This is a genomic window from Pseudomonas kielensis, assembly GCF_030505375.1.
Lineage (GTDB): Bacteria > Pseudomonadota > Gammaproteobacteria > Pseudomonadales > Pseudomonadaceae > Aquipseudomonas > Aquipseudomonas kielensis.
This window is the reverse complement of record NZ_CP130043.1, coordinates 446,127-501,801: the sequence shown is the minus strand read 5'-3', so window position 1 is coordinate 501,801 and position 55,675 is coordinate 446,127. Positions and strand designations below refer to the sequence as shown.

The 55,675-nt window shown below is 60.5% G+C and carries 50 protein-coding genes, 6 tRNA genes and 2 pseudogenes (1 of these 58 running past the window's edge); 44 read left to right on the top strand and 14 right to left on the bottom strand.

Annotation, left to right across the window (positions count from 1 at the left end; genetic code table 11):
* From sdhC to Q1W70_RS02550, 12 genes and pseudogenes are all read left to right on the top strand, one after another.
* Positions 1-368: the 3' portion of a succinate dehydrogenase, cytochrome b556 subunit gene (gene sdhC / locus Q1W70_RS02605; protein WP_095167532.1), read on the top strand. Its footprint begins 7 nt before the window's first position; the window shows 368 of its 375 coding nt (coding positions 8-375); the start codon falls outside the window, past its left edge; it ends in the stop codon at positions 366-368.
* Positions 362-730: a succinate dehydrogenase, hydrophobic membrane anchor protein gene (gene sdhD / locus Q1W70_RS02600; RefSeq protein WP_003446906.1), complete on the top strand. Its 369-nt coding sequence runs from the start codon at positions 362-364 to the stop codon at positions 728-730. Before sdhC ends, sdhD begins: the two co-directional genes overlap by 7 nt.
* Before the next feature lie 3 nt (positions 731-733).
* Complete coding sequence (gene sdhA, locus Q1W70_RS02595) at positions 734-2,506, top strand: succinate dehydrogenase flavoprotein subunit (RefSeq protein ID WP_166590862.1); 1,773 nt, start codon at positions 734-736, stop codon at positions 2,504-2,506.
* Positions 2,507-2,517: 11 nt separating this feature from the next.
* On the top strand, positions 2,518-3,222 hold the full coding sequence (locus Q1W70_RS02590; protein WP_046032887.1) for a succinate dehydrogenase iron-sulfur subunit: 705 nt from the start codon (positions 2,518-2,520) through the stop codon (positions 3,220-3,222).
* A gap of 262 nt (positions 3,223-3,484) precedes the next feature.
* Positions 3,485-6,316 (top strand): 2-oxoglutarate dehydrogenase E1 component, encoded by a 2,832-nt coding sequence (locus tag Q1W70_RS02585; protein WP_302098610.1) that lies wholly within the window; start codon positions 3,485-3,487, stop codon positions 6,314-6,316.
* Positions 6,317-6,358: 42 nt separating this feature from the next.
* Entirely contained in the window at positions 6,359-7,576 is a 1,218-nt protein-coding gene (gene odhB, locus Q1W70_RS02580; protein WP_166590860.1) for a 2-oxoglutarate dehydrogenase complex dihydrolipoyllysine-residue succinyltransferase, read from the top strand.
* A gap of 98 nt (positions 7,577-7,674) precedes the next feature.
* Complete coding sequence (gene lpdA, locus Q1W70_RS02575) at positions 7,675-9,111, top strand: dihydrolipoyl dehydrogenase (RefSeq protein WP_166590859.1); 1,437 nt, start codon at positions 7,675-7,677, stop codon at positions 9,109-9,111.
* Between the two features lie 178 nt (positions 9,112-9,289).
* Positions 9,290-10,456 carry an ADP-forming succinate--CoA ligase subunit beta gene (gene sucC / locus Q1W70_RS02570; protein WP_007919879.1) on the top strand — a complete coding sequence of 389 codons (1,167 nt, stop codon included), beginning with the start codon at positions 9,290-9,292 and terminating at the stop codon, positions 10,454-10,456.
* Positions 10,456-11,337, top strand: a complete 882-nt coding sequence (sucD, locus tag Q1W70_RS02565) for a succinate--CoA ligase subunit alpha (RefSeq protein WP_053156820.1) — start codon at positions 10,456-10,458, stop codon at positions 11,335-11,337. Before sucC ends, sucD begins: the two co-directional genes overlap by 1 nt.
* Before the next feature lie 402 nt (positions 11,338-11,739).
* Positions 11,740-13,053 carry a branched-chain amino acid transport system II carrier protein gene (brnQ, locus tag Q1W70_RS02560; protein ID WP_166590858.1) on the top strand — a complete coding sequence of 438 codons (1,314 nt, stop codon included), beginning with the start codon at positions 11,740-11,742 and terminating at the stop codon, positions 13,051-13,053.
* 169 nt (positions 13,054-13,222) lie between these two features.
* Positions 13,223-13,961, top strand: a pseudogene (locus Q1W70_RS02555) (DUF599 domain-containing protein).
* Positions 13,961-14,362: an MAPEG family protein gene (locus tag Q1W70_RS02550; RefSeq protein ID WP_166590856.1), complete on the top strand. Its 402-nt coding sequence runs from the start codon at positions 13,961-13,963 to the stop codon at positions 14,360-14,362. Before Q1W70_RS02555 ends, Q1W70_RS02550 begins: the two are co-directional and overlap by 1 nt.
* A gap of 64 nt (positions 14,363-14,426) precedes the next feature.
* On the opposite strand, the gene Q1W70_RS02545 is transcribed toward Q1W70_RS02550, so the two are convergent.
* Positions 14,427-14,666, bottom strand: coding sequence for a hypothetical protein (locus tag Q1W70_RS02545; RefSeq protein WP_166590855.1), 240 nt, complete (start codon positions 14,664-14,666; stop codon positions 14,427-14,429).
* 159 nt (positions 14,667-14,825) lie between these two features.
* Here Q1W70_RS02545 and Q1W70_RS02540 point away from each other — a divergent pair, with 159 nt between their 5' ends.
* The 4 genes from Q1W70_RS02540 to Q1W70_RS02525 all read left to right on the top strand — a co-directional run bounded on the left by Q1W70_RS02540 (position 14,826) and on the right by Q1W70_RS02525 (position 18,539).
* The gene (locus tag Q1W70_RS02540) at positions 14,826-15,302 is read left to right on the top strand and encodes a PaaI family thioesterase (protein ID WP_166590854.1); all 477 of its coding nucleotides are present in this window, start codon (positions 14,826-14,828) and stop codon (positions 15,300-15,302) included.
* The gene (locus Q1W70_RS02535) at positions 15,299-15,751 is read left to right on the top strand and encodes a PaaI family thioesterase (protein WP_166590853.1); all 453 of its coding nucleotides are present in this window, start codon (positions 15,299-15,301) and stop codon (positions 15,749-15,751) included. The genes Q1W70_RS02540 and Q1W70_RS02535 overlap by 4 nt, the downstream gene beginning before the upstream one ends.
* Positions 15,752-15,839: 88 nt before the next feature.
* Positions 15,840-17,744, top strand: a complete 1,905-nt coding sequence (htpG, locus tag Q1W70_RS02530) for a molecular chaperone HtpG (protein ID WP_166590852.1) — start codon at positions 15,840-15,842, stop codon at positions 17,742-17,744.
* Between the two features lie 66 nt (positions 17,745-17,810).
* The gene (locus tag Q1W70_RS02525) at positions 17,811-18,539 is read left to right on the top strand and encodes a dienelactone hydrolase family protein (protein ID WP_166590851.1); all 729 of its coding nucleotides are present in this window, start codon (positions 17,811-17,813) and stop codon (positions 18,537-18,539) included.
* A gap of 306 nt (positions 18,540-18,845) precedes the next feature.
* On the opposite strand, the gene Q1W70_RS02520 is transcribed toward Q1W70_RS02525, so the two are convergent.
* The gene (locus Q1W70_RS02520; RefSeq protein ID WP_182343932.1) at positions 18,846-19,718 is read right to left on the bottom strand and encodes a pirin family protein; all 873 of its coding nucleotides are present in this window, start codon (positions 19,716-19,718) and stop codon (positions 18,846-18,848) included.
* Between the two features lie 62 nt (positions 19,719-19,780).
* Positions 19,781-20,197 (bottom strand): OsmC family protein, encoded by a 417-nt coding sequence (locus Q1W70_RS02515; RefSeq protein WP_166590849.1) that lies wholly within the window; start codon positions 20,195-20,197, stop codon positions 19,781-19,783.
* A 148-nt stretch (positions 20,198-20,345) separates the two neighbouring features.
* Between Q1W70_RS02515 and Q1W70_RS02510 the strand changes: the two genes are divergently transcribed.
* Both Q1W70_RS02510 and Q1W70_RS02505 read left to right on the top strand, forming a co-directional pair.
* Positions 20,346-21,365, top strand: coding sequence for an amidohydrolase family protein (locus Q1W70_RS02510; protein ID WP_182343934.1), 1,020 nt, complete (start codon positions 20,346-20,348; stop codon positions 21,363-21,365).
* A 70-nt stretch (positions 21,366-21,435) separates the two neighbouring features.
* Positions 21,436-21,900, top strand: a complete 465-nt coding sequence (locus Q1W70_RS02505; RefSeq protein ID WP_302098609.1) for a DUF3859 domain-containing protein — start codon at positions 21,436-21,438, stop codon at positions 21,898-21,900.
* Positions 21,901-21,971: 71 nt separating this feature from the next.
* Here the strand turns inward: Q1W70_RS02505 and fabB are convergent, their stop codons facing one another.
* The 5 genes from fabB to Q1W70_RS02480 form a co-directional block, all read right to left on the bottom strand.
* Positions 21,972-23,192: a beta-ketoacyl-ACP synthase I gene (gene fabB / locus Q1W70_RS02500; RefSeq protein ID WP_166590846.1), complete on the bottom strand. Its 1,221-nt coding sequence runs from the start codon at positions 23,190-23,192 to the stop codon at positions 21,972-21,974.
* Positions 23,193-23,203: 11 nt separating this feature from the next.
* Positions 23,204-23,719, bottom strand: a complete 516-nt coding sequence (fabA, locus tag Q1W70_RS02495) for a 3-hydroxyacyl-[acyl-carrier-protein] dehydratase FabA (protein WP_010211704.1) — start codon at positions 23,717-23,719, stop codon at positions 23,204-23,206.
* Between the two features lie 247 nt (positions 23,720-23,966).
* Positions 23,967-25,865 (bottom strand): ATP-binding protein, encoded by a 1,899-nt coding sequence (locus Q1W70_RS02490; RefSeq protein WP_185818459.1) that lies wholly within the window; start codon positions 25,863-25,865, stop codon positions 23,967-23,969.
* Entirely contained in the window at positions 25,862-26,788 is a 927-nt protein-coding gene (locus Q1W70_RS02485) for an ABC transporter substrate-binding protein (protein ID WP_178117401.1), read from the bottom strand. The genes Q1W70_RS02490 and Q1W70_RS02485 overlap by 4 nt, the downstream gene beginning before the upstream one ends.
* Positions 26,785-28,914: a TonB-dependent receptor plug domain-containing protein gene (locus Q1W70_RS02480; RefSeq protein ID WP_302098608.1), complete on the bottom strand. Its 2,130-nt coding sequence runs from the start codon at positions 28,912-28,914 to the stop codon at positions 26,785-26,787. The genes Q1W70_RS02485 and Q1W70_RS02480 overlap by 4 nt, the downstream gene beginning before the upstream one ends.
* 197 nt (positions 28,915-29,111) lie before the next feature.
* On the opposite strand from Q1W70_RS02480, the gene Q1W70_RS02475 reads away from it, so the two are divergent.
* The 11 genes from Q1W70_RS02475 to pyrF all read left to right on the top strand — a co-directional run bounded on the left by Q1W70_RS02475 (position 29,112) and on the right by pyrF (position 38,534).
* Positions 29,112-30,137, top strand: a complete 1,026-nt coding sequence (locus tag Q1W70_RS02475; protein ID WP_166590843.1) for an NAD(P)H-dependent glycerol-3-phosphate dehydrogenase — start codon at positions 29,112-29,114, stop codon at positions 30,135-30,137.
* Positions 30,138-30,168: 31 nt separating this feature from the next.
* Complete coding sequence (locus tag Q1W70_RS02470; RefSeq protein WP_166590842.1) at positions 30,169-30,516, top strand: DUF4389 domain-containing protein; 348 nt, start codon at positions 30,169-30,171, stop codon at positions 30,514-30,516.
* Positions 30,513-30,965 (top strand): phosphohistidine phosphatase SixA, encoded by a 453-nt coding sequence (gene sixA, locus Q1W70_RS02465; protein ID WP_166590841.1) that lies wholly within the window; start codon positions 30,513-30,515, stop codon positions 30,963-30,965. Before Q1W70_RS02470 ends, sixA begins: the two co-directional genes overlap by 4 nt.
* Positions 30,966-31,074: 109 nt before the next feature.
* The gene (locus tag Q1W70_RS02460; RefSeq protein WP_182343940.1) at positions 31,075-32,742 is read left to right on the top strand and encodes an AMP-binding protein; all 1,668 of its coding nucleotides are present in this window, start codon (positions 31,075-31,077) and stop codon (positions 32,740-32,742) included.
* 30 nt (positions 32,743-32,772) lie between these two features.
* Positions 32,773-33,216, top strand: a complete 444-nt coding sequence (locus Q1W70_RS02455; RefSeq protein WP_166590839.1) for a hotdog fold thioesterase — start codon at positions 32,773-32,775, stop codon at positions 33,214-33,216.
* A gap of 135 nt (positions 33,217-33,351) precedes the next feature.
* Positions 33,352-34,158: an alpha/beta fold hydrolase gene (locus Q1W70_RS02450; RefSeq protein ID WP_166590838.1), complete on the top strand. Its 807-nt coding sequence runs from the start codon at positions 33,352-33,354 to the stop codon at positions 34,156-34,158.
* Positions 34,155-35,006, top strand: coding sequence for an alpha/beta hydrolase (locus tag Q1W70_RS02445; protein WP_425312229.1), 852 nt, complete (start codon positions 34,155-34,157; stop codon positions 35,004-35,006). Before Q1W70_RS02450 ends, Q1W70_RS02445 begins: the two co-directional genes overlap by 4 nt.
* Before the next feature lie 50 nt (positions 35,007-35,056).
* Positions 35,057-35,716, top strand: coding sequence for a glutathione S-transferase family protein (locus Q1W70_RS02440; RefSeq protein WP_166590836.1), 660 nt, complete (start codon positions 35,057-35,059; stop codon positions 35,714-35,716).
* A 23-nt stretch (positions 35,717-35,739) separates the two neighbouring features.
* Positions 35,740-36,546, top strand: a complete 807-nt coding sequence (locus tag Q1W70_RS02435) for a DUF4892 domain-containing protein (protein ID WP_166590835.1) — start codon at positions 35,740-35,742, stop codon at positions 36,544-36,546.
* 71 nt (positions 36,547-36,617) lie between these two features.
* The gene (locus Q1W70_RS02430; RefSeq protein WP_166590834.1) at positions 36,618-37,670 is read left to right on the top strand and encodes an AI-2E family transporter; all 1,053 of its coding nucleotides are present in this window, start codon (positions 36,618-36,620) and stop codon (positions 37,668-37,670) included.
* Positions 37,671-37,832: 162 nt separating this feature from the next.
* Complete coding sequence (gene pyrF, locus Q1W70_RS02425) at positions 37,833-38,534, top strand: orotidine-5'-phosphate decarboxylase (protein WP_166590833.1); 702 nt, start codon at positions 37,833-37,835, stop codon at positions 38,532-38,534.
* Between the two features lie 230 nt (positions 38,535-38,764).
* Here pyrF and Q1W70_RS02420 read toward each other — a convergent pair whose 3' ends face one another.
* Positions 38,765-39,769, bottom strand: coding sequence for an NADP-dependent oxidoreductase (locus tag Q1W70_RS02420; protein ID WP_166590832.1), 1,005 nt, complete (start codon positions 39,767-39,769; stop codon positions 38,765-38,767).
* 232 nt (positions 39,770-40,001) lie between these two features.
* Between Q1W70_RS02420 and Q1W70_RS02415 the strand changes: the two genes are divergently transcribed.
* The 4 genes and pseudogenes from Q1W70_RS02415 to Q1W70_RS27215 all read left to right on the top strand — a co-directional run bounded on the left by Q1W70_RS02415 (position 40,002) and on the right by Q1W70_RS27215 (position 44,439).
* A complete protein-coding gene (locus Q1W70_RS02415; RefSeq protein ID WP_166590831.1) occupies positions 40,002-40,763 on the top strand; it encodes an SDR family oxidoreductase in 762 nt (253 codons plus the stop codon).
* Between the two features lie 211 nt (positions 40,764-40,974).
* Positions 40,975-42,339 carry an aminotransferase-like domain-containing protein gene (locus Q1W70_RS02410; protein WP_166590830.1) on the top strand — a complete coding sequence of 455 codons (1,365 nt, stop codon included), beginning with the start codon at positions 40,975-40,977 and terminating at the stop codon, positions 42,337-42,339.
* Between the two features lie 132 nt (positions 42,340-42,471).
* A pseudogene (locus Q1W70_RS27220) lies at positions 42,472-43,740 on the top strand (methyl-accepting chemotaxis protein); the annotation flags it as partial.
* The gene (locus Q1W70_RS27215; protein ID WP_371927855.1) at positions 43,726-44,439 is read left to right on the top strand and encodes a methyl-accepting chemotaxis protein; all 714 of its coding nucleotides are present in this window, start codon (positions 43,726-43,728) and stop codon (positions 44,437-44,439) included. The pseudogene Q1W70_RS27220 and the gene Q1W70_RS27215, both read left to right, overlap by 15 nt.
* 57 nt (positions 44,440-44,496) lie before the next feature.
* Here the strand turns inward: Q1W70_RS27215 and Q1W70_RS02400 are convergent, their stop codons facing one another.
* Positions 44,497-45,255: a hypothetical protein gene (locus Q1W70_RS02400; protein ID WP_178117400.1), complete on the bottom strand. Its 759-nt coding sequence runs from the start codon at positions 45,253-45,255 to the stop codon at positions 44,497-44,499.
* A gap of 370 nt (positions 45,256-45,625) precedes the next feature.
* Here Q1W70_RS02400 and Q1W70_RS02395 point away from each other — a divergent pair.
* From Q1W70_RS02395 to Q1W70_RS02350, 10 genes are all read left to right on the top strand, one after another.
* Positions 45,626-45,701, top strand: a tRNA-Glu gene (locus Q1W70_RS02395).
* Between the two features lie 2 nt (positions 45,702-45,703).
* A tRNA-Gly gene (locus tag Q1W70_RS02390) sits at positions 45,704-45,779 on the top strand.
* Positions 45,780-45,883: 104 nt separating this feature from the next.
* Positions 45,884-45,959 (top strand) — tRNA-Glu (locus Q1W70_RS02385).
* A 3-nt stretch (positions 45,960-45,962) separates the two neighbouring features.
* A tRNA-Gly gene (locus tag Q1W70_RS02380) sits at positions 45,963-46,038 on the top strand.
* A gap of 84 nt (positions 46,039-46,122) precedes the next feature.
* Positions 46,123-46,198, top strand: a tRNA-Glu gene (locus Q1W70_RS02375).
* A gap of 2 nt (positions 46,199-46,200) precedes the next feature.
* Positions 46,201-46,276: transfer RNA gene (locus tag Q1W70_RS02370), tRNA-Gly, on the top strand.
* 480 nt (positions 46,277-46,756) lie between these two features.
* On the top strand, positions 46,757-47,539 hold the full coding sequence (locus tag Q1W70_RS02365; RefSeq protein WP_166590827.1) for a transporter substrate-binding domain-containing protein: 783 nt from the start codon (positions 46,757-46,759) through the stop codon (positions 47,537-47,539).
* 56 nt (positions 47,540-47,595) lie between these two features.
* Positions 47,596-48,324 (top strand): ABC transporter permease, encoded by a 729-nt coding sequence (locus Q1W70_RS02360; RefSeq protein WP_182343951.1) that lies wholly within the window; start codon positions 47,596-47,598, stop codon positions 48,322-48,324.
* The gene (locus Q1W70_RS02355) at positions 48,321-49,031 is read left to right on the top strand and encodes an ABC transporter permease (RefSeq protein WP_095167591.1); all 711 of its coding nucleotides are present in this window, start codon (positions 48,321-48,323) and stop codon (positions 49,029-49,031) included. Before Q1W70_RS02360 ends, Q1W70_RS02355 begins: the two co-directional genes overlap by 4 nt.
* A 68-nt stretch (positions 49,032-49,099) precedes the next feature.
* On the top strand, positions 49,100-49,864 hold the full coding sequence (locus tag Q1W70_RS02350) for an ABC transporter ATP-binding protein (RefSeq protein WP_166591288.1): 765 nt from the start codon (positions 49,100-49,102) through the stop codon (positions 49,862-49,864).
* Between the two features lie 42 nt (positions 49,865-49,906).
* Here the strand turns inward: Q1W70_RS02350 and Q1W70_RS02345 are convergent, their stop codons facing one another.
* Complete coding sequence (locus Q1W70_RS02345) at positions 49,907-50,545, bottom strand: LysE family translocator (protein ID WP_182343955.1); 639 nt, start codon at positions 50,543-50,545, stop codon at positions 49,907-49,909.
* A gap of 83 nt (positions 50,546-50,628) precedes the next feature.
* Positions 50,629-51,255 (bottom strand): alanyl-tRNA editing protein, encoded by a 627-nt coding sequence (locus tag Q1W70_RS02340; RefSeq protein WP_166591290.1) that lies wholly within the window; start codon positions 51,253-51,255, stop codon positions 50,629-50,631.
* Positions 51,256-51,346: 91 nt separating this feature from the next.
* Between Q1W70_RS02340 and Q1W70_RS02335 the strand changes: the two genes are divergently transcribed.
* Positions 51,347-52,345: a LysR family transcriptional regulator gene (locus Q1W70_RS02335; RefSeq protein WP_166591291.1), complete on the top strand. Its 999-nt coding sequence runs from the start codon at positions 51,347-51,349 to the stop codon at positions 52,343-52,345.
* Positions 52,346-52,493: 148 nt separating this feature from the next.
* Here Q1W70_RS02335 and Q1W70_RS02330 read toward each other — a convergent pair whose 3' ends face one another.
* Together Q1W70_RS02330 and Q1W70_RS02325 are read right to left on the bottom strand one after the other, a co-directional pair.
* On the bottom strand, positions 52,494-52,892 hold the full coding sequence (locus tag Q1W70_RS02330) for a PA2817 family protein (protein ID WP_095167600.1): 399 nt from the start codon (positions 52,890-52,892) through the stop codon (positions 52,494-52,496).
* 95 nt (positions 52,893-52,987) lie between these two features.
* Positions 52,988-55,435 carry an acyl-CoA dehydrogenase gene (locus Q1W70_RS02325; protein WP_166591292.1) on the bottom strand — a complete coding sequence of 816 codons (2,448 nt, stop codon included), beginning with the start codon at positions 55,433-55,435 and terminating at the stop codon, positions 52,988-52,990.
* Between the last annotated feature and the right edge of the window lie 240 nt (positions 55,436-55,675).

The following is a 55,675-nucleotide window of genomic DNA, read 5'->3' as shown; positions in this document are numbered from 1 at the left end:
GCCAACGACCTGTAAACCTAGACCTAAGGACCATCAAACTCCCCATCACCGGCGTTACGTCGTTTCTTCACCGTGTTTCCGGCATCATTCTCTTCCTGGGCCTTGGCTTCATGCTGTATGCATTGGGCAAATCCCTGGGTTCCGAGGAAGGTTTCGCCGAGGTGAAGGCATGCTTGACCAGCCCGCTGGCCAAGTTCGTAGCATGGGGCCTCCTGTCCGCTCTGCTGTATCACCTGGTAGCCGGTGTGCGCCACTTGATCATGGATATGGGCATCGGTGAGACGCTGGAAGGCGGCCGCCTGGGCTCGAAAATTATCATCGCCGTTTCCGTGGTGTTGATCGTTCTGGCAGGAGTTTGGATATGGTAACCAGCGTTACGAACCTTTCGCGTTCGGGCCTCTATGACTGGATGGCACAACGTGTGTCTGCGGTCGTTCTCGCGGCTTATTTCATTTTCCTGATCGGGTACCTCGTTGCGAACCCAGGCATTGGCTACGCCCAATGGCATGAGCTGTTCGCAAGCAACTGGATGCGTATCTTCAGTCTGTTGGCCCTGGTGGCCCTGGGCGCTCACGCCTGGGTCGGCATGTGGACCATCGCGACCGACTACCTGACGCCAATGGCGCTGGGCAAGTCCGCGACTGCAGTACGTTTCCTTTTCCAGGCAGTATGCGGCGTTGCGATGTTCGCTTACTTCGTCTGGGGTGTGCAGATTCTCTGGGGTATCTGATTCATGGCTAACATTCCAACGATTTCTTTCGACGCCATCATTATTGGTGGCGGCGGTGCTGGCATGCGCGCAGCGCTGCAACTGGCACAAGGCGGTCACAAGACTGCCGTGATCACCAAGGTTTTCCCGACGCGTTCGCACACTGTATCGGCCCAGGGTGGCATCACCTGCGCCATCGCTTCTGCGGATCCGAACGATGACTGGCGCTGGCACATGTACGATACCGTCAAGGGTTCCGACTACATCGGTGACCAGGACGCTATCGAATACATGTGTCAGGAAGGCCCGGCCGCGGTGTTCGAACTGGACCACATGGGTCTGCCGTTCTCCCGTACCGAACAAGGTCGTATCTACCAGCGTCCATTCGGCGGTCAGTCCAAGGATTACGGCAAAGGCGGGCAGGCTGCCCGTACGTGCGCCGCTTCCGACCGTACCGGTCACGCGCTGCTGCACACCCTTTATCAGGGCAACCTGAAAGCCGGTACTACTTTCCTGAACGAGTACTACGCTGTTGATCTGGTGAAAAACGCTCAAGGCGAGTTCGTCGGCGTTATCGCTATCTGCATCGAAACCGGCGAAACCACCTACATCCGTGCCAAGGCTACCGTTCTGGCTACCGGCGGTGCGGGTCGTATCTACGCCTCCACCACCAACGCCCTGATCAACACCGGTGACGGCGTTGGCATGGCTCTGCGTGCTGGCGTTCCGGTACAAGATATCGAAATGTGGCAGTTCCACCCAACCGGCATCGCCGGCGCCGGTGTACTGGTGACCGAAGGTTGCCGTGGTGAAGGTGGTTACCTGATCAACAAGCACGGCGAGCGTTTCATGGAGCGTTATGCTCCGAACGCCAAGGACCTTGCCGGTCGTGACGTGGTTGCTCGCTCGATGGTTAAAGAAATCATCGCTGGCAACGGTTGCGGTCCGAATGGCGACCACGTAATGCTCAAACTCGACCACCTGGGCGAGGAAGTGCTGCACAGTCGTCTGCCAGGCATCTGCGAACTGTCGAAGACGTTTGCCCACGTTGACCCGGTTGTTGCGCCGGTTCCGGTTGTTCCGACTTGCCACTATATGATGGGCGGCGTTGCCACCAACATTCACGGCCAGGCGATCACCCAGAACGACGAAGGCGTGGATCAGATCATTCCTGGTCTGTTCGCTGTTGGTGAAGTGGCTTGCGTATCGGTTCACGGTGCCAACCGCTTGGGCGGCAACTCGCTGCTCGACCTGGTGGTATTCGGCCGCGCTGCTGGCCTGCACCTGGAAAAGGCGCTGACCGACGGTATCGAATACGACGACGCCACCGACGCCAATATCGAAGCTGCCCTGGCGCGCCTGTCCGCTCTGAACGAGCGTACTGACGGTGAAGACGTGGCAACCCTGCGTCGCGAACTGCAAAGCTGCATGCAGAACTACTTCGGTGTATTCCGTACCGGCGAATACATGCAGAAGGGTATTGCCCAGTTGGCCGACCTGCGCGTGCGCATCGCCAACGTCAAGATCAACGACAAGTCGCAGGCGTTCAACACTGCGCGGATCGAAGCCCTTGAGCTGCAGAACCTGCTGGAAGTGGCTGAAGCTACCGCCATCGCTGCCGAAGTACGTAAAGAGTCCCGTGGTGCTCACGCCCGTGAAGACTTCGAAGACCGTGACGACGAAAACTGGCTGTGCCACACCCTCTACTTCCCGGGTGACAAGCGCGTGACCAAGCGTGCTGTGAACTTCTCGCCGAAGACTGTTCCGACTTTTGAACCTAAGATTCGGACTTATTAAGGGTGGCCGCCATGTTGAAAGTCAGCGTTTATCGTTACAACCCTGATCAGGACGCTGCGCCGTTCATGCAGGAATTCTCGGTCGATACCGGTGGTAAAGACCTGATGGTGCTGGATGTGCTGGCCCTGATCAAAGAGCAGGATGAGGGTTTCTCTTATCGTCGCTCTTGCCGTGAAGGTGTTTGCGGTTCCGACGGCATGAACATCAACGGCAAAAACGGCCTGGCGTGCGTTACGCCGCTGTCCGCCGTCGTAAAAGGTAACAAGTTGATCGTTCGTCCTCTGCCAGGTTTGCCGGTTATCCGTGACCTGGTCGTCGATATGAGCATCTTCTACAAGCAATACGAAAAGGTTAAGCCTTACCTGCAGAACGATACGCCGGCTCCGGCCATCGAGCGTCTGCAGTCCCCTGAAGAGCGTGAAAAGCTCGACGGTCTGTACGAGTGCATCCTGTGCGCTTGCTGCTCGACCTCCTGCCCGTCCTTCTGGTGGAACCCGGACAAGTTCCTGGGTCCAGCTGCCCTGCTGCAAGCGTACCGCTTCCTGGCAGACAGCCGTGACACCAAGACGTCCGAGCGTCTGGCGTCCCTGGATGATCCGTTCAGCGTATTCCGCTGCCGCGGCATCATGAACTGCGTCAACGTTTGTCCGAAAGGCCTGAACCCGACTAAGGCCATCGGTCACATTCGTAACATGCTTCTGCAAAGCGGCGTGTGATTCAGCTGTAGCAAATGTAGGACCGCTGTACCCGTAGAGGCCAAGGCGCGGGCTTCAACCCGCGCCATGGCTATAACCAGAGCAGTAGCCCATAAAGCTGCAGCTCTTATTTTGAAGAAATGAGACAAGCAGGGGCATCCGGGCTGGTACCCGGACTATCAGCGTGATCCTAAGTGGCTTGTTTTGGTCGCTGCACTCGGACTTCTGCAAGCTCGCTCGGTGTCTTCGCCGATGGTGTTCCCCTAACCGAGGGTGACCAAGCATGCAAGAAAGCGTGATGCAGCGCATGTGGAACAGCGCCTACCTATCCGGTAGTAACGCTGCCTATGTGGAAGAGCTCTACGAGCTCTACCTGCACGACCCTAACGCTGTGCCAGAAGAGTGGCGCACCTACTTTCAGAAGTTGCCGACAGACGGCAACTCTGCCATCGATGTTTCGCACTCCACAATTCGCGACCATTTTGTGCTGCTGGCAAAGAACCAGCGCCGCGCCCAACCGGTTTCCGCCGGCAGCGTGAGCAGTGAGCACGAGAAGAAGCAAGTTGAAGTGCTGCGATTGATCCAGGCCTACCGTATGCGTGGCCACCAGGCAGCCCAGCTTGACCCGCTGGGGCTGTGGCAGCGTCCTGCACCTGCAGACCTGTCGATCAATCATTACGGCTTGACCAATGCCGATCTTGATACGACCTTCCGTGCCGGCGACCTGTTCATCGGCAAAGAGGAAGCGAGCCTACGCGAAATTCACGAAGCGTTGCAGCAGACATATTGCCGCACCATCGGCGCTGAATTTACGCACATCACCGATTCCGAGCAGCGCCAGTGGTTCCAGCAGCGTCTGGAAAGCGTGCGTGGCCGTCCGACGTACTCCGCGGACATCAAGGGCCACCTGCTCGAGCGCGTGACTGCCGGTGAAGGCCTGGAAAAATACCTGGGCACCAAATACCCGGGCACCAAGCGTTTCGGTCTGGAAGGCGGCGAAAGCCTGATCCCGATGCTCGACGAGCTGATCCAGCGTTCCGGTTCCTACGGCACCAAGGAAATCGTCATCGGCATGGCCCACCGTGGCCGTCTGAACGTGCTGGTCAACACCTTCGGCAAGAACCCGCGCGAGCTGTTCGACGAGTTCGAAGGCAAGAAGAAGGTCGAGTTGGGTTCCGGTGACGTCAAGTATCACCAGGGCTTCTCGTCCAACGTAATGACCGCCGGCGGTGAAGTTCACCTGGCCATGGCGTTCAACCCGTCCCACCTGGAAATCGTTTCCCCGGTGGTCGAGGGTTCGGTTCGCGCCCGTCAGGATCGTCGCAACGACCCTACCGGTGAGAAGGTTCTGCCGATCTCCATCCACGGTGACGCGGCATTCGCCGGTCAAGGCGTGGTCATGGAAACCTTCCAGATGTCGCAGACCCGCGGTTTCAAGACCGGCGGCACCGTGCACATCGTGATCAACAACCAGGTTGGTTTCACCATCAGCAACCCGCTGGACTCGCGCTCCACCGAGTACGCCACCGACGTTGCGAAAATGATCCAGGCGCCGATCCTCCATGTGAATGGTGATGATCCGGAAGCCGTATTGTTCGTGACCCAGTTGGCCATCGACTACCGCATGCAGTTCAAGCGTGACGTGGTGATCGACCTGGTCTGCTACCGTCGTCGCGGTCACAACGAAGCTGACGAGCCAAGCGGCACTCAGCCTCTGATGTATCAGCAGATCACCAAACAGCGCACCACCCGTGAGCTGTATGCCGATCGTCTGACCCAGGGCGGTGTGATGGACGCAGAGCGTGTTCAGGCGAAAGTCGACGAATACCGCAACGCGTTGGACAACGGCCTGCACGTAGTGAAAAGCCTGGTCAAAGAGCCGAACAAAGAGTTGTTCGTGGACTGGCGTCCGTACCTGGGCCACGCCTGGACTGCGCGTCACGACACCACGTTCGATCTCAAGACCCTGCAGGAACTGTCCGCCAAGCTGCTGGAAATTCCAGAAGGCTTCGTGGTTCAGCGCCAGGTTGCGAAGATCTACGAAGACCGTCAGAAGATGCAAGCCGGCGGCCTGCCGATCAACTGGGGTTACGCCGAAACCATGGCGTACGCGACCCTGGCGTTCGAAGGTCACCCGATCCGCATGACCGGCCAGGACATCGGCCGCGGTACGTTCTCGCACCGTCATGCTGTGCTGCACAACCAGAAAGACGCGGGGACCTACATCCCGCTGCAGAACCTGTACGAAGGCCAGCCACGTTTCGACCTGTACGATTCGTTCCTGTCCGAAGAAGCCGTACTGGCGTTCGAATACGGTTACTCGACCACCACGCCGAACGCGCTGGTGATCTGGGAAGCCCAGTTCGGCGACTTCGCCAACGGTGCCCAAGTGGTTATCGACCAGTTCATCACCAGTGGCGAGCACAAGTGGGGCCGTCTCTGCGGTCTGACCATGCTGCTGCCGCACGGTTATGAAGGTCAGGGCCCTGAGCACTCCTCGGCGCGTCTGGAGCGTTACCTGCAGTTGTGCGCCGAGCACAACATTCAGGTGTGCATGCCAACGACGCCGGCACAGATCTACCACTTGCTGCGCCGTCAGGTGATTCGCCCGCTGCGCAAGCCACTGGTAGTCCTGACGCCGAAGTCGTTGCTGCGTCACAAGCTGGCCATCTCGACCCTGGAAGACCTGGCCGAAGGTTCGTTCCAGACCGTTATTCCGGAAATCGATGCCCAAGACCCGAAAAAGGTCGAGCGCATTGTTCTGTGTAGCGGCAAGGTCTACTACGACCTGCTGGAAAAACGCCGTGCCGAAGGCCGTGACGATATCGCCGTCGTGCGTATCGAGCAGCTGTATCCATTCCCTGAGGACGACTTGAATGAAGTCCTGGCGCCTTACACCAACCTCAAGCATATCGTTTGGTGTCAGGAAGAGCCGATGAACCAGGGTGCCTGGTACTGCAGCCAGCACCACATGCGTCGCATCGTTGGCAATCACAACAAGGCCCTCGTCCTCGAGTACGCCGGTCGTGAAGCTTCCGCTGCACCGGCTTGTGGTTATGCATCGATGCACGCTGAGCAGCAGGAAAAACTGCTGCAAGACGCCTTTACTGTTTAACGCCTTCGCGCACCTGAAACCGAATTTAAGGAACCACAGACAATGGCTATCGAGATCAAAGCCCCCACTTTCCCGGAATCGGTTGCCGATGGCACCGTTGCCACCTGGCACAAACAACCGGGCGACGCGGTCAAGCGCGACGAACTGATCGTCGACATCGAAACCGATAAAGTCGTACTGGAAGTGTTGGCTACTGCTGACGGCGTGCTGGGCGCTATCGTTAAGAACGAAGGCGACACCGTTCTGTCCGACGAAGTCCTGGGCTCCATCGAAGCGGGCGGCGTTGCTGCCGCTCCGGCCGCGGCACCTGCTGCTGCCGCACAAGCCGCTGCTCCGGCTGCTGCTGGCGAAGACGATCCGGTTGCTGCTCCAGCCGCGCGCAAGCTGGCTGAAGAGAACGGCATCAACATCGCTTCCGTTGCCGGTACTGGCAAAGGCGGTCGTGTGACCAAGGAAGATGTGGTTGCAGCCGTTGCTGCCAAGAAAGCCGCTCCGGCTGCCGCGCCTGCCAAGGCTGCTGCTCCGGCTGCCGCTGCTCCTGTGTTCGCTGCTGGCGATCGCATCGAGAAGCGCGTTCCGATGACCCGCGTACGTGCCACCGTGGCCAAGCGTCTGGTTGAAGCTCAGTCGAACATGGCGATGCTGACTACTTTCAACGAAGTCGACATGACCGAAGTCATGGCGCTGCGTTCCAAGTACAAGGATCTGTTCGAGAAGTCCCACAACGGCGTACGCCTGGGCTTCATGTCGTTCTTCGTGAAAGCGGCTACCGAAGCGCTGAAACGCTTCCCGGCTGTCAACGCTTCGATCGACGGTGCAGACATCGTTTACCACGGCTACGCCGACGTTGGTGTTGCTGTTTCCAGCGACCGCGGCCTGGTGGTTCCGGTTCTGCGTAACGCCGAACTGATGAGCCTGGCTGAAATCGAAGGCGGCATCGCCACCTTCGGCAAGAAAGCCCGCGACGGCAAACTGTCGATGGACGAAATGACCGGTGGTACGTTCACCATCACCAACGGTGGTACTTTCGGTTCGATGATGTCGACTCCGATCGTCAACCCGCCACAAGCAGCGATCCTGGGCATGCACAACATTCTGCAGCGTCCTATGGCGATCAACGGTCAAGTGGTAATCCGTCCGATGATGTACCTGGCTCTGTCCTACGATCACCGTCTGATCGATGGCAAAGAAGCTGTGACTTTCCTGGTGACCATCAAGAACCTGCTGGAAGACCCGGCTCGTCTGTTGCTGGATATCTGATAGAAGCAGCCGCGAGCTGCAGGCCTCAGGCTGCTGGTAAAGGCAGTCTGGCTTGTGGCTCGCGGCTTCAGGCTTTTCGCTAAAGAGGATTTTTTTCAATGTCGCAGAAATTTGACGTAGTAGTGATCGGTGCCGGCCCTGGCGGCTATGTAGCAGCCATCAAGGCCGCCCAACTGGGTCTTTCGACAGCCTGCATCGAGAAGTACACCGACAAGGAAGGCAAACTGGCTCTGGGCGGTACTTGCCTGAACGTCGGCTGCATTCCATCCAAGGCGCTGCTGGACAGCTCCTGGAAGTTCCACGAAGCACAAGACGGCTTCGCGATCCACGGTATCAACCACGCTGGCGTGACCATGGACGTTCCAGCGATGGTCGGCCGTAAAGCCAACATCGTCAAAGGCCTGACTTCGGGTGTTGCCACCCTGTTCAAGGCCAACGGCGTGACCTCGATCCAGGGCCACGGCAAACTGCTGGCTGGCAAGAAAGTCGAAGTCACCAAGCCTGACGGTTCGGTAGAAATCATCGAAGCCGAGAACGTGATCCTGGCGCCAGGTTCGCGTCCGATCGACATTCCTCCGGCTCCGGTTGACCAGAACGTGATCGTCGATTCGACTGGCGCCCTGGAATTCCAGGCTGTGCCAAAACGTCTGGGCGTGATCGGCGCTGGCGTGATCGGCCTGGAACTGGGTTCGGTATGGTCCCGTCTGGGCGCTGAAGTGACTGTCCTGGAAGCCCTGGACACCTTCCTGATGGCTGCCGACACCGCCGTTTCCAAGGAAGCACTGAAAACCCTGACCAAACAAGGTCTGGACATCAAGCTGGGCGCTCGCGTCACCGGCTCCAAGGTCAACGGCGAAGAAGTGGTCGTGACCTACACCGACGCCAACGGCGAACAGACCATCACCTTCGACAAGCTGATCGTAGCCGTTGGTCGCCGTCCAGTGACCACTGATCTGCTTTCCGCTGATTGCGGCGTGACCCTCGACGAGCGCGGTTTTGTGCATGTTGACGATCACTGCGCAACGACCGTGCCGGGTGTCTACGCCATCGGCGACGTGGTTCGCGGCATGATGCTGGCGCACAAGGCCTCGGAAGAGGGCATCATGGTTGTCGAGCGCATCAAGGGCCACAAGGCCCAGATGAACTATGACCTGATCCCTTCGGTTATTTATACTCACCCGGAAATTGCATGGGTCGGTAAAACCGAGCAGGCCTTGAAAGCTGAAGGCGTTGAAGTTAACGTCGGCACTTTCCCGTTCGCAGCCAGTGGCCGTGCCATGGCAGCCAACGATACCGGCGGTTTCGTCAAAGTGATCGCCGATGCCAAGACTGACCGCGTATTGGGCGTCCACGTGATTGGCCCGAGCGCTGCAGAACTGGTTCAACAGGGCGCAATCGGCATGGAATTCGGCACCAGCGCCGAAGACCTGGGCATGATGGTCTTCTCCCATCCGACCCTGTCCGAAGCCTTGCACGAAGCAGCTCTGGCAGTGAATGGCGGCGCCATTCACATCGCCAACCGCAAGAAGCGTTAAGACAATAAGAAACCACGGCGGTATGGCCCGTCGTGAGCCTTGCATGCAAGACTCACCGCGGAATATCCGCTGGACGCAGTCTTGCGTAGCTTAGGCTACGCAAGCAGCAGTCACAGGTGGTGCGGCACTCCACAGTGCAGCACCGAATGCGCAGTACCTAACGAAGACGGTAATAAGCATGAATCTTCACGAGTATCAGGGTAAGCAGCTGTTCGCTGAGTACGGCCTGCCAGTATCCACCGGTTACGCGGTAGACACCCCGGAAGCAGCAGCAGAAGCTTGCGACAAAATCGGCGGCAGCGAGTGGGTTGTCAAAGCCCAGGTTCACGCCGGTGGTCGCGGTAAAGCGGGCGGCGTCAAGCTGGTTCGCAGCAAAGAAGACGCTAAAGCATTCGCTCAACAGTGGTTGGGCAAGCGTCTGGTGACTTACCAGACTGATGCCAATGGTCAGCCAGTCACCAAGATCCTGGTTGAATCGTGCACTGATATCGCTAAAGAGCTGTACCTGGGCGCTGTCGTTGACCGTTCGAGCCGTCGCATCGTGTTCATGGCTTCCACCGAAGGTGGCGTGGACATCGAGAAAATCGCTCACGACACTCCAGAAAAAATTCTCAAGGCCACTATCGATCCACTGGTTGGCGCTCAGCCATTCCAGGGTCGCGAGCTGGCATTCCAGCTGGGTCTGGAAGGCAAGCAAGTTGCTCAGTTCGCCAAGATCTTCGTAGGTCTGGCCAAGCTGTTCAAGGATCACGACCTGGCTCTGCTGGAAGTGAACCCGCTGGTGATCAAGGCTGACGGCGATCTGCACTGCCTGGACGCGAAGATCAACATCGACGCCAACGCCATGTACCGTCAGCCTAAGCTGAAGACTTTCCACGATCCGTCGCAAGACGATCCGCGCGAAGCGCACGCTGCCAAGTTCGAACTGAACTACGTAGCGCTGGAAGGCAACATCGGTTGCATGGTCAACGGTGCTGGCCTGGCCATGGGTACCATGGACATCGTCAACCTGCATGGCGGCAAACCAGCCAACTTCCTCGACGTGGGCGGCGGTGCTACCAAAGAACGCGTTACCGAAGCGTTCAAGATCATCCTGTCCGACACTAACGTCGCGGCCGTACTGGTCAACATCTTCGGCGGCATCGTTCGCTGCGACATGATTGCCGAAGGCATCATTGGCGCTGTGAAAGAAGTCGGCGTGAAAATCCCGGTTGTTGTTCGCCTTGAAGGCAACAACGCTGAGCTGGGCGCTAAAGTACTGGCAGAAAGCGGTTTGAACATCATCGCTGCTACCAGCCTGACCGACGCTGCTCAACAAGTTGTCAAAGCTGCGGAGGGCAAATAATGAGCGTCCTGATCAATAAAGACACCAAAGTTATCTGCCAGGGTATTACCGGTTCGCAAGGTAGTTTCCACACCCAGCAAGCCATCGAGTACGGCACCAAGATGGTGGGTGGCGTAACTCCGGGCAAAGGCGGCACCGAGCACCTGGGCCTGCCAGTGTTCAACACCGTTAAAGACGCAGTAGCCGCCACTGGCGCTACCGCCAGCGTGATCTACGTTCCGGCTCCTTTCTGCAAAGACTCGATCCTGGAAGCTGCTTTCGGTGGCATCAAGCTGATCGTGTGCATCACCGAAGGCATTCCTACCCTGGACATGCTGGACGCTAAAGTTAAGTGCGACGAGCTGGGCGTAGTCCTGATCGGCCCTAACTGCCCAGGCGTGATCACCCCAGGCGAATGCAAGATCGGCATCATGCCAGGTCACATTCACTTGCCAGGCAAGGTCGGTATCGTTTCGCGTTCCGGCACCCTGACCTACGAAGCTGTCAAGCAGACTACTGACGCCGGTTTCGGTCAGTCGACTTGCGTCGGCATCGGTGGTGACCCGATCCCGGGTTCGAACTTCATCGACATCCTGAAGCTGTTCCAGGAAGACCCGAAGACCGAAGCGATCGTGATGATCGGTGAGATCGGCGGTTCGGCTGAAGAAGAAGCGGCTGCCTACATCAAGGCACACGTGACCAAGCCGGTTGTTTCCTACATCGCTGGTGTGACTGCTCCTCCGGGCAAGCGCATGGGTCATGCTGGCGCAATCATCTCTGGCGGCAAAGGCACTGCAGACGAGAAGTTTGCTGCCCTGGAAGACGCAGGCGTGAAAACCGTGCGTTCGCTGGCAGACATCGGCAAGGCTTTGTCCGAGCTGACCGGTTGGGCTGTCAAGTAAGCCTCGCGCTTAGCTGACGCTTCACCAAACAAAGGCCACCTTCGGGTGGCCTTTGTCGTTTCCGGCATTTGTGTTGGCTGTGCTGGCCTCTTCGCGGGCAAGCCCGCTCCCACAGGTGGACGCATTCCAATGTGGGAGCGAGCTTGCTCGCGAAGGCGCAATTACATGCGCCAACCCTTTATATGCAAAAACGCGACATCGAAATGTCGCATATCGGATAGTTCGCCCTTTAACAGTGCGTTATCCGCTTAAATTCGTTAGGCTACTCGCCATTTTTGCGTCTGCGACCCACAAGGTTGCTGCGCGCTAAACGGGTCAGTCCCATACGGACCGACAGCATTTCCCTCACCCTTCAGGGAAATCCCTCTCTAAATTCCGATTCAGTAGTGTGGTATTTCCTTAATGAAAGTGTTGAAAGGCCAGGACATTCTGGCACTTGGTTTTATGACGTTTGCCCTGTTCGTCGGGGCTGGCAACATCATCTTCCCGCCTATCGTCGGTTTGCAGTCCGGGCCTCATGTCTGGATGGCGGCGCTGGGTTTTCTGATCACGGCGGTGGGTTTGCCGGTGATCACCGTCGTTGCGCTGGCCAAGGTCGGGGGGGCGATGGATGCCCTGAGCAGTCCGATCGGTAAAATCGCCGGTGGCATCCTGGCGGCTGCTTGCTACCTCGCCGTGGGCCCGCTGTTCGCTACCCCACGTACCGCCACCGTGTCCTTCGAAGTGGGCCTGGCACCACTGACCGGCGAAAGCCCGGCGGCGCTGTTGCTCTACAGCGCGGTGTACTTCCTGCTGGTGTTCTTCATTTCCCTGTACCCGGGCCGTCTGCTGGACACCGTGGGTCGCTTCCTCGCGCCCCTGAAGATCATTGCCCTGGCAGTGCTCGGGATCGCCGCGTTCGCGTTGCCGGCCGGGGATATCGGGCAGGGTACGCCGGAATACGTGGCGGCACCGTTCTCCCAGGGCTTCATCAATGGTTACCTGACCATGGATACCCTGGGCGCCTTGGTGTTCGGGATCGTTATCGTCAATGCCATTCGTTCCCGTGGCGTCGAGTCGCCAGCGCTGATTACCCGCTACGCGATCATTGCCGGGCTGATTGCCGGCGTGGGCCTGGCGCTGGTGTATGTCAGCCTGTTCCGCCTCGGTTCCGGCAGCCATGAAGTGGCAGTGGGCGCAACCAACGGCGCTGCCGTCCTGCATGCCTACGTGCAGCACACCTTCGGTTCGCTGGGCAGCGGTTTCCTGGCGGTACTGATTTCCCTGGCTTGCCTGGTAACGGCAGTCGGCCTGACCTGTGCCTGTGCCGAATACTTCAGCCGTGTGCTGCCACTGTCCTACAAGACCCTGGTGGTGATCCTGGCGCTGTTCTCCCTGGTGGTGTCCAACCTGGGCCTGACCAAGCTGATTGCGTTCTCGATCCCGGTCCTGACCGCCATCTACCCGCCGTGCATCGTGCTGGTGGCCCTGAGCTTCTGCAAAGACTTCTGGCTGGAGCAGGGGCGGATTGTCGGTCCGGTGATGCTGGTGTCGTTCCTGTTTGGCCTGATCGACGCGCTCAAGGGCGCTGGCCTGGCTGACTGGATGCCGACTCAACTGACCCACTTGCCGCTGGCCGAACAAGGCCTGGCGTGGCTGGTGCCATGCGTCTTCACCCTGGTGGTGGCAGTGGCCTGCGACCGCCTGCTGGGCAAGCGCAGCGAAGCCTTGGCGTAACTGACGCCGACCGCCACAAGCGGGCTTGAGCGAAAACCGAAATGCCCCGTATCGACTGATACGGGGCATTTTTTATGGGCGCATGGCCGTGCCTTTTTCCCTGAGCTAACGTCGAAGCATGCAAGGATCGCTCTCACGGGTTCTGCGCTCAAACTTCACAGGGAATTACATGTCGTTCATCCATGCCAATCTGATCCACCTTATCGCCGCGCTCTGGTTTGTCATCTGCTGGGGCGGCTACACCCGTTATGCCAGACTGGAAGGGGCGCGACACGGCCTGCCTGGCCAGCGTATTGCACCTGTACCGTGAAGACTGGATGCGCCGCATGCTGCTGCGCGACAACCGCATTGCCGACGCCAGCGTGATTGGCAACCTGGAGCGCAACGCGTCCTTCTTTGCCTCCAGTACCCTGATTATTCTCGCCGGTATTCTCACGGTACTCGGTGCTTCCGAGCGCGCGGTGTCGTTGCTGGCAGACATTCCGATGGTGCAGCAGGCGTCCCAGGGCATGTCGGAAATCAAGCTGCTGTGCCTGGCGCTGGTGTTTGTCTATGCCTTCTTCACGTTCAGTTGGTGCATGCGCCAGTACAACTTCGCCGCGATCCTGGTGGGCTCGGCGCCCATGGTCGGTGAGCGCCATGTTTCCGAGCAGGAGCGCAAGGCATTTGCTGCGCGGGCGGCCCGAGTGATTTCGATGGCCGCCAACCAGTTCAACTTTGGCCTGCGTTCTTATTACTTCGGCATGACCATGCTGGCCTGGTTTGTCAGTCCCTGGTTGTTCATGTCGATGAGTGCCGGGGTGGTGTTTGTGTTGTATCGCCGGGAGTTTCATTCCGACGTCCTCGAAGTAATGGTCTATACCCCTACTGAGGCGCCAATGCCCGAGGTCAACAAAGAGGTGAGCTGATGAGTATTCCGTTCTGGTGCGTATTGATCTGCGCCTTGCTGATTTTTGTGGCGCGTGTGCCCGTGACCAAGGCCATGAAAGAGCAGGGCGGTTACAACAATCACCTGCCGCGCCAGCAACAGGCGCAGTTGAGCGGATTGGGTGCCCGCGCGTTGGCGGCCCATCAGAACAGTTTCGAGGCGTTCATCCTGTTTGCGGTGGGGGTGTTGATGGCGCACACCACGCAGACGGCGGGGTGGCTGATCGACGGGTTGGCGGTGGTCTTCGTGGTTGCCCGGGTGATCTATTTGCTGTGCTACTGGGCCGACCTGGCCTGGCAGCGGAGCCTGGTGTGGTGTATCGGCCTGGTCTGTTCATTGTTGCTGATGCTCAGCCCGACATTTCGCAGCGTGCTGCTCTAGTACGTTTACAACGCGCACAATAAAGCCCGCACTTGGCGGGCTTTATTGTGCAGCGCTAAAACCATTAATTGGTTTTTGGAGCGGCTTCTTCGGCAGCGGCTTTGTTCGATTCAGCCTGAGCTTTGGCAGCTTCGGCGTTTTCTTTCGCAGCGTCGTTCACTTTATCCTGAGCTTTGTTCATGTCCTGCTGAGCTTGCTCGGCATGTTTGGCAGCATCTTGAGCTTTGTCCTCGGATTTTTTATCGCAGGCAGCGAGACCGAGGGAAGCGGTCAACATCAAGGCAATAGCTAAAGTCTTACGCATGGGGTGTTTCTCCTTATGGAAAATATCTACTTGGCCTTTCGAGCACGGCCTGATGGGTTAAGTTCCATGTTTCTCACAGATATATAAGTTTATTCTTGTGGGAACTTTTTCTTAGGCCCATAACCGCTAAGCACCAACACTAATCAGAGCCTATAGCGAATGTCGGATAACCCCATTTTTGAGCGCGCGATGCGCTTTTTGTCGGCCCTGCGTCATTGCCAGGTCCTCGGCTTGCATGTGCACAGCGCCAGCCAGGACGGCATGACCATCACCTTGCCCTACAGCCCGCAGATTGTCGGTAATCCGCAGACCGGGGTGATTCATGGTGGAGCCATTACCTCCCTGATGGACACCGCCTGTGGCATGGCCACCCTGTGTGTGCTGCCGGAGTTCGAAGTGTGTCCGACCCTGGACCTGCGCATCGATTACATGCACCCGGCTGAACCCCACAAGGATGTGTACGGCTTTGCCCAGTGCTACCGGGTCACCACCGACGTGATCTTTACCCGCGGCTTTGCCTATCAGGACGATCCGCAGCAGCCCATCGCCCATGTGGTCGGAACCTTCATGCGCATGGGCAAAGGGATCAAGGGCACCAAGGGCTTCGGCGGTTCGATCACGGGTGGGCAACAATGAACGATGACTTCAAGACACAACTGCAACAGGCCCATGAGCGTGGCGACTATGCCTCGCTGCTGCACCTGATCCCTTACGCCAAGTTGATCGGCATCGAATGCTCGCGCCTGGGCGATGAGCTGCTGTTTCGCTTGCCGGCGAACAAAGACAACATCGGCAATCCTTTGTTGCCGGCGATTCACGGCGGGGTGATTGCGGGTTTCATGGAGCTGGCCGCTGCCCTGCACCTGGTGGTGTTTACCGGCTCGCCGGGAGTACCGAAGATCATCGACTTTTCCCTCGACTATCTGCGGGCCGGGCAGTTTCGCGACACCTACGCCAAATGCCAGGTGTGCCGGCAGGGGCGGCGCGTCGCCAACGTGGCGATAACCGCGTGGCAGAGCACTGAAGCTGAACCGATTGCCACGGCGCGTGCGCATTTCAAGATCGAGGAAACACCCAGCCCTTGAAATCCTCGGTGACGCCCCCACTTTGAATGACATCCCGCCGCCACCCTTCAGGGCGCGGCCACTGCCATCCAATCGGAGTTTGATGACCATGAGCGTGGAAACTCAAAAGGAAACCCTGGGCTTCCAGACCGAGGTAAAGCAACTGCTGCACCTGATGATCCATTCGCTGTACTCCAACAAGGAAATTTTCCTTCGCGAACTCATCTCCAACGCCTCTGACGCTGTCGACAAATTACGTTTCGAAGCCCTGTCCAAGCCTGAGTTGCTGGAAGGCGGCGCGGAACTGAAAATCCGTGTGAGCTTCGACAAAGACGCCAAAACCGTCACCCTCGAAGACAACGGTATCGGTATGAGCCGCGAAGATGCGATCACGCATCTGGGCACCATCGCCAAGTCCGGCACCGCCGATTTCATGAAACACCTGACCGGTGATCAGAAGAAAGATTCGCACCTGATCGGTCAATTCGGCGTAGGTTTCTACTCCGCGTTCATCGTTGCCGACCAGGTTGAAGTGTTCAGCCGCCGTGCCGGCCTCGCCGCGAGCGAAGGCGTGCACTGGTCGTCCAAGGGCGAAGGCGATTTCGAAGTCGCGACCATTGAAAAAGCCGAGCGCGGTACCCGCATCGTCCTGCACCTGAAATCCGGTGAAGACGAGTTTGCCGACGGCTGGCGCCTGCGCAACATCATCAAGAAGTACTCCGACCACATCGCACTGCCGATCGAGCTGCCGAAAGAAGTCACGGCCGCCGAAGGTGAAGAGGCGCCGGCCGTTGAATGGGAAACCGTCAACCGTGCCAGCGCGCTGTGGACGCGTCCGCGTACCGAGATTGCGGATTCGGAATACCAGGAGTTCTACAAACACATCGCCCACGATTTCGAGAATCCGCTGAGCTGGAGCCACAACAAGGTCGAAGGCAAGCTGGAATACAGCTCGTTGCTCTACGTGCCGGCCCGTGCTCCGTTCGACCTGTACCAGCGTGAAGCGCCTAAAGGCCTGAAGCTGTACGTGCAACGGGTGTTCGTCATGGACCAGGCGGAGTCGTTCCTGCCGCTGTACCTGCGTTTCATCAAGGGTGTGGTCGATTCCAACGATCTGTCGCTGAACGTGTCGCGGGAAATCCTGCAGAAAGACCCGATCATCGATTCGATGAAGTCGGCGCTGACCAAGCGCGTGCTGGACATGCTGGAAAAACTGGCGAAGAACGATCCTGAGCAATACAAAGGCTTCTGGAAAAACTTCGGCCAGGTGATGAAAGAAGGCCCAGCCGAAGATTTCGCCAACAAAGAGAAGATCGCGGGCCTGCTGCGCTTTGCCTCTACCCAAGGCGAAGAAGGCGAGCAAGTGGTTTCCCTGGCCGAGTACCTGGCGCGTGCCAAGGAAGGTCAAGACAAGATCTACTACCTGACCGGCGAAACCTACGCGCAGGTCAAGAACAGCCCGCACCTGGAAGTCTTCCGCAAGAAAGGCATCGAAGTGCTGCTGCTGACCGATCGCATCGACGAGTGGCTGATGAGCTACCTCAGCGATTTCGACGGCAAGAGCTTTGTCGACGTGGCGCGGGGTGACCTGGACCTGGGCAACCTGGACTCGGCAGAGGACAAGCAGGCGGCGGAAGAAGTTGCCAAGTCCAAGGAAGGCCTGGTCGAGCGTCTGAAAACCGCGCTGGGCGACTCTGTTGCGCAAGTGCGGGTTTCCCACCGCCTGACCGATTCGCCGGCGATCCTGGCCATCGGTGAGCAGGACCTCGGCCTGCAGATGCGCCAGATCCTTGAAGCCAGCGGGCAGAAGGTTCCGGACTCCAAGCCGATCTTCGAATTCAACCCGGCTCACCCGCTGATCGAGAAGCTCGACGCGGAGCAGAGTGACGAGCGGTTTGGTGATCTGTCGCACATCCTGTTCGATCAGGCGGCCCTGGCGGCTGGCGACAGTCTCAAGGACCCGGCGGCGTATGTGCGCCGGCTGAACAAGCTGCTGGTTGAGCTGTCGGTGTAAACAGGTTGTAGAAAAACCCGCTTCGGCGGGTTTTTTCATTCTGGCGTTTATTGACGGGAGTGAGTCATGAGTCAAATCACTGTGCGTTCCGTGGTCTATCAGATTGATGGCCAGCCATATGAAAGTCGCCTGGCGTTCGATGCTGCTCACTCAGGTCCGCGTCCGGGCCTGTTGATGGCGCCGAACTGGATGGGCGTGGGCGCGGGTGCCGAGGAGATTGCCAAGGCGGTCGCGGCCAAGGGTTATGTGGTGCTGATTGCCGACCTTTATGGTCAGTCGCTTCGACCGCAGAACAACGATCAGGCGGGCGCGGCGATGATGCCGCTGAAGAATGACCGAGCGTTGTTGCGCAAGCGCATGCAGGTGGCGTTCGAACAGTTGCAGGGCCAGGCTGAGGCGGCGGTCGATGCCTCTAAACTGGCGACGTTTGGCTTCTGCTTTGGTGGCTGCTGTGCGTTGGAGTTTGCCCGCACGGGGGCGCCGGTGAAGGCGGCGGTGTCATTCCACGGCACCCTGGATACACCGGATGCCAGTGATGCCAATCACATCAAGGGGGCTGTGCTGGTGTTGCACGGGGCGTCTGACCCGCTGGTGCCCAAGGAACAGTTGCCGGCTTTCGAAGCGGAGATGAATGCGGCGGGTGTGGATTGGCAGTTGTTGAGTTATGGCGGGGCCTTTCACTCGTTTACCGATCCTCATGCGAATGTGCCGGGGATGATGATGTATGACGCCAAGGTGGCGGGTCGCGCGTTTAGGTCGATGCATGATTTGTTGGGGGAGGTGTTTGGGCTTTAGCTTTAGGGGGGCAGTTCAACGGCGGGTCACTTGGAAAATCGGAACGCCGCCCGACCCCAAGTAACCAAGGGCTCTTACCCCTGGCGTACGGCCCCTCGCCTAGGCTCGGGGTTCCTTCGCTACGGTATCCATCCGGGGGGGAGCGGGTGGATCAAGGGCTGCAGGCGAGCTACCGGCCGGCCTGCTTTTTCTGGTGTCCGAATCTCCCCTGGGGGAGCTAGCCTGCTAGCGATGGCAATCTCCGCTATGCCATGGATTTCGGGTATACCCCAATCCCCACAGCTGTCGAGCCCGCGAGGCTGCGTTTCAGCCTCTGCCTTTGGGTAATTCAATTCTCTCGCTTTCCCCCGGAACACTTGGCCAGTCGCCTGCTGCCCAGCGCCGGCGTGCGTCTTCGATGGCTGTCGGGTCGCTGGCGACGAAGTTCCAGTTGATCCGGCGTGGGCCGTCCATGGGGGCGCCGCCGAAGAGGATGGCGTGACAGTCGCTGTCGGCGAACAGGGTCATTGCTTCGCCGCTTGGCAGGATCACCAGCGCGTGTGCTTCGATGGGTTGGTCGTTGAGCAGGGCGTCGCCGCTGAGGATGTAGAGGGCGCGTTCTGTGTGTTCGGTGGGGATCAGCAGGGTGGTCGCGGTTTGCAGTTGCAGTTCCGCGTACAGGGTCGGGGACAGCACCGGCACCGGAGACTCCAGGCAGAAGCCGGTACCGGCGATCATGCGGATGGTGACTCCCAGGTTATCGCTGACCGGCAGGCTGGCGGCCGGGTGGTGGCTGTAGAGGCCTGGGCCTTGTTCGTGTTCCTTGGGCGAGGCCAGCCAGATTTGCAGGCCGTGCATGGTGAAGTCCTGGTCCCACAGTTCGGCGGGCGTGCGTTCGACGTGGGCTATGGCGCTGCCGGCGGTCATCCAACTGACGTCGCCGGCCTTGACGACTTGTTCGGAGCCGAGGCTGTCCTTGTGCAGGAGTTCGCCTTCGAACAGGTAGGTCAGGGTCGAGAGGCCGATGTGCGGGTGTTGGCGGATGTTCATGCCATGGCCGGCCGGGTAGCGGGTGTGGAGCATGTGGTCGAAAAACACGAAAGGCCCGACGCTGCGGCATTTGGCCGAGGGCAGCGGGCGCAGGATCGGTTGGCCTTCGACCTCTTCAGGGCGCGGGCGGATCACGAGCGGAGCGTTCATGGGGCAATCCAGGCTGTACGAAAGATGCCGTTGAGCATAACCCGCACAGCCAGCACTTGCCGCTATTGGCTGAAGGCGCCTTCAGACAGGTGGGTTTCAATGCTCACTTCACTGCTGGTCATCAGCTTGTGGATCGGGCAGCGATCGGCTACCCGGTGCAGTTCGTCACGCTGGGCATCGGTGAGCACGCCCTTGAGGGTCAGCTTGACGTGCAGCGCGTATTTGCCTTTTGGCTCCTGGCTATTGTCGTGCTTGACCTCGACTGTGACGCCGGTCAGCGGGATGCCTTTTTTCTGCGCGTATAGCTTCAGGGTCAGTGCCTTGCACGCCCCGAGGGCGGCGTCGAAGTAGTCGTGGGGCTCTGGTGCCGAACCTTCACCACCGGCGGACACCGGGACATCGGCAAACAGTTCATGTTCATCGATCTGCACGCTGTGGCGAAAACCTTCACTGGATTCGGTATTGACGGTAATGGTCATGGTTAACCTCTCTGGCAGTGGGAGACGACGGAAAAGACACCTTGCAGTTATAGAGCATCCGCGCAATCAGGCGTTCCACTTTCTTTAGGGCTGAACCCTTGGGCGCGGTGCGGGGTCTACCCTGTTCATCTGTCGGCGGAGTGCGCGCGTGTCTTTGAAGCCCTGGAATGCGGCCTGGTTATTGGTGTTGATCAGCGGGCTGGTGGACGCCCGTGAATACGCCTACAGCGATGCACACCTGCACTATGTGGATTTTTTCCAGGAAACCGCCGGCATGCCGAAGCTGCTCAAGGCGATGGCGGATAATCGCATCGAGCATGTGATGATTTCCGGCGTCCCGGTGGCGAAGAAGTGGCATGAAGACGAGCCCAAGCGCCCGCGTTATTACGCCGGGGATGATGCCGATGCCTACTGGTACAGCGCCACCGATGTCATTGTCGCCGCTGCGGTGAACAAGCTGACTCCCGAACAGCGTCAGCACTTTCATCCGTTTCTCTCAGGCTTCAACCCCAACGACAAGAACTCTGCAGCACATATCCAGCGCATGCTCGACCTCAATCCCGGCTTGTGGCAGGGCATAGGCGAGGTATTTACCCGGCATGACGACCTGACCGCACTGACCTCCGGCGACACGCCGCGAGCGAACAATGAGGCCATGACGCGGATCTACCACCTGGCGGCAGAGAACGACTTGCCGGTGCTGGTGCATTCCAATATCACTTCCAAGCGTGAGAAAAACCCGCTGTACCTGGCCGAAATTGAAGAGCCGCTGCGCAATCATCCCCACACGCGGTTCATCTGGGCGCACGCCGGCACCAGCCTGGAGATCCATCGGCATCAAACTCAGCTGGATTTCCTGCTGCCGACCCTGACGCGTTTACTCGAAGCCTACCCCAACCTGTTCATCGACCTGTCCTGGAGCGTGCTCACGCCCTATCTGCTGGATGAGGCGGGTCAGCCTCGCCCGGAGTGGGTAAGCCTGGTCACGCGCTTTCCAGAGCGTTTCATGCTGGGTTCCGATGTGGTCGGACGCTTCAAGACCCTGGGTAAACAAATGCACGGCTTTACCCCCTTTCTCGATGCCTTGCCACCCGAGGTCGCGCGTCAGGTTGCACGGGACAACTTCCTGGCGGTCCTGCCGCGTGCGGTGACGCAAGGGGCACGCTGAGTGGCGGTTTGTCATCAGCCTGTCACCCGGGTGTCATACCCTCGCGCCCATCTCAATCAAGGAGCGCGAAATGTCCCTCACTCGTTTATCTGCATTGGCGACGCTGATGTTGCTCAGCGGCCTGGCCAGCGCCGAGGTCAGCGTGCAAGGTCCGGTGGAATATGGTGTGTTCGAAGGGGCCAAGGCCGATCTGCAATCGGGGGAGCGGGTGTTGCGGCGCAGCAACGAGTCGATCCGCCAGACCGAAACGGTGCCGGCCAAGCTGGGTACCAAGTTCGGTATCCGTTATCAGTTGACCGGCAAGGCCGTCGAGGGGCAGCCCCTGACATTGCTGTACTTCACGCCGGGCATTCGCACCCCCGACGGCGAGCGTCAGGACAAGCTGGAGGTGGTCCAGAAGCTGCTGCCGGGTGCCCCGCAGGATGTGATGGCCTATGAGTTCACTGAAAGCCACGAGGTGGTGCCGGGCGAGTGGCGCTTCATGGTGTTCCAGGGCGATCGTTTGCTGACGCAGAAAAGCTTCACCGTGCGCTGAACAGGAATCGCAGACAAAAAAACGCCCCGAACCAGTCGGGGCGTTTTTTTGTGCGGCGGTGCGGCGGGGTGTTACTTACCCTGCCAGCGCTGCAGGACCAGGGTGGCGTTGGTGCCACCGAAGCCGAAGCTGTTGCTCATCACGGTGTTGAAGGCTACGTCTTCGCGGGTCTTGGTCAGAATTGGCATGTCGGCCACTTCCGGGTCCAGCTCGTCGATGTTGGCCGAACCGGCCATGAAGTTGCCTTCCATCATCAGCATGCAGTAGATCGCTTCATGAACGCCGGCGGCGCCCAGGGAGTGACCCGACAGGCTCTTGGTGGAGCTGATGGCCGGAGCCTTGGCGCCGAACACTTCACGCACGCCTTTCATTTCCATGACGTCGCCGACCGGAGTCGAGGTGCCGTGGGTGTTGAGGTAGTCGATCGGTGCATCAACGGTGGACATCGCCATCTGCATGCAGCGGATGGCGCCTTCGCCGCTTGGCGCGACCATGTCGTAGCCGTCGGACGTCGCGCCGTAGCCGACGATTTCCGCGTAGATCTTCGCGCCACGGGCCAGAGCGTGTTCCAGCTCTTCCACCACGACCATGCCGCCACCGCCAGCGATGACGAAACCGTCACGCTTGGCGTCGTAGGCGCGGGAGGCTTTTTCCGGGGTTTCGTTGTACTGGCTGGACAGTGCGCCCATGGCGTCGAACAGGAATGATTGGCTCCAATGCTCTTCTTCACCGCCGCCGGCGAACACGATGTCCTGCTTGCCCATCTGGATCTGCTCCATGGCGTTACCGATGCAGTGAGCACTGGTGGCGCAGGCAGAAGCGATGGAGTAGTTCAGGCCCTTGATCTTGAATGGAGTGGCCAGGCACGCGGAAACGGTGCTGCTCATGGTCCGCGTCACGCGGTATGGGCCGACGCGCTTGACGCCTTTCTCGCGCAGGATGTCCAGCGCTTCCATCTGGTTCAGGGTCGATGCGCCACCGGAGCCGGCGATCAGGCCGGTACGCGGGTTGGACACTTGCTCTTCGGTCAGGCCGGAGTCAGTGATGGCGTCTTTCATGGCCAGGTAGGCGTAAGCCGCCGCGTGGCCGACGAAGCGATAGATCTTGCGATCGATCAGTTCTTCGAGGGGCAGGTCAATGGAGCCGGAAACCTGGCTACGCAGACCCATTTCGGCATATTCCGGGTTGAACCGGATGCCAGGGCGGCTTGCACGCAGGTTAGCGGAGACGGTCTCTTTGTCATTGCCCAGGCACGAAACGATGCCCAGACCAGTGATAACGACGCGGCGCATGCGGATAACCCTTAGAAGTTGTCAGTGGAGGTGAAAACGCCGACCCGAAGGCCTTCGGCGGTGTAGATCTCGCGGCCGTCAACGCTGACCGAACCATCGGCGATGGCCAGGTTCAGTTTGCCTTTGAGTACACGCTTGATCTGAATGTTGTAGGTGACTTTCTTGGCGGTCGGCAGGACCTGGCCAAAGAATTTCACTTCGCCCGAACCCAGGGCACGGCCGCGGCCTGGCAGACCTTGCCAGCCGAGGAAGAAGCCGACCAGTTGCCACATGGCGTCGAGGCCCAGGCAGCCCGGCATCACCGGATCACCTTCGAAGTGGCAGGCGAAGAACCACAGGTCCGGAGTGATATCCAGCTCTGCGACCAATTCACCTTTGCCGTACTTGCCACCCTCTTCGCTGATATGGGTGATGCGATCCACCATCAACATGTTCGGGGCGGGCAGTTGCGCGTTACCTGGGCCGAACAGCTCACCGCGACTGCAGCGCAGCAGGTCTTCCCGAGTAAAGGCGTTTTGTTTGGTCATGCGAGCTCCTCAATAGTCCCATGCGGCAGGTGGGGCAAATCTTCCCGGCCGATCAAAGCATTCATGCCTTGAACCGGCAGCCTACTCATAGACTATTGCGTTGTGGTGAAAGTCACAGGACAAGGGACATGAATGTACACTTGTGCACTGAAATTATTATTCAAGCCCAAAATCGAGCCTGTCGAGGTGACTAAGACTGCCGCACTTTCGGTTTTCGCGCCAGTCGCAGATGCTCGATTAGGCGGTACTACTGCAGCCAACGCTGGAGAATTTGCTGCAGATCAGTGCGTTTGAAAGGCTTGGCCAGGTAATCGTTCATTCCCGCTGCCAGGCAGGCCTCGCGGTCGCCCTGCAAGGCGTTGGCCGTCAGGGCGATGATCGGTACTTCGCTGCAGCCGGGCAGTTGACGGATCTGCCGCGTGGCTTCGTAGCCATCGATGATGGGCAGCCGGCAATCCATCAGGATCGCCTCGAAAATCAGGCTCTCGGCACTGCGTACCGCCTGTGCACCGTCGTTGGCGACGCTGACGGTAAAGCCAAGGCTGCGCAGCATGGCCTCGATCACGGTCTGGTTGACCGGGTTGTCCTCCACCAGCAACACAGTGCGCCCCTCGCCATTGCTGCTCGCCGCGCGTGCGGCAGGGACGGGTGTGGGCAGGGTCTGGCGCGACAAGGCCAGGGGCATTTCCAGGGTAAAGACCGAACCCTGGCCTTCCACGCTTTGCGCGCGCAGGGTGCCGCCCATGCGCTCGGCCAGGGTGCGGGCGATCGGCAGTCCCAGGCCGGTGCCGCCATAGCGCCGGGAAATCGAACTGTCGGCCTGCTGGAATGCGTTGAACATCTGCTCCAGGTTGTCCGGGGAGATGCCGATTCCGCTGTCGCGCACCGTGCAGGTGAACCACAGCAGTTCGTGGTCCAGCGATTGCCACTGCGCCTGGATGGCCACCTGGCCGTGCTCGGTGAATTTCAGGGCGTTGCCGATCAGGTTGACCAGGATCTGCCGGATGCGCGTCGGGTCGCCCTGGACGTACAGGGCTGGCATGCCATCGGCCAATTGCAGCTGCAGGTTCAGGCCACGTTGCTGCGCACTGTGGGCAAACGCCTGGGCGCAACTGTTGATCAGCTCGGCGAGGTTGAACGGGATGTGCTCCAGTTCCAGGGGCGCCCGTTCGATGCGCGAGAAATCGAGAATGTCGTTGATCACCTTGAGCAAGTGCTCGGTGGACTCCGACGCCAGTGCCGCGTACTCGACCTGCTCATCGGTCATCTGGGTGGTTTCCAGGAGCTGCAACATGCCCAGCACGCCATTCATGGGGGTGCGCAGTTCGTGGCTCATCATCGCCAGGAAATCGGACTTGGCGCTGTTGGCCTTTTCCGCCTCTTCACGGGTCTGGATCAGTTGCGCCATGGCCTGCTGCTGTTCGCGGCTGGCCTGCTCCAGGCCATCGGCCAGGTTGTTGATATGCCGCGACAGGTTGCCCAGCTCGGCATCGTCGACGATCGGCAGCGGGGTGCTGTAGTCGCCTTGCTGGATGGCCTTCACCGCGTTGCCCATGGCGCTGATCGGTTCCGACAGGCTGGCGGCCAGACGCCGGGCCAGGAGGAAGGTAAAGAGCAGGGCGAACAGCGCCAGGATGCCCGCCTTGAGAACGATCTCCTGTTGGCGCTGACTGAAGGCATCGTTGGACATGCCGACGATCACTCGCCCCAGATAGTCTTCCGTAATGCCGCTGGGCGGGGGCACGGCCTGCAGGAAGTCGTCGTTGAGCTGGATGCGTTGCAGGCGCACCGGTGCCTGGAATACCTCGATCTGCTGTGGCTGCCCGCGGGAGAGGGACGGTTGCTCGACGTACACCAGGACGTTGTTGGCACTGTCCTGGACTTGCAGGAAGCGCACGTGAGGCGTGGCCAGTGTGGCCTTCATCAGGCTTTCGAGCACCTCCTTGTTGCCGGAAATCACTCCGTACTCGGTGGCCGGGGCCAGTTGATTGGCCACCAGTTGACCGGTGTGATTGAGTTCCTGGCGCAAGTCCTGGATGCGCACGAAGGTAAAGAAGCTGATCAGCAGCAGGGTCAGCAGCAGGGCCGGGCCGAGGCTGATGGCCTGGGTGCGGGTATTGATCCCCCAGTGGCGACGGAAGGTCATGGCCAGGTATCTCCTTCGGCCAACTGGATAGCCAGCGCCACGGGGTCGATCTGTTCGAGGCCCAGGGAGCGTGCCACTTGCGGGTTGGTGGCGACTTTGAAGCGCGTGGGATAGAGGCTGCGGGGCCAACTGGCCGGCGGGCGGTCGAGCAACTCGTCGAGAATCGCCAGCCAGTCACTCTGGTCGCTGTAGCTGCTGGCCAGGCTGCCAGCCTTGACGAACCCGGCATTGGGGCCGATCAGTGCCCGTTGCTGGCCGTAGCTGCTGAGCAACAGGTTTTTTGCGGTCTTCGGGTTGTACAGGTGCGGGTCGTCGAGACCCAGCAACACATCGCTGTTTTTCAGCAGCGCTTGCAGGGGCCGGCTGTCACTGGTGTTGTCCCAGCGCTCGGCGACGACTTCCATGCCCAGGCGATGGGCGGCGCCGTGCAGCTCCTTGAGCAGGAACTCGCTGTCCTTGCCGAACAATACGCCAATGCGCCTGGCTTGCGGCAGCAGGCTGCGGGTCAGGCGCAGTTGGCGGCTGAGCGGTGGGTCACTCCACAGCAGGCTCAGGTGCAGCGGGCGGGTGTCGCCCACCCGTTGGTTGGCTTGCAGGCGACTGATCCGCAGCACCAGGGTGGGAGGGCCCTGGTGGTCCTGTAGGCGCCAGTCGAGGCTGGCCAGGTCCAGCAGAATCAGGCGGGTCGTACAGGGAATGCGCGAGGGCGGCGGCAACTCGCGCAATGGCAGGAAGCGCACGTTGTCTTTGGGTCGCTGCTGGGCCAGGGCCTGGGTAAAGGCCTGCACTCCGGGGCTGTCCTCGACTCCCGTCAGCAGGACATCGGCTGCGTGCACGGGCAGGGCGGCCAGGCAAACGAGCAGCAGCCCCAGGCAATGACGCAGGTGGTTAAGCAGGCTGGTCGACATCCGCGCAAGAGTCATCTCAGAACACCAAGCTCGGCGCTGAAGTACAGCACGTGGCGTGAGTCGTAGTAATTGTCGGCGAAGGTGTTGGGCTGATTGTCCAGGCGTTGTTGCAGGGTGCCGGCCAGCTCCAGGCTGGTCTTGCCCAGGGCGATACGTTTGGCCAGGCGCGAGTCGAGCCGTTCGAAACGGTAGCCATTGAGGGCATCGTCGCCGTAGTAGAACAGTGCGCTGTTCCAGCCGCTGCCCCAATCGCGCAGCCAGCCGGCGGAGCCACTGTTGTGCGCGGTCAATTGCTGGTCCTGGGGGCTGCTGGCCTCGGCATCGACATAGGCATAGGTCAGGCGCAACCGGTCGGCAGCACTCAGGCGCCAGTCGAGCTGGGTTTCCGCACCTTGAAAGCGAGCGGTGTTGGAGTTGCTGGCAATGAACTGATTGTTGCGCAGCGACTCGCTGATCATTCCGGTGATTTCATCGTGGAACAGCTTGACGTCGAGGTTCAGGCCCAAGTGGGTGAAGCTGCCGTTGTAGCCGAGTTCGCGCGAGCGCATGTGTTCCTGCTCGAGATCGCCGGGGCCGCGGGTCTTGACGAAATAGCGGGCGCTGGGCCTGCCGTAGGCCGTGGGGTTGAGCCCGGTCACCCGATAGCTCCAGTTGACGTTGTTCTCGAACATGTCGGGCGAGCGCACGGCTTCGGAGTACACCGCGCGCAGGCCATGACGCGGGGTGATCAGGTAGTTGATCGCGAAGCGCGGGGTCAGTGAGTCGCCGATCAAACGGGTCTTTTCGTACATTGCACCGCCCTGCACAAGCCAGTGCTCGGTGGCGCGCCACTCCAACTGGCCGAACAGGCGCGTGGTGGTGTCATCGAGAGTGCCATTGAAGTAGGTCTCGGAGTCGGCCCGGTCGTAACGATAGTTCAAGCCGCTGACCAGGCGCAGACTATCGGACAGGCTCAGGGTGTCCTGCAGTTCAAGGTCGTAGCGCGTTTCCCGGGTGCTTTGGTCGATGTTGCCGCAGACGGTCCGGTTGGCGCCGCCTCGCCACTGCGCCAGGGCCTTGTTGGCCAGTGCTTCCTGCTCTGGCGTCGAGCGCGGGGCACCACTGGCGGTGAAACTGTCCATGTTGCGCGCCAGGCGCTCGGTGTAGTTGGGGTCCAGTTGCCAGAGTGCCGCCAGTTGCGGGCTGAACGATATTTCGGCATCACAGGCACGCCAGGTTTGCTGGCGATCCCAGTGCTGTGCCGTGCCCTGTATATAGAGGCTGTGCTCGGGGTTCAGGTCGAGGTTCCAGCGCAGGGAGGAGGAGTAATTCTTGGCGGTCACGTCGGAGTTGTCGCCGGCAGCGGTAATCCCGGGGAATACCGGACGGTAGGTATAGGGACGCTGGTTGCTGCCGTCCTTGGCGTTGAGCTGCCAGTCGATACTCTGCTGTTCGTCGAGTGCCTGGCTGATGGCCAGGTTGATCCGGTTCAGCCGCCGGCTGTCGTGGTAGTCCGCACCCCGCTGGTCGGAGTCGAAGCCGTCGTCTTCCTGGCCCGACAAGGACAGGCGCAGGTCGCCACTGTCCCAGCCGGTGCCGTGGCTGGCGTACCAGTCATTGATCCCACGCTGGCCGCGGCTGACTTTGATCCGTGTGCCGTGGCTGTTGGCCGGGGCGCGGGTAATGATGTTGACCACGGCCATCAGTGCATTGGCGCCGTAGCTGACGGTATTGGGGCCGCGAAACACCTCGATGCGCTCGATGTCTTCCATCGCTACCGCAATGTCGCTCCAGTCCACCGTTGCCAGGCCGGCGCGGTACACCGAGCGCCCATCGATCAGCACCTGCATGCGCCGCGCCTGGCTGGCATTGCTGCCGTGGTAGTTGACCACCGCCTGGTTGCCGTTGATGTTGCCCACCATCATCCCCGGCACCAGGCGCAACAGCTCACTGATGTCCCGCGACCCGCTGGCCTTGATCAGTTCGCTGTCGAGCACAGTCATGCTGCCCGGCACGGCGGCGGGCGACTGTTTAAGCCGGGTGGCGGTCAGCACTTGCGGCAGCGGCAGGTTTTCCAGGAACAGGTCATCGGCCAGCAGTGTGTCGCTGAACAGCAGCGCCAGGGCCAGCGAAGAACGAAGGGGGGAGGGACCGGCAAACACGGAACAGCCTTGATACCGTTTGGATGGGGACGCATGTTAACCGAGCTAGTAGAGTTTTCCATTCACGATGTCGGCATTTTCCTTCGTTTTGTTGTCTAGCTTCCTACAGATGTCGGTAATTGTTCGGGGGGCTGGCCGATGCACGACCGCCCCGTATAATGCTGCCATCGCCACTGGAATGGATTAATGGATTACATATGACTGAACAGCGCCCGATTGCGGTCCTGGGGGGCGGGAGTTTCGGTACCGCGGTGGCAAATCTGCTGGCTGAGAACGGTCATGCGGTTCGGCTGTGGATGCGTGACCCCGAGCAGGCCGAGGCGATTCGAGTCAATCGCGAGAATCCACGCTACCTCAAAGGTATCAAGGTGCATCCGGCCGTGGAGCCGGTCACTGATCTGCTGGCCACCCTCAACGATTGTGAACTGAGTTTCGTCGCACTGCCGTCCAGCGCCCTGCGTTCGGTGCTGGCGCCCCATGCCGAGCGCCTGACCGGCAAGTTCCTGGTGAGCCTGACCAAAGGCATCGAGGCGCACACCTTCATGCTGATGAGTGAAATCCTCCAGGAAATCGCTCCGCAAGCGCGTATCGGTGTGCTCTCCGGGCCGAACCTGGCCCGTGAAGTCGCCGAGCACGCCCTGACGGCCACAGTGGTGGCCAGTGAAGATGAAGAACTGTGCCAGCGCGTACAAGCCGCGCTGCACGGCCGGACCTTTCGTGTCTACGCCAGTGCTGACCGTTTTGGGGTCGAGTTGGGTGGCGCGCTGAAAAACGTCTACGCGATCATCGCCGGCATGGCCGTGGCCCTGGGCATGGGGGAAAACACCAAAAGCATGTTGATCACCCGGGCGCTGGCGGAAATGACCCGTTTTGCGGTGAATCGGGGTGCCAACCCGATGACGTTCCTCGGTCTGGCCGGGGTCGGCGACCTGATCGTCACCTGCTCCTCGCCCAAGAGCCGCAACTATCAAGTGGGCTTTGCCCTGGGCCAGGGCTTGAGCCTGGAAGACGCGGTGAACCGCCTGGGCGAGGTCGCCGAGGGCGTCAACACCCTCAAAGTGCTGAAGGCCAAGGCCCAGGAAGTCGGGGTCTATATGCCGTTGGTCGCCGGCCTGCACGCCATTCTGTTTGAAGGGCGCACGCTGGAGCAGGTGATCGAGCTGCTGATGCGTGGCGAGCCGAAAACCGATGTCGACTTTATCTCCACCAGCGGTTTCAACTGAGCCCTCGACTGACAGGGGCAGGGAGCAAGACATGAACGAACCCAAAGTAGAAGCCAGGTACGAGTCCATCCTTCTGCGAGTGCTGTGGATGCTGGTGTTTGTCCTGGTGTGGCAGGTGGCGCAGTTCATTCTCGGCGCGGTAGTGCTGGTGCAACTGATCTACCGACTGATTTATGGTGCCCCGAGTGCCGGGCTGATGAACTTCGGTGACAGCCTCAGCCAGTTCCTGGCGCAGATCGGCCGTTTCGGCAGCTTCCACAGCGACCAGAAACCCTGGCCGTTTGCCGACTGGCCGACCCCGCGTACCCCGGAAGGCGAGGCGCCACACACAGTCGCGCCGGCGCCGCATCCGGTCCGCGATGAGGAGCCGAAACTATGAAAGTCTGGGTGTTGCGCCATGGTGAAGCCGAACCCTATGGTTCGCGCCCGGATTCGGAGCGGGCGTTGACGCCCCACGGCTGCGAGGAAGCCTTGCGCAGCGCCGCCCGGTTGATCGGCAAGCCGCTGACCGCGATCTACGCCAGCCCCTATTTGCGCGCCCAGCAAACCGCACAACTGGTGCGCGAGGCCCTGGGTTTCGTGCCAGAGATCCGCACGGTCGAATGGTTGACGCCCGACAGCCGCCCGCAAGCGGTGGCCGAGCAACTGGCCTCGGTGGACAACGTACTGCTGGTCAGCCACAACCCGTTGGTGGGCAATCTGCTGGGGTTTTTGCAGCACGGTCATGTGCAGGAGCCTGTGGCCGTGCGCACGGCGGGCCTGGCGGAGCTCGAAGGGGAGTGGCCGCTGGCCGGGCTGATGAAGCTCAACAGCCTCCAACACCCGTAATACTTGGGCGTTCAGAGGGGCGGGGATTTTTGTTTGCAATAGACAACCAAGCAATCGCTTGGTTGGTCTACGCTTGCGGCGACACCGAACAAAAACAGGAGCGCATTCCATGCCCGCCGCTTTTCGTTTGCCGCTGCAAGTGTTCTACGAGCGTGAAGCCCGCCACCCGCGCCAGCGGTTCATGGTTCAGCCGACCGGAGGCGGCCAGGTCGAAACGCTGACCTGGGCCGACGTCGGCCACCAGGCTCGTTGTGCCGCGCACTGGCTGCGGGCCCGGGAGTTGCCTCAGGGCAGCCACATTGCCCTGATCTCGAAAAACTGTGCCCACTGGATCATTGCCGACCTGGCGATCTGGATGGCCGGCCATGTCTCAGTGCCGCTGTACCCCAACCTGACAGCCGAGTCGGTGGCTCAGGTGCTGGAGCATTCGCAGGCGGCCCTGGCATTCATCGGGAAGCTGGATGACTGGCCGAGCATGTCCCGAGGCGTCAGCGCCGACCTGCCCACCATCAGCCTGCCACTGTGTCCCGCGGCGACCTTTGACTACAGTTGGGCCGACCTGCAGCGCAGTTCACCGATCCAGGACAACCCGACCCCGGGTGGCGATGAACTGGCAACCATCATCTATACCTCCGGCACCACGGGCCTGCCCAAAGGGGTGATGCACAGCTTTGCCAACCTCGGTTTTGCCGCCACCCATGGCACCCAATTGTTCAACCTCAACGAGTCGGATCGACTGTTGTCGTACCTGCCGCTGTGCCATGTCGCTGAACGCATGTTTGTCGAAATGGCATCGATTTATACCGGGCAAACGGTGTTTTTTGCCGAGAGCCTCGACACCTTTCTGGTCGATTTGCAGCGCGCCCGGCCCACGGCGTTGTTTGGCGTGCCGCGGATCTGGACCAAGTTCCAGATGGGGGTCTACAGCAAGATCCCGGCCCGACGCCTGGACTTTTTGCTGGGCCTGCCGATCATCGGCAAGCGCGTCGGGCACAAGGTGCTGGCCGGCCTGGGCCTGGATGCCTTGCGCATTGCCCTGTCCGGCGCCGCACCGGTGCCCCTGGCCTTGCTGCACTGGTACAAACGCCTGGGACTGGATGTGCTGGAGGTCTACGGCATGACCGAAAGCTGCGGTTATTCCCATATCTCCCTGCCCGGCCAGCAGCGGCCCGGCTGGATCGGCAAGCCGTGTCCAGAGGTGCAAGTGCGCATCGACACCACCGGCGAGGTGCAGGTACGCAGCGGCGCCACCATGCAAGGCTATTTCAAGGAGCCGCAGAAAACTGCCGAGACCATCACCGAAGACGGCTTTCTGCGCACCGGCGACAAGGGCGAGCAGGACGCCGAGGGCTATTTGCGCCTCACCGGTCGCCTCAAGGAAATCTTCAAGACCAGCAAGGGCAAGTACGTGGCCCCGGCGCCGATCGAGAACCGCCTGGCGGTGCACTCGCGCATCGAGCAGGTGTGTGTGGTCGGCGATGGCCTGAGTGCGCCGTTGGGCCTGTGCGTGTTGTCGGCGGTGGGGCTGCAGGATGCCGCCAGCACGGCGCGCAATGCCCTGCACGCGAGCCTGGAAAGCCTGCTTGAGGAGGTCAATGGGGCCCTCGACAAGCATGAGCGCCTGCGCCAGTTGGTGGTGGTCAAGGACAGTTGGGCCGTGGAGAACGGTTTTCTGACCCCGACCCTGAAGATCAAGCGCAACGTGATCGAGGCCACCTACGGTGCCCGCTTCGAGGAATGGAGTGCGCGCAGCGAAGCGGTGCTGTGGCAGGATTGAAGAACAACAACAGCAATAAGGGATCAAGAGATGAGTCTGTGGCGTACTGCTCCGAACATTGAACAGTTGAATGGGATTCAGAAAAACACCATCGGCGAAGTGCTGGATATTCGATTCGAGTCGTTTGACGAGCAATCGCTGACCGCCAGCATGGTCATCGATCATCGCACCCATCAGCCCTACGGCTTGTTGCATGGCGGCGCCTCTGTGGTGCTGGCCGAAACCGTGGGCTCGATGGCCAGTTACCTGTGTATCGATGCCAGCAAGTTCTATTGCGTGGGCCTGGAGATCAATGCCAACCACCTGCGCGGACTGCGCAGCGGGCGGGTCACGGCGGTGGCCAGGCCGATCCATATCGGGCGTACCACCCACGTCTGGGACATTCGCCTTTGCAGCGATGAAGGCAAAGCCAGCTGCGTGTCGCGCCTGACCATGGCGGTGGTGCCGCTGGGTGAGGCACCTGCCGCACACTGACGCGTTGTTGCACGGAGGGTGGGCGATCTGCATAGGCATGGCCTGACTGTCATCATTCCTGGCAGTTACGGTCATTGCCGTGGGCGTGGGTCTTGCGGACAATCAACCCCTGATTTTGTTTATGGACACGCCGTTATGCCGCAGCAGATTTTTTTCGCCCATGCCAATGGCTTTCCTTCAGGCACCTACGGCAAGTTGTTTGCCGCGCTGGCGCCGGAGTATCAGGTCGCGCATCTGCAGCAGCATGCCCATGACCCACGGTTTCCGGCGGACGACAACTGGTTCAACCTGGTGGACGAGTTGATCCACCACCTGGAACAGCAACCGGGCCCGGTGTGGGGGGTGGGGCATTCCTTTGGCGGGGTCCTGCACCTGCACGCCGCACTGCGTTGCCCGCAGCTCTACCGCGGGGTGGTGATGCTTGATTCGCCCGTACTGACCCGTACCGATCAGTGGGTGATCCGCGCGGCCAAGCGTTTTGGCTTTATCGATCGCCTGACGCCCGCTGGCCGCACCCTGGGGCGCCGTGAAGAATTCGCCGACCTCGAGGCAGCCCGGCATTACTTTGCCGGCAAGAGTCTGTTTCGCGGTTTCGACCCGGAGTGTTTCGACGCCTACCTGCAACATGGCTTGCACAAGGTGGGTGATCGCTTGCGGTTGCGTTTTGACCCGGCCACCGAGATCAGTATCTACCGGGGGGTGCCGCACACCAGTCCGGGGCGCACACGTCAGTTGCAGGTGCCGCTGGCAGTGGTGCGTGGGCGCCAGAGCCGGGTGGTCATGCGCCATCACGCCAGCGCGGTGGCCCGTATGCCACAAGGCGAATCTGTGACCGTGCCCGGCGGCCACATGTTTCCCCTCGAGCGCCCGCAGGACACCGCTGCACTGCTCAAGGAGCTGTTCCAGCGCTGGGCCGGTCGCAGTGACCGGGAATGCGCGTGAGCAGCGTCACCGAGGTGCGCCTGAACCTGCCGCACATTGAGTTGGCGGCCCACCTGTTCGGGCCTGAAGACGGCCTGCCAGTGATCGCCTTGCATGGCTGGCTCGACAACGCCAACAGCTTCGCCCGACTGGCCCCCCGGCTCAAGGGCTTGCGCGTGCTGGCCCTGGACATGGCCGGGCATGGTCATTCCGGGCATCGCCCCCTGGGGGCCGGTTATGCCCTGTGGGACTACGCCCATGACGTGCTGCACGTTGCCGAGCAGATGGGCTGGCAACGGTTTGCCCTGCTTGGCCACTCCATGGGGGCGATTGTCTCGGTGGTGCTGGCGGGCGCCATGCCCGAGCGTGTGACGCACCTGGCGTTGATTGACGGGGTGATTCCCCCCACGGCGGAACATGAGAACGCTGCCGAGCGCATGGGCATGGCGTTGCAGGCGCAACTGGACCTGCAAGGCAAGCGCAAACCGGTCTACGGCAGCATTGACCAGGCCGTGCAAGTGCGAATGAAAGGCTTGGTGGCGGTCAGTCGTGAAGCGGCCGAATTGCTGGCCGAGCGCGGGCTGATGCCGGTGCCGGGCGGTTACACCTGGCGCACCGACAGTCGCCTGACGCTGCCTTCGCCTCTGCGCCTGTCCAGTGAGCAGGCATTGTCCTTTGCCCGACGCGTCAGCTGTCCGGCGCACCTGGTGGTCGCGGCCGACGGTATGCTCGGCAAACATCCAGAGTTGCTGGAGCGTCTACCCTTTAGTCGCGAACAGCTGCCAGGCGGGCATCACTTGCACCTGAACGACGAGGAGGGTGCAGCCCTTGTTGCAGACTGTTTCAATCGCTTTTTCGCCATTCCTTGACTTGCAGCGGGCAACTGTCGAGGCTGGGCGGGTTGAAATGGGAGACAACCATGATAGATCTCTACACCGCTGCGACCCCTAATGGCCACAAGGTCTCTATCGTGCTCGAAGAACTCGGTATGCCCTACACGGTGCATGCCCTGAGTTTCGACAAGAAGGAACAAAAGGCACCCGCGTTTCTCAAGATCAATCCCAATGGCCGGATCCCGGCGATTGTCGACCGCGCCAACGGCGATTTTGCCGTGTTCGAATCCGGCGCGATTCTGCTCTACCTCGCTGAACTGAGCGGGCAACTGCTGCCCACGGACCCGCAAGGCCGTTCGCGGGTCATCCAGTGGTTGATGTTCCAGATGGGCGGCATCGGCCCGATGCAGGGCCAGGCGAACGTGTTTTTCCGCTACTTCCCGGAAAAACTGCAGGGCGCCATTGACCGTTACCAGCACGAAACCCGCCGCCTGTACGAGGTGCTCGACAGCCGTCTGCAAACCGTTGAATACCTCGCTGACACCTACAGCATTGCCGACATTGCGACCTATCCGTGGGTGCGTGGCCATGAGTGGTCCGGGGTCTCGGTTGACGGCTTGCCAGCCTTGCAGCGCTGGATGGCGGCAATGGCCGAGCGTCCGGCTGTGCAGCGCGGGTTGCTGGTGCCGCAACGCATCGACGACGCCAATGTCATCAAGGGCGCCCAGGCCATGCTGATCCGATGAGAGTCTCTTCAAGGTTGAAGCGCATGCGTTTTATCAGTTTGTTCGTACTCGCCTGTAGCAGTTCGTTGGCGTCGGCGGCCGACGTGCCGGGCAGCCAGGATCTGCCGCTGGTGCCGCGCATGGTCGATGCGCAAATCGTCGATTATCGTCCGCCTGCCGAGCTTGAGCGGATTTACCCCATGGGTTCTATCCGCAAGATCAGTGGCCAGTTGCGGTTTGACGGACAAGTCACTGCGCGGGGCCAGATGACCTCGGTGACCTATGAGTTGCCGCCGGAGCATTCCGCCACCGCCGCCTTCACCGCAGCCCGCGAAGCCTTGCAGAAGCAGGGCGCCGAACTGTTGTTCTGGTGCCAGGCCCGTGATTGCGGCGAAAGCAGCCTGTGGGCCAACGAAGTCTTCGGCAACGCCAAGCTCTATGGTGCCGACAACGGCCAGGCCTACCTGCTGCTACGCCTGGCGGCCCCCCAGGACAACTCATTGGTGGCGCTGTACAGCATCACTCGGGGCAATCGCCGGGCGTACCTGCATGTCGAGCAATTCGACGCCAACGCCCCCCTGGGCGAACTGCTGCCGACCTCTGCCACCCTGTTACGGCAACTCAAGGACACCGGAACCCTGGATCTGCCCCGCCTGACCGGGGAGCCCCAGGCACCTTGGGTGACGTTGCTGTCGCGTGGCTTGAACCTCGATACCACATTGCGGGTCAGTGTTTCCGGGGCCCAGGCCGAGGCCTGGCGTCAGGCGCTGGTGGCCCAGGGTGTGCGCAGTGCACGCTTGGACCTGGGTGAAGTGAAAGACCCTGGCCTGCATTTCGAACTCTTGCGTTAAGCTCTGTGCAGCGAGCGTGCCTTGTGCCGCTCGCTTGCGCTTTTGTTGATTAACCCTGTTCGAGACTATCCATGCTCAATAATGATCGCCTGTTGGTGCAGATCCTGCTTCTGGTGTTGTTCGGTGCCAGCTTATGGGTGATGGCGCCGTTCTGGTCGGCGATGTTCTGGGGCGCGGTGCTGGCGTTCGCCAGTTGGCCATTGATGCGCCTGCTGACCCGCTGGCTCAATGGTCGCGAATCCCTGGCCGCCGCCATGCTGACCCTCGGCTGGATGGTGCTGGTGGCGGCGCCATTGGTGTGGCTAGGGTTCAACCTGGCGGACCATGTGCGCGATGCCACGGTCTTCATCAAGGATGTCCAGGTCGATGGCCTGCCCGAAGCCCCTGTCTGGCTGGGCTCCATTCCCTTGGTCGGGGGACGGCTGGTGGGGATCTGGAACAGCATCGACCAGCAGGGCGCGGCACTGATGGTGACGGTCAAGCCCTACCTGGGGCAGGTCGGCAACTGGTTGCTGGCACGCAGTGCGCAGATCGGTGGCGGTATCCTGGAGCTGACACTGAGTATCGTCTTCGTGTTCTTCTTCTACCGGGATGGCCCGCGGCTGGCGGGTTTTGTCCACCGTCTGCTGGAGCGGCTGATTGGTGACCGGGCCAGTTACTACATCGAGCTGGTGGCTGGCACTGTGCAGCGGGTGGTCAACGGGGTCATCGGCACGGCGGCAGCCCAGGCGGTACTGGCCCTGATTGGCTTCCTGATCGCCGGTGTGCCGGGGGCGCTGGTGCTGGGCATCGTCACCTTCCTGCTCAGCCTGATTCCCATGGGCCCGCCCCTGGTATGGATTCCGGCCACGGCCTGGCTGGCGTGGAAGGGCGACTACGGGTTTGCGGTGTTCCTCGGCATCTGGGGGATGTTCATCATCAGTGGTGTCGACAACGTGCTCAAACCCTACCTGATCAGCCGTGGCGGCAACCTGCCGCTGGTGATCGTATTGCTCGGGGTCTTTGGCGGCTTGATTGCCTTTGGCTTTATCGGTCTGTTCATCGGCCCGACCTTGCTGGCGGTGGCCTATAGTCTGCTGATCGACTGGAGCAACAGCCAGGCACGGGTGGAAGACAAGCGCTGAAGGGCGCCGGGCTGACGCGGCGGGTATCGGGCGCGTCAGCTTATTGAAGCTGTTTTTTTGCTCATTGGACCCCTTGATGATGATTTACCGATCATCGGGTCCCGGACGGGCTCGCGTTCCGCTACAATGCGCGCCGATTTCGACTTGCCTGAGAGCCCACTCATGTCCGCCTGCCAGACTCCTATCATCGTCGCCCTGGATTTCCCTACCCGTGACGCCGCACTGAAGCTGGCTGACCAGTTGGACCCCAAGCTGTGCCGGGTCAAGGTCGGCAAAGAGCTGTTCACCAGCTGTGCTGCGGAAATCGTCGGGACCTTGCGCGACAAGGGTTTTGAAGTATTTCTCGACCTCAAGTTCCACGACATTCCCAACACCACCGCGATGGCCGTCAAGGCCGCTGCGGAAATGGGCGTGTGGATGGTCAACGTGCATTGTTCCGGTGGCCTGCGCATGATGGCGGCCTGCCGTGAAGTGCTCGACCAGCGTAGCGGTCCCAAGCCGCTGTTGATCGGCGTGACCGTGCTGACCAGCATGGAGCGTGAGGACCTGGCCGGGATCGGCCTGGACATCGAACCGCAAGAGCAGGTGCTGCGTCTTGCGGCACTGGCAGAGAAAGCCGGGATGGATGGCCTGGTATGTTCGGCGCTGGAAGCTCAGGCCCTGAAGGCGGCGCATCCGTCGCTGCAACTGGTGACCCCGGGGATTCGTCCGGCGGGCAGCGCCCAGGACGATCAGCGCCGGATCCTTACTCCGCGCCAGGCTCTGGATGCGGGGTCTGACTACCTGGTAATTGGTCGTCCGATCAGTCAGGCGGCTGATCCGGCCAAGGCGTTGGCGGCTGTTGTGGCTGAGTTGGCTCTGTAGGGGCTGTCAGCGGGCAGGCCCACCCAAAAAACGCTCGCCCCCTCGCTACGGTATCCCTCCGATGGGGCGGTTGGATCAAGAGCAAAAGCACGGCGGCCTACCGGCCGGCCTGCTTTCTCTGGTTTCCTGTAGCAGCTACCGAGCTAACACTCGACCTGTTGAGTGGTGTCGGATTCTGTAGAGGCTGGCTTGTCGGCGAAGGCGCGACAAGCCAGCAAAGCTGACGTGGGTTAAACCTTCAACACCAGTTTCCCGAAGTTTTCGCCGCTGAATAATTTCATCAGGGTTTCCGGGAACGTCTCCAGTCCGTCAACGATATCTTCCTTGCTCTTGAGCTGACCCTTGGCCATCCATCCGGCCATTTCCTGTCCGGCAGCCGCGAATTGTGCGGCGTAGTCCATCACCACGAAGCCTTCCATGCGTGCCCGGTTGACCAGCAGTGACAAGTAGTTGGCCGGCCCCTTGACTGCTTCTTTGTTGTTGTACTGGCTGATGGCGCCGCAGATCACCACACGGGCCTTGAAGTTCAGGCGGCTGAGTACAGCGTCGAGGATGTCGCCGCCGACGTTGTCGAAGTACACGTCCACGCCTTTCGGGCATTCGCGCTTGAGACCGGCCACCACGTCCTCACTCTTGTAGTCGATGGCCCCGTCGAACCCCAGTTCGTCGATCAGGAACCGGCACTTGTCGGCTCCCCCGGCAATGCCCACCACGCGGCAGCCTTTGATCTTGGCAATCTGCCCGGCGATGCTGCCAACCGCCCCGGCGGCGCCAGACAGCACCACGGTGTCACCGGCCTTGGGTGCGCCGACGTCGAGCAGCGCGAAGTAGGCGGTCATGCCGGTCATGCCGAGTGCCGACAGGTAACGTGGCAGTGGAGCCAGTTTCGGATCGACCTTGTAGAACCCGCGCGGCTCACCGAGGAAGTAGTCCTGCACCCCCAGAGCCCCGTTGACGTAATCACCCACGGCAAATCCCGGGTTATTGGAGGCGATGACCTGGCCCACGCCCAGGGCGCGCATGACTTCGCCGATGCCCACCGGCGCGATGTAGGACTTGCCTTCGTTCATCCAGCCGCGCATGGCCGGGTCCAGCGACAGGTACTCATTCTTGACCAGGATCTGGCCCGCCGCTGGCTCGCCGACCGGTACTTGCTGAAAGGTGAACGTCTCGCGGTTTGCCGCCCCCACCGGGCGTTTGGCGAGCAGGAATTGACGATTGGTCTGGGCAGTCATGGCGGGTACTCAAGGGTGAAGGAAGTCTGATTGATAGACCCTCACGGTCGATGTCGCAAGGTTTGCTGATCCAGCGAATACGGCTCGATCCAATACAGTGATAGTTGGCTGGGTGGATTCATCACTGCGACTCATGAGCGATCAACCGGGCTTCTGATAGTGCTGACGTGCGACAGGGGTGGGTGTCTAGACTGGCGAAACGCGTTAACTCCCATCATTCGAGGACACAACAATGAGCATGACGTTTTCTGGCCGGGTAGCGTTGGTGACCGGTGCGGCTGCCGGTATCGGCCGTGCGACTGCCCAGGCATTCGCCGCCGAGGGCTTGCAAGTGGTGGTGGCGGACCTCGATGTGGCGGGGGGCGAGGGCACGGTCGAACTGATCCGTGCGGCCGGTGGTGAGGCAGTGTTTGTGCGTTGCAACGTGACCCAGGAAAGCGATGTGCAAAACCTGATGGCGCAAGCCGTGAGTGCCTATGGCCGAGTTGATTACGCCTTCAACAACGCCGGAATCGAGATCGAAAAGGGCAAGCTGGCCGAGGGCACGCTCGATGAGTTCGACGCGATCATGGGGGTCAATGTCAAAGGTGTCTGGCTGTGCATGAAACACCAACTGCCGTTGATGCTGGCCCAGGGCGGCGGTGCCATCGTCAATACCGCCTCGGTGGCCGGTCTGGGGGCGGCACCGAAGATGAGCATCTACGCTGCGTCCAAGCACGCGGTGATCGGCCTGACCAAGTCGGCCGCCATCGAATATGCGAAGAAAAAGATCCGGGTCAATGCGGTGTGTCCTGCGGTGATTGATACCGATATGTTTCGTCGGGCCTACGAGGCCGATCCGAAAAAGGCCGACTTCGCGGCGGCCATGCACCCGGTGGGGCGTATTGGCAAGGTGGATGAAATTGCCAGTGCGGTGCTGTACCTGTGCAGCGATGGGGCGGCGTTCACTACCGGTCATTCGTTAGCCGTGGACGGTGGGGTAACGGCTTTTTGATCGACTGAGGAAACCTGATTTTTTCTCAGTGCAATCACTGGAACTTATGTCAGACCAAGCCCGCATTCGTGTGGGCTTTTTTGTGCCTCCGGGGAATGTGTTTCAAGGGGTTAGAGCCACGGGGTTTTAACCTACTGCCGTACTAATCGGACAGTCAGCCTGTGCTTAACTGCTCATGGAAATAATCTAAAACAGTTGGAGCTGATCTCTCATGGAATTGAGAATCGATCGTCAGGCGCTGGTCCCCGTCGTGCAGCAGGTGGTTGATGCGCTTGCCGGCAGAATTCGTCAGGGTGCCATCGAGCCTGGCACACGTTTACCCTCTATTCGCCAACTGGCCCGGGACAACCTGCTCAGCCAATCCTGCGTGATAGAAGCCTACGAGCGCATGGTGGCTCAGGGGGTGCTTGCATCGCGTCACGGTTCAAGCTATTTCGTTGTCACGCCAGCGCTCCCGCGCAGCCCTGAAGACGTGCTCACCGGCGAGGCAAGCCGGTTGCCTCTGGGAAGTGCCGGCATGCCGCAAAGCTGGCGCGAGAGTGATGACCTTGGGTACGCCATCCGCCAGGTGTCACGCACCGACATGCAGGGGCTGTTCAGCTACAGCTCGGGGTATGGCTTGCCGGCTCTGCGCCTGCAGATTCTCAAGCGCCTGAAACAGATTGCGATCGTTGCCGAGCCGTCCCAGGTGCTCACCACCGCCGGTGCCACCCACGGGCTGGACCTGATCATCCGCACCCTGCTCAAACCCGGTGATTGTGTGGTGGTGGAAACGCCCGGTCATTCGAACCTGTTCGAGCAATTGCAGTTGCTGGGCGTGCGGATGCTCGAGGTGCCGCGCACCCCGCGTGGGCCGGACATCCAGGTGCTAGAGTCGCTCTTGGCGGCCCATCAGCCGCGCGCGCTGTTCATCAACAGCCAGTTACACAATCCTACCGGCAGTTGCCTGGCCCCGGCTGTGGCGCAACGAATACTGGAACTGGCCGGGCAATATGGGCTGAGCATTGTCGAAGACGATGTCTACGCCGATTTTCAGGGGCGCAGTGCGACCCGTCTGGCCGCGCTGGATAACGCCGGCTGTGTGATCTACCTCGGCAGTTTTTCCAAGACCCTCAGCAGCTCGTTGCGGGTCGGCTATGTCGTGGCCAATCAGGCGCTGGTGGAGCGCCTGGCGCAAGTCAAGCGAATCACCAGTCTGGGCGTGTCCTGTTTCAGTGAAGCGGTGCTCAACACCCTGTTGGCCAATGGGGCGTATCGCAAGCTGGTGCAACGCCAGCGGCTGCGCTTGAAGCGCGAGATGAACGCCTCTCTGCAGGTGCTGGAGGACGCGGACTGGGAAGTCTTTGGCAGGCCGTCAGGGGGCTTGTACATCTGGGCCCGGCCCAAGGCCTGTAACGCGGAACAAGCCAGCGCCCTCGCACAGCAGCACGGCATCGCCCTGGCTGGCAGCGCTGAATTCAGTCCCTCCGGCGAGGCCGGCGATTGGTTGCGCATCAATGTGGCCTATGCCGGTGATGCACAGGCTCTGGCGTTCTTTCGGGCCTGCGCACTGCCGGATCGACCTCAAGTGTTCTGAAAACGACGCACGCATAGCTTTTTGCCATGATTGCCGCAACTGAGACTTGTACTTGAGGGGCCCCCGTTGCGACTCTGCGGGGAGAGAAAATGGCCGCCATTGCCATTGGCCACTGGAAGAAGGTGACGAGCAATGATTTCAGGTGTGCAAGGACATTTTGCCAACTTCGGCATGGCGAAAAAACTGGGGCTTGGCTTTATCCTGGTCTTGCTGTTGACGGCCCTGGTAGCGGCCATTGGGGTCTGGTCGCTGCACAGCATCAGCCAGCGTTTCGACGGGCTCAAGCAGATGTCGGCGCTCAACAGTGGCCTGCTCAAGGTGCGCCTGCTGGAGCAGGAGTATGCCTTGCACGCAGATGAAAAAACCGTCGACGCCTTGCGCCAGGGCCTGGATACCTTGATCGCCCAGGTCGCCGAGCTCAAGGCCCGGTCGGCGACCAATGCCCCGGTGATGAATGAGGTCGAACAGTCACTGGGCGCCTATCGCAAGGCCTTCGATGAATTTGTCGAGCTGACGTCGGCCAAGGACCTGGCGCTGGAAATGGCCAGTTGGTCGGTCGCAAGCGTCGCCAACAACCTGGATGTATTGCAGGCAGGGCTGGCTGACGATGGCGCCTACACACTCAAGGAGTCTGCCGGCAAGGAGGGGGGAGAGTTTATCGAACAAGCCAGCCAGGTCAGTCAGGTGTCGAAGCTGATGCTGCAGGCGATGAACGAGGCGCGGGTACGCCTGGACCAGAGCCGCAAGGCCGCCACGCAGGATACAGCGCAGGGAAGGATCGAGCAGGCTGACCAGGCGTTGCGCCAGGCGCAAGCGCTGATGGAGGTGGTCAAGGATGCGGGTTACCAGACGGTACTCCGCGAGGTGGCTGGGCACATCGCCAGCTTCACTGACAAATTGGCGGAGTACACCGGGCTCCTGGCTCGCGAACAACAGGTCTATCAGCAGTTGCATGCGCGCGCCGGCGAAGTGGTACAGCGGGTGGATCAGGCTTATGCAGCGCAAGACCAGGCGATGCAGACAGAGTTGCAGCACAACTCGCTGCTGATCATTGTGTCGTCGGTCCTGGCGTTGGTGGTCGGCTTGATCGCCGCCTGGCTGATCACTCGACTGATTGTGACACCGCTGCGCAGCGTGATCCGACTGGCCGAGCAAATTGCCGCCGGCGACTTGAGTGCCAGTGTGGTGGTGACCCGGCGTGACGAAATCGGCCAACTGATGCAGGCCATGCAGCAGATGGGCGCGGGATTGAGCCGGATTGTCAGTGGCCTGCAGGCAGGCATCGAGCAATTGGCCAGCTCCGCGCAGTCGCTGTCGGCGGGGACCGAGCAGACCAACCTGGAAGTCAGCAGCCAGAAAGAAGAAACCGAACAAGTGGCCACCGCCATGAATCAGATGACGGCCACGGTGCACGATGTGGCGCGTAATGCCGAGGAAGCAGCGCAGGCCGCCCAAACCGCCGACGGCAAGGTGGAATCCGGCCAGCAGGTGGTGCGTCAAAGCATGCAGCGTATCGAGCTGCTGGCGGACTCGGCGACGGCGGCCAGTTCCAGCATCGAGAGCTTGAGCGTCGAGATTCAGAACATTGGCAGTGTCCTCAGCGTGATCAAAAGCGTGGCCGAGCAAACCAATCTGCTGGCGCTCAATGCCGCCATTGAGGCGGCGCGTGCGGGGGAGCAGGGCAGGGGCTTTGCTGTGGTGGCCGATGAGGTCCGCGCCCTGGCTAAGCGCACCCAGCAGTCGACCGAGGAAATCGAGCGGCTGGTGACGACCCTGCGCGGCGCCGCGCAGTCTTCAGTGCAGCAAATCCAGAGCAGTGGTGAGTTGGTCAAGCTGGCCGTCAGCGATGCGCTGCAGACCGAAAGCGCGCTGGGCAGTATCGCCGCCGCTGTTTCCCTGATTCAGCAGATGAACCAGCAGATCGCCGCCGCGGCCGAGCAGCAGAGTTCGGTGGCCGAAGAGATCAATCGCAGCGTTACCAGTATCCGCGCCAGTGCCGATCAGTCCTCGCTGGCCATGCAGGGCAATGCCGCGTCGAGCATTGAACTGGCGCAGTTGGGTGTGGAGCTGAAGGCGATGGTGGGGCATTTCAGGCTGTAAGGCGGGGGGGCAGGAGGGTCGCAGGCCAATTCTGACCCGCGATCCTCGAAGGCGGCATCAGTCGTAGATGACCTTCTTCTTCCAGTCTGCATCGGCCTCGACTTCCTTGAGGCCTTCGGTCAACTCGTTCACGTCACCTTCAACCGGGGCAATGTTGGTCAGCACCATGGAGTTGGCGCGGGCCAGGAGTTTTTCCAGGAACTTGAGTTGTTCGTTGTAGGCCTGCGGATCGGGTTGTTTGCGCAAGTACTGCACGCCACGTTCGAAGGCCAGGCGCGCCTGACCAGGTTGTTCCTGTTGCAGGGCGTGCTGGCCCAGGTTGCTGAAAAACTCGATGTGCAGCAGCACCAGGATGTGGCGGATTTCACGAATCCAGCTTTTTGCCTCGTTGGTGGGCAGGAAACCATCGTGGGCGGCGCGGGTGACCTGGCCATGCAAGGCTTCGAGCAGGAAGCGTACATCCTTGGCCTTGGCCTCGGTCAGGATCGGCGCCGGTGGGTTGTTCACCGGAATCGATTCGCCCTGGGCAATCAAAGCCTTCAACTCTTCGATGCGGCTTTTCAGCGCCGTACTGGATTTCTCCAGGTTGAGCATGCGCTGGCAGACGTTGAGTTCCAGGCGTGCCAGCAGCAGCTTGAGGGCCGGTGTCATCAACTGGCCGGGGAAGGTCTCGGTGATTTCACCGCAGCGGCGCAGGCGGTCATTGAGTTCAACCTTGGTGCGGGCCTTTTGCAGCTTATTGTTTTCCACCACATTGTTCATGTAGCCAATAGCGATCAGTAGTGCGATCCCGACTATTACTAGCAGGGTGATCATGAGTGGTGTCACCGTGAAGACCTCTTTATTGGGTTTGCGTGCGAGTGTAGTGGCTAAGCCTGGGGGCGGATAGGGCGGTGCGACGAGTTGAGACGGGCCCTGCAGCGGTCGATAGGGGCAGGTGGTCGATGGATGCACAATGCCATTATCGGTGTGCCAAGGACTATAGCGCCTTGGCGAGTGCCAGAATATAGGCGTCAAACGCCGGTCGGCCGAAATCCCCGAAACGCCCCGCAAAGGACAGCGAAGTCATTGATTTAAATAAATTTATATCGGGGGGTTGACGACCCCTCAATCCATCCATAGAATGCGCGCCACTTACAGCGTAAAGCGAACAGCGAAACGCGGTAGGGAGTGAAGTTGTAGCTGTGTCCCCTTCGTCTAGTGGCCTAGGACACCGCCCTTTCACGGCGGTAACAGGGGTTCGAGTCCCCTAGGGGACGCCAATGCGGGAATAGCTCAGTTGGTAGAGCACGACCTTGCCAAGGTCGGGGTCGCGAGTTCGAGTCTCGTTTCCCGCTCCAATTTTAAACAGCAGTGCTTTCGGGCGGTGCTGAGTGAAACCAGAACCAAGTCTCAGGATGCGGCTCTGGACACCGAAACACACACCATGTGTTCCGGGTAGCGTGTCCCCTTCGTCTAGTGGCCTAGGACACCGCCCTTTCACGGCGGTAACAGGGGTTCGAGTCCCCTAGGGGACGCCATTTGCGGGAATAGCTCAGTTGGTAGAGCACGACCTTGCCAAGGTCGGGGTCGCGAGTTCGAGTCTCGTTTCCCGCTCCAAATTTAACGAGAGCGCCACTCAGTGAGTGGCGTTTTTGTTGGTCACCGCAGCGCACGCCATGTGTTGCGGGTAGTAGTTGCTGTGTCCCCTTCGTCTAGTGGCCTAGGACACCGCCCTTTCACGGCGGTAACAGGGGTTCGAGTCCCCTAGGGGACGCCATTGCGGGAATAGCTCAGTTGGTAGAGCACGACCTTGCCAAGGTCGGGGTCGCGAGTTCGAGTCTCGTTTCCCGCTCCATATTCATCAAGAACGCCGCTCATTGAGCGGCGTTTTTGTGTGCGTGTGTTTTTTGTTGCCTGCCCACTCCACTAGCCGCCCCTGCTGCCTGCCAGGGTGTTTCCCTTCACCGGTAAACCTCTCAAATTGTTACCTGACGCACCGATACCGGGCAAAACCTGCTCCGGGTAACAGCCTGACCCATGATCGGCCCGATCCTCAACACGCTATCCATGTGCGGCGAAACCCCGTGCCTGTGGGCTTGTGTGCCTTTCGCCAGGGCCGGTTTTGCCTTGGCCGGGGGAGTTGGCTGAGTGATTGCATATGCTTGTACGTACAAGTAAGTCTATGTGCGTAAGTGTTGAGGTCGAACGCCAAAGCACCGGATTGCTTTTGAAGCTAGCGCTTGAGGTGCGGGATCAGGTTTAGCGCCTTGCACCCAGTCTCCTGACCGTACCCATGCGTCACAAGCGCCCGTCGTGGTTTTAGGAATTGATAATAATGAAAAGAACATTGCTGACCCTTTCTGCGCTGACCCTCTGCCTGGCTGCTGGTGCTGCCCTGGCCAAGGACTATAAGGAGCTGCGTTTTGGCGTCGATCCTTCTTATGCACCCTTCGAGTCCAAGGCCGCCGATGGCAGCCTGGTGGGCTTCGATATCGACCTGGGCAACGCGATCTGCGTCGAGTTGAAGGTCAAATGCCGGTGGGTGGAAAGTGATTTCGACGGCACGATTCCCGGCCTCAAGGCCAACAAGTTCGACGGTGTGATTTCCTCGATGACCGTGACCCCGGCTCGGGAAAAAGTCATCGATTTCTCCAGCGAGCTGTTCTCCGGCCCCACAGCCCTGGTCTACAAGAAAGGTTCCACAGTGGGTATCGACCTGGCTTCGCTCAAGGGCAAAAAAGTCGGCTACGAGCAGGGCACCATTCAAGAAGCCTATGCCAAGCAGGTACTGGACAAGGCCGGTGTGGAAACCCAGGCCTATGCCAACCAGGATCAGGTCTACGCCGACCTGATTTCCGGCCGTCTCGACGCCTCGATCCAGGACATGCTGCAAGCCGAACTGGGCTTCTTGAAGTCGCCACAAGGTGTCGACTACGAAGTCAGTCCGCCCGTCGACAGCCCGCTGTTGCCGGCCAAGACCGCGGTGGGTATCGCCAAGGGCAACAGCGAACTCAAGGCCCTGATCAATAAAGGCATTCAGGCGCTACACGATGACGGCACCTACGCGGCGATCCAGAAAAAACACTTCGGTGATCTGAATCTCTACAGCGGCAAATAACGTCCCGCGCCCTCATGGGTGAGGGCGCTTCTTTATTGCTATAGGTCCTGTGAATTATGTTCGAAGCTCTCTTACAGACGCTCGGGCTTTCCGCATTCAGCTTGCAGGGTTTTGGCCCTCTGTTGCTGGAAGGCGCCTGGATGACCGTCAAGTTATCGATTTTGTCCCTGCTGCTCAGTGTGCTGCTCGGTCTGCTCGGCGCCAGCGCCAAGCTGTCGAGCCTCAAACTGTTGCGCATTCCCGCCCAGTGCTACACCACCTTGATTCGTGGGGTGCCGGACCTGGTGCTGATGCTGCTGATTTTCTACAGCCTGCAAACCTGGTTGACCAGTTTCACGGTGGCCATGGAGTGGGAATATATCGAGATCAATCCATTTGGCGCTGGGGTCATCACCCTGGGCTTTATCTATGGCGCCTATTTCACCGAGACCTTCCGTGGCGCGATCCTCGCCGTGCCCCGTGGGCAGATGGAAGCTGCCACCGCCTACGGCCTGAGTCGCGCCCAGCGCTTTCGCTTCGTGGTCTTCCCGCAGATGATGCGGTTCGCCTTGCCGGGTATCGGCAACAACTGGATGGTGATTCTCAAGGCCACCGCGCTGGTGTCGATCATCGGCCTGGCCGACCTGGTCAAGGCCGCCCAGGACGCCGGAAAAAGTACCTATCAGTTGTTCTTTTTCCTGGTGTTGGCGGCGCTGATCTACCTGATGATCACCAGCGCGTCGAACGTCGTCCTGCGCTGGCTTGAGCAGCATTACGCGGCAGGTTCCCGGGAGGCAGTACGATGATTGAGCTCTTGCAGGAGTACTGGAAGCCGTTCTTCTACAGCGACGGCTACCACATCACCGGCCTGGCGATGACGATGTGGCTGCTCAGCGCCTCGATCTGCATCGGCTTCCTGGTGTCGATCCCGCTGGCGATTGCCCGGGTTTCCCCGCACTTCTATATCCGCTGGCCGGTGCAGTTCTACACCTACCTGTTCCGCGGCACGCCGCTGTATATCCAGTTGCTGATCTGCTACACCGGGATCTACAGCCTGGCCGCCATCCGCGCGCAACCGGTGCTCGACGCGTTCTTTCGCGACGCCATGAACTGCACCATTTTGGCCTTTGCCCTGAACACCTGCGCCTACACCACGGAGATTTTCGCCGGGGCGATTCGCAGCATGAACCACGGCGAAGTCGAGGCGGCCAAGGCCTACGGCCTGACAGGCTGGAAGCTGTATGCCTACGTGATCATGCCTTCGGCCCTGCGCCGTTCGTTGCCCTACTACAGCAACGAAGTGATCCTCATGCTGCACTCCACCACCGTGGCCTTCACCGCGACCATCCCGGACATCCTGAAAGTCGCACGGGACGCCAACTCGGCGACCTTCCTGACGTTCCAGTCGTTCGGCATCGCCGCGTTGATCTACCTGGCCGTGACCTTTGCCCTGGTCGGCCTGTTCCGGGTTGCCGAACGCCGCTGGCTGGCATTTCTCGGACCGGCCCATTAAGGACGGCAGTCACCGTTTGCGGCCTGCGCGTCGCAGCGAACCCTTTTTCTTTCTGGATGTTTGCGCCCATGTACAAACTGACCATTGAAGAGTTGCACAAGAGTTACGGTAGCCACGAAGTGCTCAAGGGTGTGTCCCTCAAAGCCAAGACCGGGGATGTGATCAGCCTGATCGGTGCCAGTGGTTCGGGCAAGAGCACCTTTTTGCGTTGCATCAACTTTCTCGAAACCCCCAACGACGGCGCCATGAGCCTGGACGGCAAGTCGATTCGCATGGTCAAGGATCACCATGGCATGCGCGTGGCCGACGACGCCGAGTTGCAGCGCCTGCGCACGCGCCTGGCGATGGTGTTCCAGCACTTCAACCTGTGGGGCCACATGACGGTGCTGGAAAACATCAGCATGGCGCCACGCCGGGTGCTGGGTGTCAGCAAGAAAGACGCTGAAGAGCGGGCCCGCCGTTACCTGGAAAAGGTCGGCCTGCCGGCTCGTGTGGCGGAGCAGTATCCGGCGTTTCTTTCCGGTGGCCAGCAGCAGCGGGTGGCGATCGCCCGTGCGCTGGCGATGGAACCGGAAGTCATGCTGTTCGACGAACCCACTTCGGCCCTGGACCCGGAGTTGGTGGGTGAGGTGCTCAAGGTGATCCAGGGGCTGGCCGAAGAAGGCCGGACCATGATCATGGTCACCCATGAAATGAGCTTTGCGCGCAAGGTCTCCAACCAGGTCTTGTTCCTGCACCAGGGGCGAGTCGAAGAGCAGGGCGCGCCGGAAGAGGTGCTGGGTAATCCGAAGAGTGAGCGTCTGCAACAGTTTCTCAGCGGTAACCTGAAGTAAGTGCGCGCGCGTTTGGCCTTGGGGCTGGACGCGCGTAGCTTTTTATAGCGAGAGCAACAGGCGTCCGGCAAACAGAATCAGGATCACGCCCATGGTCCGTTCGAACCAGTGGCCCATGCGCATGAACTGCAAGCGCACCCGATTGCTGGAAAAGAACAGCGCCACCAGGACAAACCACAGGGCGTTGACCAGGCACATCCACAGACCGTACAACGCCTGCACCCCTAGCGGCGTGGTGGCGCTGATGAGCGTGGTGAAGATCGCCAGAAAGAACAGCGTTGCCTTGGGATTGGTGGCGTTGGTCAGGAAACCGGTGGTGAAGGCTTTGCCCAGGCTCTGCGGGGCATCGGGTGCGGCGGCGGCCGGTTCGCTGTCAAGCGTCGACTTGGGTTTGCTGCGCAGCAGGCTGACGCCCAGATAAACGATATAGCCGCCCCCCAGCACCTTGGCCACTGTCAGCAGCCAGGGTGTGGTGTGCATCAGTGCGCCGACGCCCAGCACCGTGTAAAGCACATGCACCGAAATGCCCGCGCCAATGCCCAGTGCAGTGCAGATTCCCACCCAGCGGCCAAACCTCACGCTCTGGCGGATCGTCACTGCAAAGTCCGGCCCCGGGGCCACCACGGCGAGAAAGTGAATGGTCGCCAACGCCAGGAACTCACCCAGATAATTCGAAAGCATTTCAACTCCAGCTGATAAGGGGAGCATGCTCTGGCGAGCATGCCGGTAACGTGTGCTTTCGGGGGGGCGGGGCAGGCCGGGACTCAGCTGACGTCGTAGCGCACGGACAGCGTGCCCTTCTTCTGCGAGAGGCTGGCGATGGTCACCGTGCCCAGTTCCTGCAGACGCTGTACATGGGTGCCGCCGCAACCGTAGGCGGGCAGTTCACCAAAACTGATTTCCCGTGCGCCTTCGCGCAGCGAGGTCAGGCGCGGCAAGTCTTCTTCAATCCACTGGGCCAGGGCATCTTGCAGTGCGCTGGCATCGAACTCCGTGGGCGTCTCACCCGGCTTGAACGTCACCCGCCCTTCGCCTGGCCAGTGATGGGCCTTGATCGGAATCCAGCCGAGGGTTTCGGCAAAGTGCCCGATCAAGTGCCCGGCCGTATGCAGCCGGGTATTGAGTTGGCGACGTTGCTCGTCGAGGCGGATGCGGGTCATGCCGGGGCTGATGGGGCGATCGACGTAGTGCACGATGCGCTCGGGCTCCTGAACCACCCGCAGGACCTGGCTTTCACCGATCCAGCCGGTGTCGCAGAGTTGGCCGCCACCTTGAGGGTGGAACAGCGTGGCGCGCAGTACGACGGCAAATTCGCTCTCGTAGGGCGTGCATTCCAGGACTTCCACGTTGGCACTGTGTTCATCGCTGTGGAAGAACAGGCGAAGCGTCATATTCCAGGCTCTTATCAAAATTTCCATTTTTTATTATATGGATGGCGCAATAGCGTGATAATCCGTTCAAACATCAAAGGACTGTTGCGCTGTGAGCATAAATCTCCCGTTACCGCTGTTGGGTGAAATGGCAATTTTCGTCAAGGTGGTCGAGACCGGCAGCTTCTCGGAAGCTGCGCGCCAACTGGGCTCTTCTCCCTCGGCGGTGAGCCGGAGTATCTCGCGCCTGGAAAAAGCCCTGGCCACCCGCTTGCTGCAACGCACTACGCGCAAGTTGCGCCTGAGCGATGGTGGCGAAGAGGTGTTCAAGCGCTGCCAGGAGATGGTCAGCGCGGCCCGTTCGGTCATGGAAATCAGTGGCCAGTTCACCCAGGAGGCCGAAGGGCTGGTGCGGGTCAGCGTGCCCAAGGCCGTGGGACGGTTTGTGATCCATCCACATATGCCGGAGTTTCTGCGGCGCTACCCCAAGGTCGATGTCGAGTTGCTCCTGGAGGACCGTGAGGTTGACCTGATCGACGACCATGTCGACCTGGCGATTCGCATCACCGACCGCCCGCCAGTGGGGCTGGTAGGGCGCCAGTTGCTGACCATCGACCACCTGCTGTGCGCGACGCCGCAGTACCTGGCGGAGCACGGCACGCCGAGCCATCCCCACGACCTGCTGAATCACAGTTGTATCTACCTGGGCGAAACGCCGAGCGACGCGCGCTGGAAGTTCAAGCAGGGCAGCAAGGCGGTGACCGTCGGGGTGCGCGGGCGTTATGCCGCCAATCACACCGGGGTGCGCCTGGGGGCCGTGTTGCAGCACATCGGCATTGGCAGCCTGCCGTACTTCACCGCCCGGCATGCGCTTGAGCAGGGGTTGATTGTGCAGGTGCTAGCGGACTGGAGCTTTCTTGCTTCCTACAGTGGTGGTGCCTGGTTACTGCACTCGCCAACCCGCTACTTGCCACCCAAACTGCGGGTGTTCATCGATTATCTGGTGGAGTGCCTGGAGAAAGAGCCAACGCTGAGTAAGCCGGGGAAATCCGCTGGGGCTGGCGCGCTCGTTGCGCACTATGAGTTGCCGGAGAGTGAGGGGCTGTTCTGAGGGGCGGCGGGGTGATTCAGGCTGTACGCGTGGTCGTCAACGTCCATCGCGAGCAAGCTCGCTCCTACAGTGTCCCTGGCTTACACGGGAATTTTGAAGAAGCTGGCTTGCCAGCGAACAGGGCCGCAAGCCATTGCAGGGCTGTTGATCAGTGCTTGCTGTCCTGGTTCGACAGGGCCAGCAGTTGTTTTTCCTGGTTCCAGTCGAAGGGTTCGTCGTTCTGTTCGGCTTCAAAGCGACGTTCTTCCAGGGCCTGGTACAGGTCGATTTCATCGTCGGGCATGTAGTGCAGGCAGTCACCGGCGAAGTACCACAGCAGGTCGCGCGGGACCATATGGGCGATTTGCGGGTAGCGCTGGATGATCTGGCACATCAGGTCCTGGCCCAGGTACTGGCTTTCGATCGGATCGATCGGCAGGGCGGCACGCAGTTCGTCGAAGCGTTCCAGGAACAGCGCATGGCTTTCTTCCGGAACCTGCTCGGCTTCACCGACAGCGACCAGGATACTGCGCAGGAGGTCGAGCTGGACGAGAGTTTGGTCGAGCATAACGGGAGTCCTCTAGAACTAAAGCAAAACGGGCGCCGGAGTATATAGCCCTGGCGCCCGTTTTTCATCTGTACCGCGCTGGACGGGCCCGGGTATTAGCGGACTTTGCCCTCGGCCAGTTGCAGTTGCTCCTTGGAAAAGTCATCGACGTCGATCACCTTGCGGCGCGCTACTTCGGCTTCGCGCAGGTTTTGCGCTTCCACGGCTTGCAGCACCCCGGCCTCGAGTGCCGCGTCGATGAGGTTCTCCCCGGCAGCGGGCTTGAACTGCCCGCTCTTGAGGGCCAGGTGGACTTTTTTCTGCAGTGGATGGACTGCATTGAGCAGGTCGCAGGCGTGTTGCAGGGCGCCCACCGGATCGTCGACGGCTTGCGGACGGTAGCAGCCGCCCAGCAGTTCTTCGAGGGTCGGGTCGCCCTTGGGCCGGCCGATCACGCCTGCCACTTCGGCACCGAGTCGATCGTCCGGGCCTTTGTGGCGGCGTCCGAACGGAAACACGATGACCCGCAACAGGCAGCCCAGCACCTTGCTCGGGAAGTTGCTCAGCAACTCGTCCAGCGCCCGCTCGGACTGCCCCAGGCTTTCCTCCATTGCCCAGGTGAACAGCGGCCGCATGTGTTCAGGCGAGTCGAGGTCGTGATAACGCTTGAGCGCCGCGGAGGCCAGGTACATGTTGCTCAGCACATCGCCTAGACGGGCCGACAAGCGTTCACGGCGTTTCAGTTCGCCGCCCAGCAACATCATGCTCAGGTCGGCGAGCATGGCGAAGGCAGCCGCCTGACGGTTGAGCGCGCGGAAGTAACCCTGGCTGAGTTTGTCACCGGGACTGTGTTCCAGATGACCAAGACCGAGGTTGAGTACCAGGGTGCTGGCCGCGTTGCTCACGGCAAAGCCGATGTGCTTGAGCAGCAGGCCGTCGAACTCTTTCAGTGCCTGCTCTTTGTCTTCGCGACCGGCGAGGGCCATTTCCTTCAGGACGAACGGGTGGCAGCGGATCGCGCCCTGGCCGAAGATCATCAGGTTGCGCGAGAGAATGTTCGCGCCTTCCACGGTGATGAAGATCGGCGCACCTTGCCAACTGCGTCCCAGGTAGTTGTTCGGCCCCATGATGATGGCCTTGCCGCCGTGCACATCCATTGCGTGGCTGATGCACTCGCGACCCCGTTCGGTGAGGTGATATTTGAGCACTGCCGAAAGCACCGAGGGTTTTTCGCCTAGGTCCAGGGCGCTGGCGGTGAGCATGCGTGCCGCGTCCATCATCCAGGCATTGCCACCGATGCGCGCCATGGCTTCTTGAATGCCTTCGAAGGCCGAGAGCGGCACGTTGAACTGTTCGCGCACCTGGGCATATTGGCCGGTGACCAGGCTTGTGAACTTGGCGGCGCCCGTGCCTACGGCCGGCAACGAAATCGAACGCCCCACCGACAGGCAGTTCATCAGCATCATCCAGCCCTTGCCGAGCATCTCCTGGCCGCCAATGAGGAAGTCCAGCGGCACGAACACGTCCTTGCCGGAGTTGGGGCCGTTCATGAACGACGCGCCGAGGGGCAGGTGGCGACGCCCGATTTCCACCCCGGCGGTATCGGTGGGAATCAAGGCCAGGCTGATGCCCAGGTCTTCCTCGTCGCCCAGCAGATGGTCCGGGTCATAAGCCTTGAACGCCAGGCCGAGCAGGGTGGCGACGGGGCCCAGGGTGATGTAGCGCTTTTCCCAGTTCAGGCGCAGACCCAGGGTTTCCTCGCCTTGCCATTGGCCTTTGCAGATCACCCCGGTGTCGGGCATCGCGCCAGCGTCGGAACCTGCCAGCGGGCCGGTCAGGGCGAAGCACGGGATGTCATCGCCACGGGCCAGGCGCGGCAGGTAGTGGTTGCGTTGTTCTTCGGTGCCGTAGTGCAGCAGCAGCTCGGCCGGCCCCAGTGAGTTGGGGACCATCACGGTGGAGGCCAGGTCGCCACTGCGGGTCGCCAGTTTCATCGCCACCTGCGAGTTGGCGTAGGAGGAGAACCCCTTGCCGCCGTATTCCCGGGGAATGATCAGGGCAAAAAAGCCGTTGGCCTTGATATGTGCCCAGGCTTCGGCTGGCAGGTCCATGGTCTGGCCGATCTGCCAGTCGCTGACCATGGCGCAGAGTTCTTCGGTCGGGCCGTCGAGAAAGGCTTGCTCCTCGTCGCTCAACTGCGCCTTGGGATAGGCCAGCAGCTTGTTCCAGTCCGGCCGGCCGCTGAACAGTTCGCCATCCCACCAGACAGTGCCCGCATCGATGGCGTCGCGTTCGGTCTGCGACATGGGCGGCAGGGTTTTCTGGAACCAGCTGAACAGCGGGGCGCTGAAGAATTTGCGCCGCAGGTCTGGCAGGAGCAGGGGGGCGGCCACGGCCGCCAGCGCAATCCAGAAAATCAGCAGCAACCAGCCTGGTGCATGACTCAGGATGCCCATCGCCAGCAGGTAGACGGCGACGATGCCCAGGGCGGGCAGGGGCGCGGTGCGGCGGTGAGCCAGATAGGCAATTCCGAACACCAGAACCAGTATCCACAACAGCAACATATTCAATCCTCCGTGAAACCAGGGTCAAAACCACCCCAAGAGCTTAGTCGGCATCTGCCAAAGGGGGCGGTTGGTACTATGTGTTTGAATGTGTAGGAAACAGGGGGTGTATTTCGCTTGTGAAACCGGGCGGCAAGCTGAGTAAACCCTGCGTGGGGTGTGCGACAAGCGCTCATGTTTGGCCGAAATGTCGTTATCTCTGTGCTGAGGGTATCGCTAGACTCGGGGCTTCCCCAGGAG

What these genes read in the sequence shown, in the direction of transcription:
- sdhD (WP_003446906.1), top strand. Translation starts at nt 362, where the DNA reads ATGGTAACCAGCGTTACGAACCTTTCGCGTTCGGGCCTCTATGACTGG.
- sdhA (WP_166590862.1), top strand. Translation starts at nt 734, where the DNA reads ATGGCTAACATTCCAACGATTTCTTTCGACGCCATCATTATTGGTGGC.
- Q1W70_RS02590 (WP_046032887.1), top strand. Translation starts at nt 2,518, where the DNA reads ATGTTGAAAGTCAGCGTTTATCGTTACAACCCTGATCAGGACGCTGCG.
- Q1W70_RS02585 (WP_302098610.1), top strand. Translation starts at nt 3,485, where the DNA reads ATGCAAGAAAGCGTGATGCAGCGCATGTGGAACAGCGCCTACCTATCC.
- odhB (WP_166590860.1), top strand. Translation starts at nt 6,359, where the DNA reads ATGGCTATCGAGATCAAAGCCCCCACTTTCCCGGAATCGGTTGCCGAT.
- lpdA (WP_166590859.1), top strand. Translation starts at nt 7,675, where the DNA reads ATGTCGCAGAAATTTGACGTAGTAGTGATCGGTGCCGGCCCTGGCGGC.
- sucC (WP_007919879.1), top strand. Translation starts at nt 9,290, where the DNA reads ATGAATCTTCACGAGTATCAGGGTAAGCAGCTGTTCGCTGAGTACGGC.
- sucD (WP_053156820.1), top strand. Translation starts at nt 10,456, where the DNA reads ATGAGCGTCCTGATCAATAAAGACACCAAAGTTATCTGCCAGGGTATT.
- brnQ (WP_166590858.1), top strand. Translation starts at nt 11,740, where the DNA reads ATGAAAGTGTTGAAAGGCCAGGACATTCTGGCACTTGGTTTTATGACG.
- Q1W70_RS02550 (WP_166590856.1), top strand. Translation starts at nt 13,961, where the DNA reads ATGAGTATTCCGTTCTGGTGCGTATTGATCTGCGCCTTGCTGATTTTT.
- Q1W70_RS02545 (WP_166590855.1), bottom strand. Translation starts at nt 14,666, where the DNA reads ATGCGTAAGACTTTAGCTATTGCCTTGATGTTGACCGCTTCCCTCGGT.
- Q1W70_RS02540 (WP_166590854.1), top strand. Translation starts at nt 14,826, where the DNA reads ATGTCGGATAACCCCATTTTTGAGCGCGCGATGCGCTTTTTGTCGGCC.
- Q1W70_RS02535 (WP_166590853.1), top strand. Translation starts at nt 15,299, where the DNA reads ATGAACGATGACTTCAAGACACAACTGCAACAGGCCCATGAGCGTGGC.
- htpG (WP_166590852.1), top strand. Translation starts at nt 15,840, where the DNA reads ATGAGCGTGGAAACTCAAAAGGAAACCCTGGGCTTCCAGACCGAGGTA.
- Q1W70_RS02525 (WP_166590851.1), top strand. Translation starts at nt 17,811, where the DNA reads ATGAGTCAAATCACTGTGCGTTCCGTGGTCTATCAGATTGATGGCCAG.
- Q1W70_RS02520 (WP_182343932.1), bottom strand. Translation starts at nt 19,718, where the DNA reads ATGAACGCTCCGCTCGTGATCCGCCCGCGCCCTGAAGAGGTCGAAGGC.
- Q1W70_RS02515 (WP_166590849.1), bottom strand. Translation starts at nt 20,197, where the DNA reads ATGACCATTACCGTCAATACCGAATCCAGTGAAGGTTTTCGCCACAGC.
- Q1W70_RS02505 (WP_302098609.1), top strand. Translation starts at nt 21,436, where the DNA reads ATGTCCCTCACTCGTTTATCTGCATTGGCGACGCTGATGTTGCTCAGC.
- fabB (WP_166590846.1), bottom strand. Translation starts at nt 23,192, where the DNA reads ATGCGCCGCGTCGTTATCACTGGTCTGGGCATCGTTTCGTGCCTGGGC.
- fabA (WP_010211704.1), bottom strand. Translation starts at nt 23,719, where the DNA reads ATGACCAAACAAAACGCCTTTACTCGGGAAGACCTGCTGCGCTGCAGT.
- Q1W70_RS02490 (WP_185818459.1), bottom strand. Translation starts at nt 25,865, where the DNA reads ATGACCTTCCGTCGCCACTGGGGGATCAATACCCGCACCCAGGCCATC.
- Q1W70_RS02485 (WP_178117401.1), bottom strand. Translation starts at nt 26,788, where the DNA reads ATGACTCTTGCGCGGATGTCGACCAGCCTGCTTAACCACCTGCGTCAT.
- Q1W70_RS02475 (WP_166590843.1), top strand. Translation starts at nt 29,112, where the DNA reads ATGACTGAACAGCGCCCGATTGCGGTCCTGGGGGGCGGGAGTTTCGGT.
- Q1W70_RS02470 (WP_166590842.1), top strand. Translation starts at nt 30,169, where the DNA reads ATGAACGAACCCAAAGTAGAAGCCAGGTACGAGTCCATCCTTCTGCGA.
- sixA (WP_166590841.1), top strand. Translation starts at nt 30,513, where the DNA reads ATGAAAGTCTGGGTGTTGCGCCATGGTGAAGCCGAACCCTATGGTTCG.
- Q1W70_RS02460 (WP_182343940.1), top strand. Translation starts at nt 31,075, where the DNA reads ATGCCCGCCGCTTTTCGTTTGCCGCTGCAAGTGTTCTACGAGCGTGAA.
- Q1W70_RS02455 (WP_166590839.1), top strand. Translation starts at nt 32,773, where the DNA reads ATGAGTCTGTGGCGTACTGCTCCGAACATTGAACAGTTGAATGGGATT.
- Q1W70_RS02450 (WP_166590838.1), top strand. Translation starts at nt 33,352, where the DNA reads ATGCCGCAGCAGATTTTTTTCGCCCATGCCAATGGCTTTCCTTCAGGC.
- Q1W70_RS02440 (WP_166590836.1), top strand. Translation starts at nt 35,057, where the DNA reads ATGATAGATCTCTACACCGCTGCGACCCCTAATGGCCACAAGGTCTCT.
- Q1W70_RS02435 (WP_166590835.1), top strand. Translation starts at nt 35,740, where the DNA reads ATGCGTTTTATCAGTTTGTTCGTACTCGCCTGTAGCAGTTCGTTGGCG.
- Q1W70_RS02430 (WP_166590834.1), top strand. Translation starts at nt 36,618, where the DNA reads ATGCTCAATAATGATCGCCTGTTGGTGCAGATCCTGCTTCTGGTGTTG.
- pyrF (WP_166590833.1), top strand. Translation starts at nt 37,833, where the DNA reads ATGTCCGCCTGCCAGACTCCTATCATCGTCGCCCTGGATTTCCCTACC.
- Q1W70_RS02420 (WP_166590832.1), bottom strand. Translation starts at nt 39,769, where the DNA reads ATGACTGCCCAGACCAATCGTCAATTCCTGCTCGCCAAACGCCCGGTG.
- Q1W70_RS02415 (WP_166590831.1), top strand. Translation starts at nt 40,002, where the DNA reads ATGAGCATGACGTTTTCTGGCCGGGTAGCGTTGGTGACCGGTGCGGCT.
- Q1W70_RS02410 (WP_166590830.1), top strand. Translation starts at nt 40,975, where the DNA reads ATGGAATTGAGAATCGATCGTCAGGCGCTGGTCCCCGTCGTGCAGCAG.
- Q1W70_RS27215 (WP_371927855.1), top strand. Translation starts at nt 43,726, where the DNA reads ATGAATCAGATGACGGCCACGGTGCACGATGTGGCGCGTAATGCCGAG.
- Q1W70_RS02400 (WP_178117400.1), bottom strand. Translation starts at nt 45,255, where the DNA reads ATGATCACCCTGCTAGTAATAGTCGGGATCGCACTACTGATCGCTATT.
- Q1W70_RS02365 (WP_166590827.1), top strand. Translation starts at nt 46,757, where the DNA reads ATGAAAAGAACATTGCTGACCCTTTCTGCGCTGACCCTCTGCCTGGCT.
- Q1W70_RS02360 (WP_182343951.1), top strand. Translation starts at nt 47,596, where the DNA reads ATGTTCGAAGCTCTCTTACAGACGCTCGGGCTTTCCGCATTCAGCTTG.
- Q1W70_RS02355 (WP_095167591.1), top strand. Translation starts at nt 48,321, where the DNA reads ATGATTGAGCTCTTGCAGGAGTACTGGAAGCCGTTCTTCTACAGCGAC.
- Q1W70_RS02350 (WP_166591288.1), top strand. Translation starts at nt 49,100, where the DNA reads ATGTACAAACTGACCATTGAAGAGTTGCACAAGAGTTACGGTAGCCAC.
- Q1W70_RS02345 (WP_182343955.1), bottom strand. Translation starts at nt 50,545, where the DNA reads ATGCTTTCGAATTATCTGGGTGAGTTCCTGGCGTTGGCGACCATTCAC.
- Q1W70_RS02340 (WP_166591290.1), bottom strand. Translation starts at nt 51,255, where the DNA reads ATGACGCTTCGCCTGTTCTTCCACAGCGATGAACACAGTGCCAACGTG.
- Q1W70_RS02330 (WP_095167600.1), bottom strand. Translation starts at nt 52,892, where the DNA reads ATGCTCGACCAAACTCTCGTCCAGCTCGACCTCCTGCGCAGTATCCTG.
- Q1W70_RS02325 (WP_166591292.1), bottom strand. Translation starts at nt 55,435, where the DNA reads ATGTTGCTGTTGTGGATACTGGTTCTGGTGTTCGGAATTGCCTATCTG.